The 56,281-nt window shown below is 73.4% G+C and carries 51 protein-coding genes (2 of these 51 only partly in view); 26 read left to right on the forward strand and 25 right to left on the reverse strand.

All coding sequences use genetic code 11. The annotated features are described in order from the left end of the window. On the reverse strand, nt 1-1,017 hold the 5' portion of the coding sequence (allB, locus tag ACZ7JA_RS15150; protein ID WP_470808621.1) for an allantoinase AllB. Its footprint begins 321 nt before the window's first position; the window shows 1,017 of its 1,338 coding nt (coding positions 1-1,017); it begins with the start codon at nt 1,015-1,017; the stop codon falls past the left edge of the window. A gap of 273 nt (nt 1,018-1,290) precedes the next feature. On the opposite strand from allB, the gene ACZ7JA_RS15155 reads away from it, so the two are divergent. Beyond that, complete coding sequence (locus ACZ7JA_RS15155; RefSeq protein WP_351665523.1) at nt 1,291-2,082, forward strand: IclR family transcriptional regulator; 792 nt, start codon at nt 1,291-1,293, stop codon at nt 2,080-2,082. Nucleotides 2,083-2,322: 240 nt separating this feature from the next. Here the strand turns inward: ACZ7JA_RS15155 and ACZ7JA_RS15160 are convergent, their stop codons facing one another. Continuing rightward, entirely contained in the window at nt 2,323-2,637 is a 315-nt protein-coding gene (locus ACZ7JA_RS15160; protein ID WP_404029584.1) for a DUF5955 family protein, read from the reverse strand. Nucleotides 2,638-2,766: 129 nt separating this feature from the next. Here ACZ7JA_RS15160 and ACZ7JA_RS15165 point away from each other — a divergent pair, with 129 nt between their 5' ends. Beyond that, nucleotides 2,767-3,378: a nucleotidyltransferase family protein gene (locus ACZ7JA_RS15165; protein ID WP_389448197.1), complete on the forward strand. Its 612-nt coding sequence runs from the start codon at nt 2,767-2,769 to the stop codon at nt 3,376-3,378. 184 nt (nt 3,379-3,562) lie between these two features. Further along, nucleotides 3,563-5,188, forward strand: coding sequence for a malate synthase A (gene aceB, locus ACZ7JA_RS15170; protein WP_470808624.1), 1,626 nt, complete (start codon nt 3,563-3,565; stop codon nt 5,186-5,188). A 45-nt stretch (nt 5,189-5,233) separates the two neighbouring features. Here the strand turns inward: aceB and ACZ7JA_RS15175 are convergent, their stop codons facing one another. Both ACZ7JA_RS15175 and ACZ7JA_RS15180 read right to left on the reverse strand, forming a co-directional pair. Beyond that, nucleotides 5,234-6,148, reverse strand: a complete 915-nt coding sequence (locus ACZ7JA_RS15175) for a HipA family kinase (protein ID WP_351665531.1) — start codon at nt 6,146-6,148, stop codon at nt 5,234-5,236. A 20-nt stretch (nt 6,149-6,168) separates the two neighbouring features. Beyond that, entirely contained in the window at nt 6,169-7,671 is a 1,503-nt protein-coding gene (locus ACZ7JA_RS15180) for an IucA/IucC family protein (RefSeq protein ID WP_450751369.1), read from the reverse strand. Nucleotides 7,672-7,794: 123 nt separating this feature from the next. Between ACZ7JA_RS15180 and ACZ7JA_RS15185 the strand changes: the two genes are divergently transcribed. From ACZ7JA_RS15185 to ACZ7JA_RS15195, 3 genes are read left to right on the forward strand one after another with little or no spacing between them, the layout of a single operon-like run. Beyond that, complete coding sequence (locus ACZ7JA_RS15185; RefSeq protein ID WP_470808627.1) at nt 7,795-9,300, forward strand: IucA/IucC family protein; 1,506 nt, start codon at nt 7,795-7,797, stop codon at nt 9,298-9,300. Between the two features lie 18 nt (nt 9,301-9,318). After that, nucleotides 9,319-10,581 carry a VWA domain-containing protein gene (locus ACZ7JA_RS15190; protein WP_351665537.1) on the forward strand — a complete coding sequence of 421 codons (1,263 nt, stop codon included), beginning with the start codon at nt 9,319-9,321 and terminating at the stop codon, nt 10,579-10,581. Next, nucleotides 10,581-11,381, forward strand: a complete 801-nt coding sequence (locus tag ACZ7JA_RS15195) for a hypothetical protein (protein ID WP_470808629.1) — start codon at nt 10,581-10,583, stop codon at nt 11,379-11,381. The genes ACZ7JA_RS15190 and ACZ7JA_RS15195 overlap by 1 nt, the downstream gene beginning before the upstream one ends. Before the next feature lie 82 nt (nt 11,382-11,463). Here the strand turns inward: ACZ7JA_RS15195 and ACZ7JA_RS15200 are convergent, their stop codons facing one another. Then, a complete protein-coding gene (locus ACZ7JA_RS15200; protein ID WP_351665541.1) occupies nt 11,464-12,123 on the reverse strand; it encodes a winged helix-turn-helix transcriptional regulator in 660 nt (219 codons plus the stop codon). A gap of 81 nt (nt 12,124-12,204) precedes the next feature. Between ACZ7JA_RS15200 and ACZ7JA_RS15205 the strand changes: the two genes are divergently transcribed. The 4 genes from ACZ7JA_RS15205 to ACZ7JA_RS15220 all read left to right on the forward strand — a co-directional run bounded on the left by ACZ7JA_RS15205 (nt 12,205) and on the right by ACZ7JA_RS15220 (nt 15,390). Further along, nucleotides 12,205-13,416 (forward strand): pyridoxal phosphate-dependent aminotransferase, encoded by a 1,212-nt coding sequence (locus tag ACZ7JA_RS15205; RefSeq protein ID WP_389448186.1) that lies wholly within the window; start codon nt 12,205-12,207, stop codon nt 13,414-13,416. Between the two features lie 155 nt (nt 13,417-13,571). Beyond that, nucleotides 13,572-14,171: a histidine phosphatase family protein gene (locus ACZ7JA_RS15210; protein ID WP_393429294.1), complete on the forward strand. Its 600-nt coding sequence runs from the start codon at nt 13,572-13,574 to the stop codon at nt 14,169-14,171. A gap of 112 nt (nt 14,172-14,283) precedes the next feature. Next, a complete protein-coding gene (locus ACZ7JA_RS15215) occupies nt 14,284-14,913 on the forward strand; it encodes a hypothetical protein (protein ID WP_389302329.1) in 630 nt (209 codons plus the stop codon). A 54-nt stretch (nt 14,914-14,967) separates the two neighbouring features. After that, entirely contained in the window at nt 14,968-15,390 is a 423-nt protein-coding gene (locus ACZ7JA_RS15220; protein ID WP_351665549.1) for an acyl-CoA thioesterase, read from the forward strand. A gap of 9 nt (nt 15,391-15,399) precedes the next feature. Here ACZ7JA_RS15220 and ACZ7JA_RS15225 read toward each other — a convergent pair whose 3' ends face one another. The 8 genes from ACZ7JA_RS15225 to ACZ7JA_RS15260 form a co-directional block, all read right to left on the reverse strand. After that, complete coding sequence (locus ACZ7JA_RS15225) at nt 15,400-15,801, reverse strand: winged helix-turn-helix transcriptional regulator (protein ID WP_351665551.1); 402 nt, start codon at nt 15,799-15,801, stop codon at nt 15,400-15,402. A 111-nt stretch (nt 15,802-15,912) separates the two neighbouring features. Further along, the gene (locus tag ACZ7JA_RS15230; RefSeq protein ID WP_470808635.1) at nt 15,913-17,310 is read right to left on the reverse strand and encodes a nucleobase:cation symporter-2 family protein; all 1,398 of its coding nucleotides are present in this window, start codon (nt 17,308-17,310) and stop codon (nt 15,913-15,915) included. Nucleotides 17,311-17,566: 256 nt separating this feature from the next. Then, nucleotides 17,567-18,946, reverse strand: coding sequence for an 8-oxoguanine deaminase (locus ACZ7JA_RS15235; RefSeq protein ID WP_470808637.1), 1,380 nt, complete (start codon nt 18,944-18,946; stop codon nt 17,567-17,569). A 119-nt stretch (nt 18,947-19,065) separates the two neighbouring features. Beyond that, on the reverse strand, nt 19,066-19,989 hold the full coding sequence (gene pucL / locus ACZ7JA_RS15240; RefSeq protein ID WP_470808639.1) for a factor-independent urate hydroxylase: 924 nt from the start codon (nt 19,987-19,989) through the stop codon (nt 19,066-19,068). Nucleotides 19,990-19,992: 3 nt separating this feature from the next. After that, nucleotides 19,993-20,388, reverse strand: coding sequence for a hydroxyisourate hydrolase (uraH, locus tag ACZ7JA_RS15245; RefSeq protein ID WP_351665559.1), 396 nt, complete (start codon nt 20,386-20,388; stop codon nt 19,993-19,995). A 4-nt stretch (nt 20,389-20,392) separates the two neighbouring features. After that, nucleotides 20,393-20,905, reverse strand: a complete 513-nt coding sequence (gene uraD, locus ACZ7JA_RS15250) for a 2-oxo-4-hydroxy-4-carboxy-5-ureidoimidazoline decarboxylase (protein WP_351665561.1) — start codon at nt 20,903-20,905, stop codon at nt 20,393-20,395. 118 nt (nt 20,906-21,023) lie between these two features. After that, nucleotides 21,024-21,392 carry a helix-turn-helix domain-containing protein gene (locus ACZ7JA_RS15255; RefSeq protein WP_351665563.1) on the reverse strand — a complete coding sequence of 123 codons (369 nt, stop codon included), beginning with the start codon at nt 21,390-21,392 and terminating at the stop codon, nt 21,024-21,026. Then, entirely contained in the window at nt 21,389-21,640 is a 252-nt protein-coding gene (locus tag ACZ7JA_RS15260) for a YkoF family thiamine-binding protein (protein ID WP_351665565.1), read from the reverse strand. The genes ACZ7JA_RS15255 and ACZ7JA_RS15260 overlap by 4 nt, the downstream gene beginning before the upstream one ends. Before the next feature lie 154 nt (nt 21,641-21,794). Here ACZ7JA_RS15260 and ACZ7JA_RS15265 point away from each other — a divergent pair, with 154 nt between their 5' ends. From ACZ7JA_RS15265 to ACZ7JA_RS15285, 5 genes are all read left to right on the forward strand, one after another. Then, nucleotides 21,795-22,616: a TIM barrel protein gene (locus ACZ7JA_RS15265; RefSeq protein WP_470808643.1), complete on the forward strand. Its 822-nt coding sequence runs from the start codon at nt 21,795-21,797 to the stop codon at nt 22,614-22,616. Between the two features lie 25 nt (nt 22,617-22,641). Continuing rightward, nucleotides 22,642-23,538, forward strand: a complete 897-nt coding sequence (locus ACZ7JA_RS15270) for a 2-hydroxy-3-oxopropionate reductase (RefSeq protein ID WP_470808646.1) — start codon at nt 22,642-22,644, stop codon at nt 23,536-23,538. Between the two features lie 185 nt (nt 23,539-23,723). After that, a complete protein-coding gene (locus tag ACZ7JA_RS15275; RefSeq protein WP_351665571.1) occupies nt 23,724-25,181 on the forward strand; it encodes a catalase in 1,458 nt (485 codons plus the stop codon). Between the two features lie 402 nt (nt 25,182-25,583). Then, nucleotides 25,584-25,817 (forward strand): hypothetical protein, encoded by a 234-nt coding sequence (locus ACZ7JA_RS15280; protein ID WP_351665572.1) that lies wholly within the window; start codon nt 25,584-25,586, stop codon nt 25,815-25,817. Between the two features lie 159 nt (nt 25,818-25,976). After that, nucleotides 25,977-26,696, forward strand: a complete 720-nt coding sequence (locus ACZ7JA_RS15285) for a TIGR04222 domain-containing membrane protein (protein ID WP_393429316.1) — start codon at nt 25,977-25,979, stop codon at nt 26,694-26,696. Between the two features lie 75 nt (nt 26,697-26,771). Here the strand turns inward: ACZ7JA_RS15285 and gcl are convergent, their stop codons facing one another. Further along, the gene (gcl, locus tag ACZ7JA_RS15290) at nt 26,772-28,559 is read right to left on the reverse strand and encodes a glyoxylate carboligase (protein WP_389448175.1); all 1,788 of its coding nucleotides are present in this window, start codon (nt 28,557-28,559) and stop codon (nt 26,772-26,774) included. 279 nt (nt 28,560-28,838) lie between these two features. Here gcl and ACZ7JA_RS15295 point away from each other — a divergent pair, with 279 nt between their 5' ends. Next, the gene (locus ACZ7JA_RS15295; RefSeq protein ID WP_351665577.1) at nt 28,839-29,537 is read left to right on the forward strand and encodes a hypothetical protein; all 699 of its coding nucleotides are present in this window, start codon (nt 28,839-28,841) and stop codon (nt 29,535-29,537) included. Here ACZ7JA_RS15295 and ACZ7JA_RS15300 read toward each other — a convergent pair. After that, nucleotides 29,525-31,135, reverse strand: coding sequence for an AMP-binding protein (locus ACZ7JA_RS15300; RefSeq protein ID WP_470808650.1), 1,611 nt, complete (start codon nt 31,133-31,135; stop codon nt 29,525-29,527). The two genes, ACZ7JA_RS15295 and ACZ7JA_RS15300, sit on opposite strands and share 13 nt — an antisense overlap. Further along, entirely contained in the window at nt 31,132-32,805 is a 1,674-nt protein-coding gene (locus tag ACZ7JA_RS15305; RefSeq protein ID WP_470808652.1) for an AMP-binding protein, read from the reverse strand. Before ACZ7JA_RS15305 ends, ACZ7JA_RS15300 begins: the two co-directional genes overlap by 4 nt. Before the next feature lie 126 nt (nt 32,806-32,931). On the opposite strand from ACZ7JA_RS15305, the gene ACZ7JA_RS15310 reads away from it, so the two are divergent. The 3 genes from ACZ7JA_RS15310 (at nt 32,932) to ACZ7JA_RS15320 (ending at nt 37,794) form a co-directional block, all read left to right on the forward strand. Next, nucleotides 32,932-33,768, forward strand: a complete 837-nt coding sequence (locus ACZ7JA_RS15310) for a helix-turn-helix transcriptional regulator (RefSeq protein ID WP_450745439.1) — start codon at nt 32,932-32,934, stop codon at nt 33,766-33,768. Nucleotides 33,769-33,936: 168 nt separating this feature from the next. Further along, complete coding sequence (locus ACZ7JA_RS15315; protein WP_351665585.1) at nt 33,937-36,762, forward strand: helix-turn-helix transcriptional regulator; 2,826 nt, start codon at nt 33,937-33,939, stop codon at nt 36,760-36,762. 240 nt (nt 36,763-37,002) lie between these two features. Next, nucleotides 37,003-37,794 carry a S1 family peptidase gene (locus ACZ7JA_RS15320; protein ID WP_351665587.1) on the forward strand — a complete coding sequence of 264 codons (792 nt, stop codon included), beginning with the start codon at nt 37,003-37,005 and terminating at the stop codon, nt 37,792-37,794. A gap of 160 nt (nt 37,795-37,954) precedes the next feature. On the opposite strand, the gene ACZ7JA_RS15325 is transcribed toward ACZ7JA_RS15320, so the two are convergent. Next, nucleotides 37,955-39,064 carry a winged helix DNA-binding domain-containing protein gene (locus ACZ7JA_RS15325; RefSeq protein ID WP_351665589.1) on the reverse strand — a complete coding sequence of 370 codons (1,110 nt, stop codon included), beginning with the start codon at nt 39,062-39,064 and terminating at the stop codon, nt 37,955-37,957. 127 nt (nt 39,065-39,191) lie between these two features. On the opposite strand from ACZ7JA_RS15325, the gene ACZ7JA_RS15330 reads away from it, so the two are divergent. After that, entirely contained in the window at nt 39,192-40,244 is a 1,053-nt protein-coding gene (locus ACZ7JA_RS15330) for a polyphosphate kinase 2 family protein (protein ID WP_470808656.1), read from the forward strand. A 213-nt stretch (nt 40,245-40,457) separates the two neighbouring features. On the opposite strand, the gene ACZ7JA_RS15335 is transcribed toward ACZ7JA_RS15330, so the two are convergent. Further along, nucleotides 40,458-41,801: a diacylglycerol/lipid kinase family protein gene (locus tag ACZ7JA_RS15335; RefSeq protein ID WP_450745434.1), complete on the reverse strand. Its 1,344-nt coding sequence runs from the start codon at nt 41,799-41,801 to the stop codon at nt 40,458-40,460. Between the two features lie 194 nt (nt 41,802-41,995). On the opposite strand from ACZ7JA_RS15335, the gene ACZ7JA_RS15340 reads away from it, so the two are divergent. Further along, nucleotides 41,996-42,838: a patatin-like phospholipase family protein gene (locus ACZ7JA_RS15340; protein ID WP_393429342.1), complete on the forward strand. Its 843-nt coding sequence runs from the start codon at nt 41,996-41,998 to the stop codon at nt 42,836-42,838. 80 nt (nt 42,839-42,918) lie between these two features. Here the strand turns inward: ACZ7JA_RS15340 and ACZ7JA_RS15345 are convergent, their stop codons facing one another. Further along, nucleotides 42,919-43,386, reverse strand: coding sequence for a TIGR03668 family PPOX class F420-dependent oxidoreductase (locus ACZ7JA_RS15345; protein ID WP_470808659.1), 468 nt, complete (start codon nt 43,384-43,386; stop codon nt 42,919-42,921). Nucleotides 43,387-43,588: 202 nt separating this feature from the next. On the opposite strand from ACZ7JA_RS15345, the gene ACZ7JA_RS15350 reads away from it, so the two are divergent. Together ACZ7JA_RS15350 and ACZ7JA_RS15355 are read left to right on the forward strand one after the other, a co-directional pair. After that, nucleotides 43,589-44,356 (forward strand): polysaccharide deacetylase family protein, encoded by a 768-nt coding sequence (locus ACZ7JA_RS15350; protein WP_404029725.1) that lies wholly within the window; start codon nt 43,589-43,591, stop codon nt 44,354-44,356. Nucleotides 44,357-44,459: 103 nt separating this feature from the next. Next, nucleotides 44,460-44,900: an SRPBCC family protein gene (locus tag ACZ7JA_RS15355; RefSeq protein WP_389448157.1), complete on the forward strand. Its 441-nt coding sequence runs from the start codon at nt 44,460-44,462 to the stop codon at nt 44,898-44,900. A gap of 15 nt (nt 44,901-44,915) precedes the next feature. Here ACZ7JA_RS15355 and ACZ7JA_RS15360 read toward each other — a convergent pair whose 3' ends face one another. The 5 genes from ACZ7JA_RS15360 to ACZ7JA_RS15380 all read right to left on the reverse strand — a co-directional run bounded on the left by ACZ7JA_RS15360 (nt 44,916) and on the right by ACZ7JA_RS15380 (nt 51,623). Next, a complete protein-coding gene (locus ACZ7JA_RS15360) occupies nt 44,916-46,067 on the reverse strand; it encodes an XdhC family protein (RefSeq protein ID WP_351665601.1) in 1,152 nt (383 codons plus the stop codon). A 46-nt stretch (nt 46,068-46,113) separates the two neighbouring features. Then, the gene (locus ACZ7JA_RS15365) at nt 46,114-47,571 is read right to left on the reverse strand and encodes an NCS2 family permease (RefSeq protein WP_470808662.1); all 1,458 of its coding nucleotides are present in this window, start codon (nt 47,569-47,571) and stop codon (nt 46,114-46,116) included. A 197-nt stretch (nt 47,572-47,768) separates the two neighbouring features. Continuing rightward, nucleotides 47,769-50,153: a xanthine dehydrogenase family protein molybdopterin-binding subunit gene (locus ACZ7JA_RS15370; protein WP_470808664.1), complete on the reverse strand. Its 2,385-nt coding sequence runs from the start codon at nt 50,151-50,153 to the stop codon at nt 47,769-47,771. A gap of 1 nt (nt 50,154) precedes the next feature. Next, complete coding sequence (locus ACZ7JA_RS15375) at nt 50,155-50,730, reverse strand: (2Fe-2S)-binding protein (RefSeq protein ID WP_393429357.1); 576 nt, start codon at nt 50,728-50,730, stop codon at nt 50,155-50,157. Continuing rightward, nucleotides 50,730-51,623, reverse strand: a complete 894-nt coding sequence (locus tag ACZ7JA_RS15380; protein ID WP_351665609.1) for an FAD binding domain-containing protein — start codon at nt 51,621-51,623, stop codon at nt 50,730-50,732. Before ACZ7JA_RS15380 ends, ACZ7JA_RS15375 begins: the two co-directional genes overlap by 1 nt. Nucleotides 51,624-51,965: 342 nt before the next feature. Between ACZ7JA_RS15380 and ACZ7JA_RS15385 the strand changes: the two genes are divergently transcribed. The 3 genes from ACZ7JA_RS15385 to ACZ7JA_RS15395 all read left to right on the forward strand — a co-directional run bounded on the left by ACZ7JA_RS15385 (nt 51,966) and on the right by ACZ7JA_RS15395 (nt 55,166). Next, the gene (locus ACZ7JA_RS15385) at nt 51,966-53,639 is read left to right on the forward strand and encodes a PucR family transcriptional regulator (RefSeq protein WP_351665611.1); all 1,674 of its coding nucleotides are present in this window, start codon (nt 51,966-51,968) and stop codon (nt 53,637-53,639) included. A gap of 166 nt (nt 53,640-53,805) precedes the next feature. Then, entirely contained in the window at nt 53,806-54,573 is a 768-nt protein-coding gene (locus ACZ7JA_RS15390; protein ID WP_351665613.1) for a hypothetical protein, read from the forward strand. 71 nt (nt 54,574-54,644) lie between these two features. Next, nucleotides 54,645-55,166, forward strand: a complete 522-nt coding sequence (locus ACZ7JA_RS15395; protein ID WP_389302404.1) for a DUF2231 domain-containing protein — start codon at nt 54,645-54,647, stop codon at nt 55,164-55,166. Between the two features lie 365 nt (nt 55,167-55,531). On the opposite strand, the gene ACZ7JA_RS15400 is transcribed toward ACZ7JA_RS15395, so the two are convergent. Next, on the reverse strand, nt 55,532-56,281 hold the 3' portion of the coding sequence (locus tag ACZ7JA_RS15400) for a GntR family transcriptional regulator (RefSeq protein ID WP_470808668.1). Its footprint extends 33 nt past the window's final position; only the last 750 of its 783 coding nucleotides appear in the window; its start codon lies off the right edge, out of view — the gene reads right to left on this strand; the stop codon is at nt 55,532-55,534.

Consider the following 56,281-nt stretch of genomic DNA (forward strand, 5'->3'; position numbering starts at 1 on the left):
GGGCAGGCTGAGCTGGAGGCCGGAGATGCCGCCCCAGGCGGTGGCGAAGTCGTCCGTCTTCAGGTCGGCGGTGGAGGGCGAGTGGTCGGTGACGACGCAGTCGACGACGCCGTCGGCGAGGGCCTGCCAGAGCAGGTCCTGGTTGGCGGCCTCGCGGATGGGCGGGCAGCACTTGAACTCGCTTGCCCCGTCCGGGACTTCCTCCGCGGTCAGGGTGAGGTAGTGCGGGCAGGTCTCCACGGTGAGGCGTACGCCCTCGGCGCGGGCGGCGGCGATCAGCGGGAGCGCGTCGCTGGAGGAGAGGTGCAGCACGTGCACGCGCGCGTCGAGGCGTTTCGCCTCCGCTATGAGGGTGGCGATGGCCGAGTCCTCGGCGTCGCGCGGGCGGGAGGCGAGGAAGTCGGCGTACCGGGGGCCGCCGTGCTGCGGGGCGGCGGCGAGCCGGTGCGGGTCCTCGGCGTGCACGATCAGCAGGCCGTCGAAGCCGGCGATCTCGGTCAGGGAGCGGGTGAGCTGCTCCTGGTCGAGGTGCGGGAACTCGTCGACGCCGGACGGGGACAGGAACGCCTTGAAGCCGAAGACGCCGGCGTCGTGCAGCGGGCGCAGGTCCTTCACGTTGCCGGGCAGGGCGCCGCCCCAGAAGCCGACGTCGATGTGCGCCTTGTCGGCCGCGACCTCCTGCTTGATCCGCAGGTTGCCGACCGTGGTGGTCGGCGGCAGCGAGTTGAGGGGCATGTCGACGAGCGTGGTGATGCCGCCGGCCGCGGCGGCGCGCGTCGCGGTCCAGAAGCCCTCCCACTCGGTGCGGCCGGGGTCGTTGACGTGCACGTGGGTGTCGACCAGGCCGGGCAGCAGCACGTGGTCGCCGACGTCCTCCAGGCGTGCCGCGGCCGGTACTTCGGCGTCGTACGGCAGTACGGCCGTGATGGCGCCGGCGGACACGGTGACCGTGGCGGCCCGCGTCCCCTCCGGTGTGATGACGCGCGTCGAGCGCAGCACCAGTTCAGCGTCGGACACCCGGACCCCTCTCTCTGCCGCCGTTCACGTCCAGGAAACGGGATTTACACCCATGTAACGGACTTCAACGTTCTGTTGAAGGAGTCTTCACTCCCGCTCCCCCGCCGTCAAGGGGCACACTTCTGAACAGCGTCACGGGGGCGACGACTCTAGACGTTTCCACAAAGCGGAATTAGAATTCCGATGAGCAGAACGTAGCTACGTACAAGCAGGGAGTCAACCGGCCGCCGGGTAGGCTTCTGCCCTCCCCGCCAGTCCCGAAAGGAACGTGCCGTGCCGACGTCCAGCGCCAGCACCACCGACTCCGCCAAGTCCTCCGCCGGCGGGGTCCAGTCCCTGGAGCGCGCCTTCGATCTGCTGGAGCGGATGGCGGACGCGGGCGGCGAGGTCGGCCTGAGCGAGCTGTCCGCGACCAGCGGGCTGCCCCTGCCCACCATCCACCGGCTGATGCGCACCCTGGTGGCCTGCGGTTACGTACGCCAGCAGCCGAACCGCCGGTACGCGCTCGGTCCGCGGCTGATCCGGCTCGGCGAGTCCGCCTCCCGGCTGCTCGGCACCTGGGCGCGGCCCTACCTCGCCCGGCTGGTGGAGGAGACCGGCGAGACGGCGAACATGGCCCTGCTGGACGGCGACGAGATCGTCTACGTCGCACAGGTGCCGTCGAAGCACTCGATGCGGATGTTCACCGAGGTGGGGCGGCGCGTGCTGCCGCACTCCACCGGGGTCGGCAAGGCCCTGCTGGCAGGCGTCCCGGACGACGAGGTGCGCGCCCTGCTCTCCCGCACGGGCATGCCGGCCGCGACCGAGAAGACCATCACCACGCCCGACGGCTTCCTGGCGGCGCTGGCGGACGTGCGCCGGCAGGGGTTCGCGGTGGACGACAACGAGCAGGAGATCGGCGTCCGCTGCCTCGCGGTGCCGGTGCCCGACTCCCCGACGGCGGCCGCGATCTCCATCTCCGGACCGGCCGGCCGGGTCACCGAGGCGGCGACCGAGAAGATCGTGCCGGTGCTGCAGGGCATCGCCGTCGAGTTGTCCGAGGCCCTGGCCAGCTCGGGCGCCTGAGCCGCTCGCCGGTCGGTGCAGAGGGCCGCCGCCGTCAGGCGGTGGCCCATGTCCGGGGCGTCGAGCGCGATCAGCCACGCGCGACCGACCCGCCGCCCCGCCAGGTGGGCGAGTCGCAGGCGAGCCGCGGCCGCCGGGTGCGTGGACGTCGTCGTCGGTTCGCGCGAGAGCGGGGCCCGGCACCGACGGACCCGCCCGCCCGGTCCCCTCACGCCCCGGGCGCGGCGACGGCCACACGGCTCACCTCCCCGGCGGCTCCCCGAACAGGTCCACCGCGTCCCGGACCTCCGTCAGACCGCGGGCCAGCGCGCTGACCGAGCCGATCGCGCCCGCGATCAGCAGCAGGGAGCGGCGCAGGCGGGGGGTCTCGGGGACGCCGCCGGCGGCCATCGCCGCGAGTGCGGCCAGCTCGTCCTCGGCTATCCCCCGGTCGGGGAAGTCCGCCGGAAGCGCGGCGAGTTCACGGCGCAGCCGGGACACCGCGGTCCGCAGCCCCGCCACTCTCACGTCCTCGTCGCCGCCGGTCACCGGCCTCTGCTCCAAGCTCCGCGACACAGCCCTCCCCCTCACACGCCGTCGTGCGCGGGTCAGTAAACGCGACCCCGTACGGGAGCGCCACCACGCGGACCGAAATTCAGCCCAAGGGGCACGGCCGGCGCGGCCCGCGTCGGGTATGCAGGACGCATGACGGACAACCGGGACGGACACGGGGAGAGCGTCGCCGGGCTGGTGCTGGCCGCCGGCGGCGGCAGACGGCTCGGCGGGCGGCCCAAGGCGCTGCTGGAACACCGGGGGCGGCCGCTGGTCGAACACGCGGTCGGAGTGCTGCGCGCGGCCGGCTGCGGACGGATCCATGTCGTCCTCGGCGCGGCGGCGGACGAGGTCCGGGCCCGGGCGGACCTGGGCGGTTGCGTCACGGTCACCAACCCCGACTGGGCCGAGGGCATGGGGTCGTCGCTGCGCGCCGGGCTCGCCTCACTGGCCGGGACGGGGGTGGCGGCGGCCCTGGTGAGCCTGGTCGACCAGCCGGGCATCGGACCGGCCGCGGCGGCCCGGGTGCTCGACGCGTACGAGGACCGGAACTCGCTGGTCTCGGCCGCCTACGGCGGTGTGCGCGGCCATCCGGTGCTGTTCGGCGCGGCGCACTGGGCGGGGATCGAGGCGTCCGCCACCGGGGACCGCGGGGCCCGCGCCTACCTGCGGGAGCACCAGGCCGCGCTCAGGCTGGTGGAGTGCGCGGACGTGGCCGAACCGTACGACATCGACACCGAGGCGGACCTGAGCCACCTTGAGTGAACGGGGTGGCACCGAGCGCCACCTTGCCTCGACCCGGAGATTCTCGACATCAACAAACCATTGAAGTTCCACGATGAGGAAACTACTATCCACTGTTCAGAAGCGCCTGGTCGCACAGCGGGCGCCGATCGTCCATTTCGTGCCACTTGGCACCCGGTGCCATCGCTGAAGGAAGTGACAGCTCATGTCCGCACCAGCGCCGTCTCCGCTGGCCATCGTCGACGCCGAGTCCCTGCCCCGGCAGGAGGAGGTCCTCACCGACGCGGCGCTCGCCTTCGTGGCGGAGCTGCACCGGCGGTTCACCCCGCGCCGTGACGAACTCCTCGCCCGCCGCGCGCAGCGCCGCGCCGAGATCGCCCACACCTCCACCCTCGACTTCCTGCCGGAGACGGCCGCCGTCCGCGCGGACGACTCGTGGCGGGTCGCCCCCGCCCCGGCCGCGCTGAACGACCGGCGCGTGGAGATCACCGGCCCCACCGACCGGAAGATGACCATCAACGCCCTCAACTCGGGCGCGAGGGTCTGGCTCGCCGACTTCGAGGACGCCTCCGCGCCCACCTGGGAGAACGTGGTCCTCGGCCAGGTCAACCTGGTCGACGCCTACACCCGGAACATCGACTTCACGGACCCGGCGTCCGGCAAGTCCTACGCCCTGCGCCCCGCCGAGGAACTGGCCACGGTCGTCATGCGCCCGCGCGGCTGGCACCTGAACGAGCGCCACCTGGTCGACGCCGACGGCACTCCGGTGCCCGGCGCGCTGGTCGACTTCGGCCTGTACTTCTTCCACAACGCCCAGCGGCTGCTGGACCTCGGCAAGGGCCCGTACTTCTACCTGCCGAAGACCGAGTCGCACCTCGAGGCACGCCTGTGGAACGACGTGTTCGTCTTCGCGCAGGACTACGTGGGCGTCCCGCAGGGCAGCGTCCGCGCCACCGTCCTGATCGAGACGATCACGGCGGCGTACGAGATGGAGGAGATCCTCTACGAGCTGCGCGACCACGCCTCGGGGCTGAACGCGGGCCGCTGGGACTACCTGTTCTCCATCGTGAAGAACTTCCGTGACGGCGGGCCGAAGTTCGTCCTGCCGGACCGCAACGCGGTCACGATGACCGCGCCGTTCATGCGCGCGTACACCGAACTCCTGGTCCGCACCTGCCACAAGCGGGGCGCGCACGCGATCGGCGGCATGGCGGCGTTCATCCCGTCCCGGCGCGACGAGGAGGTCAACAAGGTCGCCTTCGAGAAGGTCAAGGCGGACAAGGACCGCGAGGCGAACGACGGCTTCGACGGCTCCTGGGTCGCCCACCCCGATCTGGTCCCGATCGCCATGGAGTCCTTCGACAGGGTGCTCGGCGACCGGCCGAACCAGAAGGACCGGCTCCGGGAGGACGTCCACGTCGAGGCGGCCGACCTGATCGCCGTGGACTCGCTGGACGCGAAGCCCACGTACCCCGGTCTCGTCAACGCCGTCCAGGTCGGCATCCGTTACATCGAGGCCTGGCTGCGCGGACTCGGCGCGGTCGCCATCTTCAACCTGATGGAGGACGCGGCCACCGCGGAGATCTCCCGCTCCCAGATCTGGCAGTGGATCAACGCGGGCGTCGAGTTCGAGAACGGCGAGAAGGCCACGGCGGAACTGGCCCGCAAGGTCGCGGCGGAGGAACTGGCCGCCGTCCGCGCGGAGATCGGCGAGGAGGCCTTCGCCGCCGGCCACTGGCAGCAGGCGCACGACCTGCTGCTCCAGGTGTCCCTCGACGAGGACTACGCCGACTTCCTCACCCTGCCGGCGTACGAGCGGCTGAAGGGCTGAGGGACGCCGGCCGGACGGCTCCGGAGCCTTTCCCGGGGCCGCCCGTCAGCCGAAGTGCGCCGCCCCGTCCTGCTCCACCCCCGGCCTGCCGTGCAGGTCGGGGACGTGCTTGAGCCAGTCCGGGCGGCCCGCCTGCGTCCTGGCCGCCCGGGCGGTCTCCTCGGCGGCCAGTTCCGCCCGGCTCGGGAAGCCGGTCGGCAGCCACTCGGCCGACAGCCGCACCCGCTGCAGGAGGTAGTCGACGTAGGCCGCCCGGACGTCGTCGGGGGCCGCGAACCCCGCGTCCTCGGCCAGCCAGGCGTCCGGCACCTCGGCGACGATGCCGCGCAGCAGCTCCTCGGTCACCCGGGGCGCCAGCTCCGCGTCGGCGGCCCGGACGTCGGGACCGTAGTGGCCGAGGGCGTGATGGCGGAAGTCGTAGCGCTTGCCCGGGGTGGTGGTGTCCCAGCGGTGGTGGAAGACGAGGGCGGCGCCGTGGTCGATGAGCCACAGGCGCGGCGGCACGGTGCCGAGGGTGGGCCACACCATCAGGTTGGAGCTGTGCACCGTCCGGTCCACGTTGACGGTCAGCGCGTCCAGCCAGACGATCCGGCCTGCCTCCAGCGGGTCCACGGCGAAGCTCCCGGCGATCTCCGGGGTGAAGTCGGCGGCGCCCGGCAGGTAGTCCATCCCGAGGTTGAGGCCCGCGCTGGCGCCGTGCAGCTCCCGGACCTCCTGGTGGGGCTCGTCGGCGGCGATCGCCGGGTCGAAGTGGACGAGGACCAGCTCCGGGAAGCGCAGCCCCAGCGCCCGCGCGAGTTCCCCGACGATCACCTCGGCGACCAGCGCCTTGTGCCCCTGGGCCGACCCGGTGAACTTCACGACGTAGGTACCGAGATCGTCGGCCTCCACGACGCCGGGGACGGAGCCGCCGGACCGGAGCGGGTTCACGTATCGAACAGCAGTCACATCGCGCAGCACACCGGCCAGGGTAGATCAGGTCAGCGGCCGGCCAGCGGGTTCGGCAGGGGCTGGTAGCGGGCGGCGGCGCCGTCCGCGCCGGTCCAGCGCAGCAGCAGGTTGGTCTTGCCCGGGAGGGTGGGCGAGGAGAGCAGCGCGGGGATCTCGGGCAGGTCGTGGCGGCCCAGTTCGCGGCGGGCGGCCGGCCAGGGGTCGAGTCCGGGGTGGTGCTCGGCCAGGGCCGCGGCGGTCTCGGTGAGGTGGTTGACGACCAGACAGTAGACCAGCCGCTCCCAGCCGGCCGCCCGGGAGACCTCCGGGAGCAGCTTGACGCCCTCGGCGTCCCGGAACAGGGCCTGTACGGGCAGGCCCGCCGGGTCCACGGCGACCAGGGTGTTCTGCAGATGCGCCTCCAGGACGACGCCGTGGTCGGCGAAGGCCGTCAGGGCGGGCGGCACGACCTGCCGCAGATACGCCTCCCACCAGGCCTCCGGGTCGGTGGCGGCGGCCAGGGGGCTGCCCTCGAAGCCCTCCGCCAGGGCGGCGGCGAGCAGTGGGGTGGCGCCGGGCAGGAGGCTTTCGCGCAGCCCGCCCCGCACCAGTACGGCGAGTTCCTCGAAGGCGAAGGCGGCGGTGCGGTAGCCGACGTCGGGCAGCCATGCGGCGGGCGGCCCCATCGCGGCGAACGCGCGTGCGACGGCCGTGTCGGTGCGGCGCAGCCTCAGCAGGTCGTGGCGCCACAGCCGGCGGATGTCGTTGGTGATGCGCACGTCCAGGCTGAACTTCAGGAACAGGTCGCGCCGGGGCTCGTACACCGTGCGGACCGCCGCCGTGGGCCACGCGTCGAAGGCGGTGGCGCCGAGCCTGATCAGCCGGCCGTCGGCGAGGGCGGGCGCCAGGTCGCGGGCGGCCAGGTCGAGCTGCCAGGGGTGGGCCGGCAGCAGCCGGTACCCGGGCGGGGCGGCGCCCAGGGCGTCCAGCGCGCTGGTGTCGCCCTCCTCGGCCACCTGGTCCGCGCGCACCCCGAGCAGCGCGAGCGGGAAGCGGGCGTGCGCCTCGGGCGCGTACGGCAGCCAGGCCGCGGCCGGACCGCCGCCGCGGGCCTTGGGGGCGGGATGGCAGGGGTGGCCGGTGATCAGGGACTGCTCGGAGCGCAGGTACGGGTCCGCGGGCGCCGCCGCCCGGGCGCGGGCGGTGAGCAGGGCGGCGACGGCCTCCCTGCTGTCGATCATCTCGGCGGGCAGGTCGTCGCCCGGCTGCCCGGTGTACCGGCGCAGCTCCTCGGCGACCAGTTTGACCAGTTCGGTGTGGCCGAGGCGCTGCCAGGCCCCGGCCGTGCGCACCTCCGGATCGGCGGGCCGGCGGCCGGCCCGCACCCGCAGCAGCCGGCCGGTGCCGGGCAGCCGGTGGACCCGGTGCTCCCCGTCGGCCGGCAGCGCCTCGGCGACCTCGCGCAGCAGGCAGTTCAGCAGGGGCGCGGACGCGTACGCGTCGGCGCGCCGTCCTGCGTCGTCACTGGGAGGCTTGAGGTCCACGCGATCCATTCGTCCGTCGTCGGGGGCCGGTCCCCGCGTCCCGCCCGCGCGGGTCCGGGGGCCGGCCGCGATCAGTATCTCCGCCGTACCTGACAATCGTGCCCCGAGCTGCCCTTTCCCGAGGAGCCGAACGTGTACGACTCAGCCACCGCCGAGGCCGGCCTCGCCGAGGAGCTGGCCGCCGTCCGGCCCGGTCTGCTGCCCCGGTACCGGGCCGCGCTGCCCGGTGCCCGTGCTGCGGTGCTGACCCGGCTGTGGCGGGCTCTGGCGTACGAGCCGCTGCCGTGGATCTCCCGCCGCGACGGCGGGGCGGTGGGCCTGGCGCTGCGGCTGGCCGACGGCCGGAGCCTGCAGGGGCCGCCCGCGGACCCGTACGCGACCGGCGGGTACGTCACGTCCGTGCGCCTCGGCCGGGAGCGCTACGACGACCCGGCGCGGCTGATGACCGATCTCGCGGTGCCGCACGCCGCCGGCTTCGCGGCCGAACTCGCCCACAGCACGGCCTCGCTGGCCCTCTCGCGGGCCGGTGCGGATCTGACGGCCCACTGGCCGGAACGGGACTGGGAGTGGGAGCAGCGGGTGACCGACGGGCATCCGTACCACCCCAACTGCCGTTCCCGGCCCGGGTTCTCGGTGGCCGACCAGCTCGCCTACGCGCCGGAGCACCGCCCGGTGGTGGAGCTGGGGACGGTGCCGGTGCCGGCGGAGCAGTGCCTGCTGTCGGGCGAGTGGCCGGAGGAACTGCGCGACGGACGCCGGCTGTTGCTGCCGGTGCATCCCTGGCAGGCGGACCATGTGCTCAAGCGGCCGTACGACCCCTGGCGGGCCGCGCATCCGCTGCTGTCCCTGCGCACGCTGGCCCTGCCGGGCGGCCCGCACGTCAAGACCGCGCTGAGCGCCCGGCTGACCTCGTCGGTGCGGGACATCTCCGGGTATTCGGTCGGTGCGGCGGCGGCGCTGTCGGTGTTCGCGACGGACCTGGCCGGCCGCGCCGGCGGCCTGCTGCACATCACCCGCACGCTCGGCGCGGTCACCGCGCACTCCCCGGACCTGGCCGCGCTGCTGCGGGAGTCGCCCGCCGGGTACGCGGGCCCCGGCGAGCGGGTGCTGCCGGTGGCGGCGCTGCCCGGCACCGGCCTGCCGGACTCCCCCGGCTGGCTGGCGGACTTCGCCCGGCTGGCGCTCACGGTCGGGCTGCGGCTGCTGGACCTCGGTGTGGCCCTGGAGGCGCACGGCCAGAACCTGCTGGTGATCCTGTCGGCGGACGACGCCCCGGTGCGGCTGGTGTACCGGGACCTCGCCGACATCCGGATCAGCCCCGCCCGGCTGGCCCGGCACGGCATCGCCCCGCCGCCGCTGACCGGGCGCCTGGTCACCGACGACGAAACGGCCCTGCGCCGCAAGCTGTTCGGCTCCCTGGTGGCCGGCGCGCTCGCCGGCACGGCGGGCTCGGGCCGCGCGCTCGGTGCTGCGCTGGCGGCGGCCGTGCCCGCGCTGCCGGACACGCCCGACCTGGCAGCGCTGCACGAACGCCCGTTGCCCGCCAAGGCGCTGACGCTGATGCGGCTGTCCCCGGAGACCCCCGGCGACCTGTGGACGGCGCTGCCGAACCCGCTCGTTTTGGAGCCCGGCACCTGAGATCAATAAGATCCGCCGATGATCAGAAGACAACGGCTGGCGGCGGGAGTCTGCGCTCTCCTCGCCGCCCTGACGGCCGGGCTCGCGTTCCCCGCCGGGGCCGCCGCCGACGAGACGGAACAGGCCGCCCCGAAGGTCGAACTGGTGCTGGACGTCAGCGGTTCCATGCGGACGCGGGACATCGACGGCGGCACCCGGATGGCCGCGGCGAAGCAGGCCTTCAACGAGGTGCTCGACGCGACGCCGGAGGAGGTCGAGCTCGGCATTCGCACGCTCGGCGCCAACTACCCCGGCAACGACCGCAAGACGGGCTGCAAGGACACCGCGCAGCTCTACCCGGTCGGACCGCTGGACCGGACCGACGCGAAGACCGCGGTGGCCACGCTTGCGCCGACCGGCTGGACGCCGATCGGCCCCGCCCTGCTGAAGGCCGCCGGCGACCTCGACGGCGGTGACGGCACCCGCCGTATCGTCCTGATCAGCGACGGCGAGGACACCTGCCAGCCGCTGGACCCGTGCGAGGTGGCCCGCGAGATAGCCGCCAAGGGCATCGGTCTGACCATCGACACCCTCGGCCTGGTCCCGGACGCCAAGACCCGCGACCAGCTCAGCTGCATCGCGGACGCGACCGGCGGCACCTACACCTCCGTGCGGCACAAGGAGGAACTGAGCGACCGGGTCGGCCAGTTGGTGGACCGGGCGGCCGATCCGGTGGTGACGCCGGTGGCCGCCGAGGGCGCCGCCGAGTGCGCGAAGGCGCCGGCCCTGAAGTCCGGTCTGTACACGGACCGCGAGGAGTTCGGGCAGCAGCGCTGGTACAAGGTCGACGTGAACCCGGGCCAGGAGCTGCGCGCCTCGGTCAGCGTGGCCGACGACCGTGCGGTCGACCCCGACTACGGCGTCCTGCTGCGGGCCGTGACGCTGCACGGCCGGGAGATCGTGCGCGGCGAGGCGGCGGGCAACGGCCGCACCGACGCGATCTCCACCGGCCTGCGGTACCCGAGGCCGGAGAGCGACGACGACGAGGCGGCCGCGGAGACCGTGTGTCTCCAGGTCACCAACTCCTTCTCGGCCGCCCCGGGGGTCAAGACGTCCCCGGGTCTGCCGCTGGAACTGACCGTGGACGTGGTGGACGGGCCGTCGCACGCGGCCGACGTGGCCGCCTTCGGCCTCGGCCGCGGCTGGTGGCTGCTCGGCGCCCTGGTGCTGGCCGGGTTCGTCGCCGGTCTGCTGTGGGGCTGGCTGTCGCGCTGGCGGGTCGCGGTCTGGAGGACGAACTGATGCGTATCACACGTGTACTGGGCGCCGCGCTGCTGGCGCTCGGGCTGGCCGCCGGTCCGGCGGCCGCCGACTCCACGCCGTCGCCGAGCGCCTCGGACGACGGCAAGGCGCCCACCCGTGCGGGCACCTCCTTCCGTACGGCGACGGAGATCGAACAGGGGCAGCGGGCCACCGCCTCCGGCTCCACCGGTGACTACCTGTACTGGTCGTTCCCGGCGGACGCCGAGCAGCGGCCGACCGTCGCTGCGACGGTGAAGCTGCCCGGGACGCACGGCACGCAGACCTGGCAGCTCGACGTGTACGACGGTCTGCGCCGCCGCCAGTCCTGCCAGTACGGCGCTGCCACCCGGACCGCCGACCAGGGGACGTCCTCGGTCGAGCTGGCCTGTGTGCTGCGCACGGTGCGCGCCTGGTCGGAGCCGTGGGCCAACGACCCGCTGCCGGGCACGTACTACGTGCGGCTGACCGTGGTGGACCTGGCGTCGTCCGACCTCGGGCAGCCGGTGAGCACCGAGATCCGCGTGGACTCCAAGGACATCGGCGGAGCGGCTGCCGTTGACGGCTCGCTGGCGAAGCCGCTTGTCCCCGGGATCGCCGTCGAGTCCGAGGCGGAGCAGGACGGTTCGAAGTCGGCGGTGCTGTCGAGCATCGAGCCGGACGACGGCTGGTCCTCCGGCTGGTGGTCCGACCGCTGGGTGTGGACCGCGATCGGCGGCGTGCTGGCCGCCCTCGCGGGCATCGGCGGTTACGCGCTGACGCGCGGTTCGGGACGGCCGTCCCGGGTGCCGCCGTCCGTCTGACCCGCGTACGCGTCTGATGCACCAGACGCGTCCGGCCCACAGGTGAAGGCCCGCCGCTCAGGCGGGCCTTCCGCGTTCCCGCTCACGCGTCGACCGGGCGGTCCTCCCGGTCCTGCCGGCCCTCCCTCAGGGCCTTGGCGAGCGTGCCGTCGCCGGTCACGGTGATCCGCCCGGCCCGGACGGCGTCCGCCGGCGCGAGGTCCCCGCGGCTGACGGCCGCGCACGTCGCGGAGTCCAGGACGAGCCGCGCGTCCACCGCGCCGGGCGCGGGCCCGTCCCCGTACGCCGGTCCGTCACCGGCGCCCACGTTGAGGTGGAACTCGCCCTCGTCGAGACGGACTTCGACGACGCCCTCGCCGTCGAGGGCCCGCAGCAGGGGCAGCGCGAACCAGTGCGCGCGTACCGCGTCCGTCGGGCGCCGCTCCCCCAGTTCGCCCTCGCCCCACTTCCCCAGGGCCTGCAGCACGGGCAGCAACTCCCGCCCGCGATTGCTGAGTTCGTAGACGAAGGCGGCGCCCGGCGGGGGCAGCCGCCGCCGGGTGGCGAGTCCGTCGCGCTCCATGTCCTTCAGCCGGGAGGCGAGTACGTCCGTGCTCACGCCGGGGAGGTCCGCGTGCAGGTCCGTGTAGCGGCGCGGGCCGGCCAGCAGTTCCCGGACGATCAGCAGGGTCCAGCGGTCGCCCACGAGGTCGAGGGCGCGGGCTGCGGAGCAGTACTGGTCGTAGCTTCGGCGAGGTGACATGCGGCGCAGTCTAGACGGGTTGTTGGACTTTCCAAGCTCCAGCTTGGTAAAACCAAGCAACACGAGTTCCCGGAGGGGCGCATGGAGTTCCGGCAGTCGAACAAGCTCAGCGAGGTCTGTTACGAGATCCGCGGCCCGGTGATCGAGCACGCGGACGCGCTGGAGGAGGCGGGCCACAGCGTGCTGCGCCTGAACACGGGGAACCCGGCGCTGTTCGGCTTCGAGGCGCCCGAGGAGATCCTCCAGGACATGATCCGGATGCTGCCCCGCGCGCACGGCTACACGGACTCGCGCGGCGTCCTGTCCGCCCGCCGCGCGGTGGCCCAGCGCTACCAGACCCTGGGTCTCGCGGTGGACGTCGACGACGTGTTCCTCGGCAACGGCGTCTCGGAGCTGGTCTCCATGGCCGTGCAGGCGCTGATCGAGGACGGCGACGAGATCCTCATCCCCGCCCCGGACTTCCCGCTCTGGACGGCGGTGACGACGCTGGCGGGCGGCAAGGCGGTGCACTACCTCTGCGACGAGCGGGCCGACTGGAACCCGGACCTGGCGGACCTCGAGTCGAAGATCACCGACCGCACCAAGGCCGTTGTGATCATCAATCCGAACAACCCCACCGGCGCGGTCTACCCGAAGGAGGTGGTGGAGGGCATCCTCGACCTGGCCCGCCGCCACGGCCTGATGGTCCTCGCCGACGAGATCTACGACCAGATCCTGTACGACGACGCCGTCCACCACTCCGCCGCGGCCCTCGCCCCCGACCTGGTGGTCCTCACCTTCTGCGGCCTGTCCAAGACGTACCGGGTGGCGGGGTTCCGCTCCGGCTGGCTGGTCGTCACCGGGCCCAAGCAGCACGCGAGGGACTACCTGGAGGGCCTGACCATGCTGGCCTCCATGCGGCTGTGCGCCAACGCGCCCGCGCAGTTCGCCATCCAGGCCGCGCTCGGCGGCCGCCAGTCCATCCGTGAACTCACCGCCCCCGGCGGGCGCTTGCACGAGCAGCGGAACGTGGCCTGGGAGAAGCTCAACGAGATCCCCGGGGTGTCCTGTGTGAAGCCCAAGGGCGCGCTGTACGCCTTCCCTCGCCTTGACCCCAAGGTGCACCGGATCCACGACGACGAGAAGTTCGTCCTCGACCTCCTGCTGCGCGAGAAGATCCAGGTGGTCCAGGGCACCGGCTTCAACTGGCCGTCGCCCGACCACTTCCGCATCCTCACCCTCCCGCACGCGGACGACCTGGAGGCGGCGATCGGCCGGATCGGGCGCTTCCTCGGCGGATACCGGCAGGACTAGCCCGGACCGGCGGGGCCGCGGGACGCCACGGCCGCCGCTCCGGCGCGCCCCGTGAGGGATGAGCGGCCGTCCGGCCCAGCCCGCCCTGCGGGCGGCCGGAGCGGTGTGACACCGTTCTCGGGCATGCGCTGAAGTTCAGCGGGAAGGGCGTTGACGTGGGTGACCTTTTTCTTGTCCGGCACGGTGAGACCGAGTGGTCCCGGTCCGGACGGCACACCGGCCGGACCGACGTACCGCTGACCGAGCACGGCCGGGACGAGGCGCGCCGGCTGATGCCGCTGATCCGTTCGCACCACATCGGCGCCGCGTTCGTCAGCCCCCTGCAGCGCGCCCGGGAGACCGCCGCGCTCATCGGCGTCCACGACGCCCGGGTCGACGCGGATCTGCTCGAATGGGACTACGGCGGCTACGAGGGCGTGACCACCGTGGAGATCCAGCGGAAGCGGCCCGGCTGGTTCCTGTTCACCGACGGGGTGGCGCCGGGCCCGCCGGAGCATCCCGGGGAGACCCCGGAGCAGGTCGGGGAGCGGGCGGACCGGATGCTCGGCAAGGTGGACGCCGCCCTGGCCAACACCGAGGGCGTGGTGCTGCTGGTGGCCCACGGCCACTTCCTGCGAGTCCTCACCGCGCGCCGGCTCGGGCTGCCGCCGCAGCAGGGTGCGCTGTTCCAGCTCGCCACGGGCGCGCTGGGCCGGCTCGGCACCGAGCACGGGCGGCCCGTCGTCGCGGGGTGGAACGTCCGGGCGTCCGGCTGACCGTCCCCGCGGGCCCGGGGACCGGCCCCGTTGTCGTACCCGGGTCGTACGCTCGGAACGAGCCGCCGCTCCGGCGGCTCCCGGGCGTCGGCGCATCGGAAGGGGGCCCGCCGTGACACGACAGCCCACCGTCGCGCAGCGGCGGGTGATCGAGGCCGCCGACCCGGTGACCGGGCGGCTGCGCGGGACGCCGGCGCAGCTGGACTCGCTGGTGAAGCGGGGACTCGCCTTCCGGCACCCGCGGCCGCCGCACGACCACTTCCTCACACCGGCCGGGCACCGGATACGCGAGGCGGAGCCCGAGGCGCCGCCGGTCGCCGGGGCGCCGGCGCCCGCACAGGGCGGGTTCGCCGCACGCGTGGGCGGCGAGGAGGAGGCGCCGGCGTCCGGTGCGGCCCGGCTGCGGGAGGTGCACAGCGCCTGGCAGGGGCTGCTGGAGCTGCGCCGGATGACCAACCCCGGCGGCGCGACCGACCGCCCGTGCGGCTGGGAGCGTGCTCACCTGGTGCGGGCGGCCGCGCTCGCCCTGGAGGCGGCGGGCCACCGCCCGGCGGGCCCGGACGGCGACGGCTACCGGGTGCGGGCGACACCGCAGCCGGAGGCGGTCGCGGTGTACGCACCGGACGAGGCGGCCCTGCGGGCGTGCACGGCGACGCTGGAGCGGGCCGGCTGGCAGGCGGGCGCGTACACGGAGCCCCGGACGCGGGTGCGGTATCTCCTGGCGTCGCCGCGGCGGGCCTGAGACGCGTGTAAGGATCAACGGGTCGAGGGTACGAACGACGAAGGAGCACCGGCCGTGGCCGAACCGTTTTCCGTCCGTGTGACCGTCCGCGGCTACGAGACCGACGTGCAGGGTCACCTCAACCAGGCGGTGTACCTCAACTACGCGGAGCACGCCCGCTGGTCGCTGCTCCAGGCCGCCGGGGTGAGCCAGGCCCGGCTGCGCGACCGGGGTGTGGGGCCGGTGGCGCTGGAGACGACGATCCGCTACCGCCGCGAGCTGCTCGCCGGCGACGAGGTGGACGTGAGCTGCGCGTTCGAGTGGGGCGGCGGCAGGACGTTCCGGATCCGGCAGGAGATACGCAAGCTCGACGGCACGGTGGCCGCCGAGGTCACCGCGGTGGGCGGCATGCTGGACCTGGCGGAGCGGAAGCTGCTCGCCGATCCCCGGGAGGTGTTCGCGGAGCTGGCGACGGACCTCGCGCTCTTCGGCCTGTGACCGCGGGTCCTACGCGTCGAGCAGCTCCGGCGGGTGCTCGGCGTCGTAGGCGGCCCGGGCCTCGGCGACGTACGCCCCGTTGCGTTCGGCCCAGTGCGCCAGCCGTCGCAGCGTCGGCTGCAACTCACGGGCGACGGGCGTCAGTTCGTACTCCACCTTGGGCGGGACCGTCGGATGCACGGTGCGCGTGACCAGGCCGTCGCGCTCCAGGTGGCGCAGGGTCAGGGACAGCATGCGGCGGCTGATGCCCTCGATGCCGCGTTCCAGCTCCGTGAACCGGATGGGCCCCGCGGCGGCGGCGACGAGGATCTGCACGCTCCACTTGCCGGCCACCCGGTCGAGGACCTCACGCACCGGGCAGGCGTCCGCGTCCACCGCCCGGACGGTGACGCCGGTGTTCCTGCGCACCATCGGACTCCCTTCTCGCACGGGCCTCCATGCTCGCCCACGAGCCCTCCGGCCGCACCGCGAGGAGGCGGGGCGGGATCGTGTCCCGCCGCGCCTCCTGCTGCCCGCGTCCGCTCAGTGGGCGGGAGCCAGTTCCTCGCCCGACTCCATCGGATGGGTGACGTCGGAGGCGTCCCGGTCCCGGCCGAGGTGGTTGAAGACCAGGTTGAGGAGGACCGCGGTGACGCAGCCGGTGGAGATGCCGGAGTCGAGGACGATCTTCGCGGTGTCCGGGAAGGCGTGGTAGAACTCCGGCACCGTGATCGGGATGATGCCGACGGCGAGGGACACGGCCACGATCAGGACGTTGTTGTCCCGCTCCAGGCCGGCCCGGACCAGGGTCTGGATGCCGCTGGCGGCGACCGAGCCGAACAGCACCACGCCCGCGCCGCCCAGCACCGGGCGGGGTACGACGGCGATGAGCGAGGCGGCCATCGGGCACAGGCCCATCAGGACCAGGAAGCCGCCGCCGACGGCGACCACGAAGCGGCTGCGGATCCGCGTCATGGCCACCAGCCCGATGTTCTGCGCGAAGGCGCTGCACATGAAGCCGTTGAAGACCGGGCTGAGGGCCGAGCCGAGGGTGTCGGCGCGCAGGCCGGCCGCGATGGTCCGCTCGTCCGCCGGGCGTTCGACGATCTCGCCCAGGGCCAGCATGTCCGCGGTCGACTCGGTCATCGACACCACCATCACCACGCACATCGACAGGATCGCGGCGATGTGGAACTGCGGGGCGCCGAAGTGGAACGGCGTCGGGAAGCCCACCACGGCCGCCTTCGTCACCGGGGCGAAGTCCGTGACGCCGAACGGTATGGCGATCAGGGTGCCCGCGATCAGGCCGAGCAGGACCGCGATCTGCTTGACGAAGCCGCGGGTGAACCGGCGCAGCAGGAGCACGAGCAGCAGGGTGACGCCGGCCAGGGTGAGGTTGGTGGCCGAACCGTAGTCGTGGGCGGCCGGGTTCGGCCCCTGCGCCCAGTTGAAGGCGACCGGCAGCAGGGAGACGCCGATCAGGGTGATGACCGTACCGGTGACGACCGGCGGGAAGTAGCGGACCGCCTTGCAGAAGACGGGGGCCGCGAGGAAGCCGAGGAGGCCGGCGACGATGACGGCGCCGAAGATCATCGGCAGGGCGTCGGACTTGTGCTCGGCGGAGGCGACGATCGCCGTCATGGGGGCGACACCGGCGAAGGTGACCCCGTTGACGAAGGGCAGCCGGGCGCCGATCTTCCATATCCCGAGGGTCTGCAGGAACGTCGCGAGACCGGCGGTGAACAGGCACGCTCCGGTGAGGAAGGTGAGCTCGGCGCCGGACAGGCCTACGGCCGCGCCGACGATCAGGGGCGGGGCGACGACCCCCGCGTACATGGCGGCCACGTGCTGCAGGCCGCTGGTCGCCATCTTCAGGGCGGGGAGTTTCTCGTCCACGGGGTGGACGGACTGCTCGTCGGCGTCGACGGGGTGGGCGGACACTGCGGCTCCTCCGGTCGGTGGGACACGTCGGCTCTGACGCGGTTTCAGGGAGGTGGTGCACGAGCATGGAGGCACCTCCCGCTCGGGCGAGGCCGAGCGTGGGGGAGGAACCGGTGGGGCCCCTCGGGGTCCCGGAACGGAGACCGTTCCGGGGCGCGCGCCTTCACGTGCGCCCCGGATCCGGCCGCTGTGGACCGCTGGGGTCCACCGCTGCCGGCCGGGAGCCGTCCCTCCCGGCCGGAGTCCTGGTGCCGGCTCAGCCCTGGGCGGCGATGCGCGCCAGGCGCCGGGCCTCGTCCCGCGTGGAGCGGGCGATGGCGTCCTCGTCGACGGTCAGCAGCCGTCCGTCCTCGACGATCTGCCGGCCGTTCACGAAGGAGGCGGTGACCGGGGCCGCCGCGCCGAAGACCAGGGCGGTCACCGGGTCGGCGATGGAGGCGTGGGCGAGGGTGTCCAGCTTCCACAGCACCAGGTCGGCCAGCTTGCCCGACTCCAGCGAGCCGGTCTCGGCGGCGCGGCCGAGCACCGTGGCGCCGCCGTGGGTGCCGAGCCGCAGCGCCTGCCGGGCGTTCAGCGCGGCCTCCTTGTGCGCGCCGAGGCGGTTGATCAGCAGCGCGTTGCGCAGCTCGGTGTGGAGTTCGCCGGACTCGTTGGAGGCGGTGCCGTCCACGCCGAGGCCGACCGGCACGCCCGCGGCGAGCATGTCCGGCACCCGGGCGATGCCCGCGGCCAGCCGGGCGTTGGACGAGGGGCAGTGGGCGACACCGGTCCTGGTGCGGGCGAAGGCGGCGATGTCGGAGTCGTTCATGTGGACGCAGTGCGCCATCCACACGTCCTCGCCCAGCCAGCCGGTGGACTCGAAGTAGTCGGTCGGGCCCATGCCGAACAGCTCGTGGCAGAACTTCTCCTCCTCCACGGTCTCCGAGCCGTGGGTGTGCAGCCGTACGCCGAGACCGCGCGCCAGTTCGGCGCCCTGCCTGAGGAGTTCGGTGGAGACGGAGAACGGGGAGCAGGGGGCGACGGCGACCTGGACCATGGCGTCGAAGGAGGAGTCGTGGTGCTCCTTGACGGTCGCCTCGGTGGCGGCGAGGGCGCCTTCGAGGGTCTCGACGGCGAAGTCCGGGGGCAGCCCGCCGTCCTTCTCGCTGCGGTCCATGGAGCCGCGGGCGAGGGTGAAGCGGACGCCGGTCTCCCGGGCGGCGCGGATGATCGCGCCGGACAGGTCGCCGGAGCCGCGCGGGTACACGTAGTGGTGGTCCATGGCCGTGGTGACGCCGCCCCGGGCCATCATCGCCAGCGAACCCCGCGCCGCCGCGTAGACCATCGGCTCGTCGACGCGCGCCCAGGTCGGGTACAGCGCGACCAGCCAGTTGAAGAGGTTGTGGTCGGTGGCCAGGCCCCGGGTGATCCACTGGTAGAAGTGGTGGTGGGTGTTGACCAGGCCCGGCGTGACGAGGTGCCCGGTGGCGTCGATACGGCGTACGACGTTCTCCAGGCCCTCGGGGGCCTTGCCCGCGCCGACCTCCTCGATGCGGTTGCCGGCGATGACCAGGTACCCGGCGGCGTACTCGGTGTCGTCGGCGTCGACGGTCGCGATCGAACAGTTCTCGATGACGATGCGCTGGGCTGCTGCCATGATTCGTCCTTTTCGCTCAGCGGACTGAAATGGGTGGGCACGGCAGGACCCTGGAGGATTTGAGTGCCGTGACCGGGGACATGGGTTCCCCGGTCACGGGTGCCGAGAGGGTGAACTGGCTAGAGGTTGGTGAGGTCCACCGGGATGCGCGGCTCGCAGCCGTCGCGCAGGACGGTCGCCTCGATCAGGCCGTAGGGCCGGTCGGCGGCGAAGTAGACCTCGTTGTCGTTCTTCAGGCCGAAGGGCTCGAGGTCCACGAGGAAGTGGTGGCTGTTGGGCAGCGAGAAGCGGACCTCGTCTATCTCCGCGCGGTTCTCGATGATGCGCGAGCCCATCTGGTAGAGCGTCTGCTGCAGCGAGAGGGAGTACGTCTCGGCGAAGGCCTGGAGCATGTGCCTGCGCACCTGCTCGTAGGACTTCTCCCAGTTCGGCATCCGCTGCTCGTCGTCGGTCCAGTTGAAGCGCCAGCGACCGGACACCGAGGTGGCCAGGATGCGGTCGTGCGCCTCCTTCAGGGTGGTGTACTTGTCCTTGACGTAGCCCCAGAACTCGGAGTTGGTCGAGTTCATCACCGTCAGGTCCTTCAGGCCCGAGACGACCTCCCACGACGAGCCGTCGTAGGTGATCTGGGCCAGCCGGGTCTCCTGGCCCTTGCGCACGAAGGAGTGCTTGACCTCGTCCGCGCCGATGAACTTCGAGTTGGCGTCGGAGGTCTCGATCCGCTCCCAGGCGTACTCCTCGACGCGGATGCGGGCGCGGTGGATGGCCGGCTGCGAGGTGACGAAGTGGCGGGCGAGGTGGATGCCGAACCGCTCGGCCGACTCGATGCCGTGCTCCTTGGCGAAGGCGTACACCGTGTTCTTGGTGGTGTCGGTCGGCAGGACGTTGGCGTTGGAGCCGGAGTAGTGGACCTCCTCCATGTCGCCGCTCAGGGCGACGGAGACGTTCAGGTCCTTGATGTGGTGGGTGGCGCCGTCCCGCGTGATCTTCACGACCCGGTTCTCGGCCTTGCCGTACTGGTTCTGTCCCAGGATGGTGGGCATGAGCTAGCTCCCTCGGTAAACGGAGTAGCCGAACGGGTTGAGCAGCAGCGGTACGTGGTAGTGCTCGCCCGGCACGACGGCGAACGTGATCGCCACCTCGGGGAAGAACACCGCGGGGCCGCTGTCCCGTTTCGCGGGGGCGTCCTGCTGCGCATCGGCTTGCTTCTTCTCGAAGTAGGGCTCGACGGCGAAGTCGAGCCGTACGTGGGTGGTGCCCTCCGGCAGCGCCGGCAGGTCCTTGCACCGGCCGTCGGCGTCGGTCGCGGAGCCGCCGAGCGCCTGCCAGTCCGCGTCCCGGCCCGGGCGGGCGGCGAGGCGGACGGCGACGCCCTCGGCGGGGCGGCCGGCGGAGGTGTCCAGGATGTGGGTGGACACGGAGGCGGTGGTGCTGGTGCTCATGGTGTCAGGCGTCCTCTTCGACGAGTCGGGCCAGCCGGATGCGGTTGATCTTCCCCAGCTCGGCGCGGACGATCTCCCGCTCCCGCTCGGGCGGGTTGCCGATCCGTTCCCTGGCCGCGTCGCGCATCTGCTCCGCGCTGCGGCCGGTGGCGCAGATGAGGAAGACATGGCCGAACTTCTCCTGGTACGCCAGGTTGAGTTCGAGCATCTCGGCCTTGAGTTCCGCGGCGGCTCCGGCCATGCCGCGCTGTTCCCGCGCGGAGGTCGGGTCGCCCGGCGCGGGGCGGCCGATCGGGGGGTGCCCGGCCATCGCCTCCGCCAGGTCCGCGGCGCTCAGCCCGGCCGTCGCGGCGTCGCCGGCCGCGTACAGGTCCGCCACGGTGGCGTACGGCCGGCCGGCCAGCAGCCGCCGGGCCCACTCGGCGGAGGCGCACGCCTCGTGGAGGACGGCGAGGGCCGCGTGCTCCTCCAGGACGTTGAACCGGGCCAGGCCCGGGGGCGTGGAAGTCGTAGTCACGGGAGCCTCCGTGGCCGGATTCGGCCTTCGAGCTGATCGGGCTGCCCAGTAGCTAACGCCCTCCGGAACACGGCGTCAACACTTTGTTGAAAATTCCGGGTTACATCCCGGGCCGCCCTCAGCCCTCCTTCTCGCGGTTGAGGTAGTTGTAGACGGTGAAGCGGCTGACGCCCAGCGCGCCGGCCACGGTCTCGACGCCATGCCGGACGGAGAAGGCGCCCCGCGCCTCCAGCACGCGCACCACCTCCTGCTTGGCCTTGCGGTCCAGGTCGGCCAGGGGCATCCCCTTGCGGCGCTCCATGGCGGCGAGGATGTGGTCCAGCGAGTCGGCGAGCTGAGGCAGGCGCACGGCGACCACGTCGGCGCCCTCCCAGGAGAGCACGACGTCGTCGGGGCCGGCCTCGTCGGGCGGAAGCAGCTCCCCGCCCATGGCGTCGACCAGCGGCTTCACGGCCGCGATGAAGGACTCGTCCCCGGCGCCGGTCACTTCCCGTCCTCCCCGACCACGTTGACCTGCAGCGAGATCCGGGTCGCGCCGGCCTGGAGGGACTTGCGCAGCAGCGCGTCCACGGCCGTCAGCACGCGGTCCGCACCGCCCTCGGCGGTGTTGCCGAACGGGCCGACGTCCACGGCGTCCAGCTCGGCCGCCTCGATGACCTCGCGGGCCGCGACGGCGTGCGCGGGCGCCTCCTCGAGGTCGAAGGGCTCGGTCGTGAACTCCACTCTCAATCGCACGCGCTCAACCTACCCGCGGCCGGTGCTCCTGGGCAGGTCCGGCCGGAGACCGGCGTCCGACCCCCTTGACAAGCTCCGAGACTCACCGGCACTCTTCCGTTGAGCAGAAACAAACTTCCACATTATGGAATTGAAGGAAAGGAGCGCCGCCCCCGTGGGATTCGCAGACCAGCGCTTCACCGTCAACCTGTCGATCCTCTTCACGGAACTCCCGCTCCTGGAGCGCCCCGCGGCCGCCGCCGCGGCGGGCTTCTCGGCGGTCGAGCTGTGGTGGCCCTGGGTCGACTCCCCCGTCCCCGAGCAGGCCGAGGTCGACGCCCTGAGGCGGGCCGTCGAGGACGCGGGCGTCCGGCTCACGGGGCTGAACTTCTACGCCGGGCGGCTGCCGGGCCCGGACCGCGGGGCCCTCTCGGTGCCCGGCGCGGAGTCGGAGCGGTTCCGCGCCAACATCGACGTGGCCGCCGATCTCGCCGCGTCCCTGGGCTGCACGGCGCTCAACGCGCTGTACGGCAACCGGGCCGAGGGCGTGGACCCGGCCGAGCAGGACGCGCTCGCCCTGGAGAACCTCGTCCTCGCGGCCCGGGCGGCCGACCGGATCGGCGCGGTACTGCTGATCGAGGCGCTGAACAAGCCCGAGTCGCCGCTGTACCCGCTGGTCTCCGCGCCGGCCGCCGTGACGGTCGTCGACCGGGTCAACGAGGCGACCGGGCTCGGCAACGCCAGGTTCCTCATGGACCTCTACCACCTGGCCATGAACGGCGAGGACCTGCCGGCGGTGATCGAGCGGTACGCCGCGCGGACCGGCCATGTGCAGATCGCCGACAACCCGGGGCGCGGCGCGCCCGGCACCGGCTCGCTGCCCCTCGAGGACCTCCTCGACCGGCTGAGGAAGGCGGGCTACGACGGCCACGTCGGCCTCGAGTACAAGCCGGGCGACCGCCCGAGCGCCGAGGCCTTCGACTGGCTGCCCCGCTGACCCCCGTACCGAAAGGCACCCCTTCATGAGCAACCTTCCCAATCCCAAGATCGCCTGGATCGGCCTCGGCATCATGGGCTCCCCCATGTCCGAGAACCTGCTCAAGGCGGGTTACGACGTCACCGGCTACACGCTGGAGCGGGAGAAGCTGGACCGGCTGGCCGCCGCCGGCGGCTCCGCGGCCGGCTCGATCGCGGAGGCGGTCCGCGACGCCGACGTGGTGATCACGATGGTGCCCGCCTCCCCGCAGGTCGAGGCCATCGCCTACGGCCCCGACGGCATCCTGGAGAACGCCAGGTCCGGCGCCCTGCTGATCGACATGTCCTCGATCACCCCGCAGACCTCCGTCGATCTCGCGAAGGCCGCGGCGGACAAGGGCATCCGGGTCCTCGACGCCCCGGTCTCCGGCGGCGAGGCCGGCGCGGTCGAGGCGGTGCTGTCGATCATGGTCGGCGGCGAGCAGGCCGACTTCGACCTCGCCAGGCCCCTCTTCGAGGCGCTGGGCAGGACCATCGTGCTGTGCGGCCCGCACGGCTCGGGGCAGACCGTGAAGGCCGCCAACCAGCTCATCGTGGCGGTGAACATCCAGGCCTGCGCCGAGGCGGTGGTCTTCCTGGAGAAGTCGGGCGTGGACCTGAAGGCCGCGCTGGACGTCCTGAACGGCGGCCTCGCGGGCTCCACCGTGCTGACGCGCAAGAAGGACAACTTCCTGAACCGCGACTTCCAGCCGGGCTTCCGCATCGACCTGCACCACAAGGACATGGGCATCGTCACCGACGCCGCCCGCAACGTCGGGGCCGCCCTGCCGGTCGGCGCCGTGGTCGCCCAGCTGGTCGCGTCGCTGCGCGCCCAGGGCGACGGCGGCCTGGACCACTCGGCCCTGCTGCGGGCCGTGGAGCGCCTCTCCGGCGCCCAGGTCTGACCCCGCCCCCTCGACTTCCGGGCCGCGGCGCCGCCGACACCTGTCCTGTCGCGCCCAGGCGGCGCCGCGGCCCGGAACCTGCTCGAACAACCTGCTTCAACAAACTGTTGACGCCTCGTTCCACCACTTCTAGGCTCCACGAAGCGGAAACAGGTTTCCGCTGACTCCCGCACGGAAGGTCCACGATGTCGAAGCGCGCCCTCACGACCGAGTCCGGCGCCCCGGTCGCCGACAACCAGAACTCAGCCTCCGCCGGCGTCGGCGGCCCGCTGCTGCTCCAGGACCAGCACCTCCTGGAGAAGCTCGCGCGCTTCAACCGCGAGCGGATCCCGGAGCGGGTGGTGCACGCCCGCGGCTCCGGCGCCTACGGCCACTTCGAGGTGACGGACGACGTCACCGGCTTCACCCACGCCGACTTCCTGAGCGAGATCGGCCGGCGCACCGAGGTGTTCGCCCGCTTCTCCACGGTCGCCGACTCCCTCGGCGGCGCCGACGCCGTCCGCGACCCGCGCGGCTTCGCCGTGAAGTTCTACACCGCCGAGGGCAACTACGACCTCGTCGGCAACAACACCCCGGTGTTCTTCGTCAAGGACCCGGTCAAGTTCCCGGACTTCATCCACTCGCAGAAGCGGGACCCGTTCACCGGCCGCCAGGAGCCCGACAACGTCTGGGACTTCTGGGCCCACTCCCCCGAGGCCACGCACCAGGTGACCTGGCTGATGGGCGACCGCGGCATCCCGGCGTCGTACCGCCACATGAACGGCTACGGCTCGCACACCTACCAGTGGACGAACGCCGAGGGCGAGGCCTTCTTCGTCAAGTACCACTTCAAGACGAACCAGGGCGTCCGCTCGCTGAGCGGCGAGCAGGCCGCCGAGATCGCCGGCAAGGACCCCAGCTCCCACCAGACGGACCTGCTGCAGGCCATCGAGCGGGGCGTGCACCCGTCCTGGACCCTGTACGTCCAGATCATGCCGGCGGCCGAGGCGGCCGACTACCGCTTCAACCCGTTCGACCTGACGAAGGTGTGGCCGCACGCCGACCACCCGCTGCGCCGGGTGGGCCGCCTGGTGCTGGACCGCAACCCGGACAACGTGTTCGCCGAGGTGGAGCAGGCCGCGTTCTCCCCGAACAACTTCGTGCCGGGCATCGGCCCGTCGCCCGACAAGATGCTCCAGGGCCGGCTGTTCGCCTACGCCGACGCGCAGCGCTACCGCCTGGGCGTCAACCACACGCTGCTCGCGGTCAACGCGCCCCGGGCGACGACCGCGCACAACTACGGCCGCGACGGCCTCATGGCGGTCAACGGCCAGGGCCGCCGCGCGAAGAACTACGAGCCGAACTCCTACGACGGCCCGGCCGAGACCGGCCGGCCGCTGTCGGCCCCGCTGCCCGTCTCCGGTCACACCGGCACCCACGAGGCCCCGGCGCACACCAAGGACGACGACTTCTTCCAGGCGGGCGAGCTGTACCGGCTGATGTCCGAGGACGAGCGGCAGCGCCTGGTCGCGAACATCGCCGGCGGTCTCTCGCAGGTCTCCCGGGACGACGTGATCGAGAAGAACCTGGCCCACTTCCACGCCGCCGACCCCGACTACGGCCGGCGCGTGGAGGAGGCGGTCCGCGCGCTGCGCGAGGACTGAGGCCCACAAGGCGGCGTCCGGGACCCGGCGGGGAGGCCGGGGACCGGACGCACACGACCCGCGGCCGGGCGGTCCGGATGAGGGGTGACCTCCCGGTACGCGGGCAGAGCGAGGACCGCGGCGGTGTGCGAGCCAGTGCGGTGGTGAAGGACGCGGGACCCCTTCTCGACCAGAGGGAAGGGCTCCCGGCTCCGTCGCGGCCGCCGCGGTCCTCCAGTCACGGCCTCCGCGGAGGCCCCCCTTATACAGCCGTCCGGCGGCGCGAACGTCCTGTCGCGCCCAGCCTCGCGCCGTCGGACGGCCACCACACGGCGCGTGGAGCGTCCCCTGCCCAGGGGGCGCTCCTCGCGCCGTCCCGGCTCCCGGCGTGCGCGTCCGGCGTGACCGCAGGACGCTGAACCCATGGGAAATCCGACGCAGTATCCGCACATCGTGGTCCACGCCCCCGCCCTGGACGGCTCCCGCCGGGTCACCGAGGGCGACGTGACCCTGGGACTCGCCTCCCACCTGGACGACGTGGTGGAGATCCTGCGGCTGGCCGACCTGGACCGGATCGAGGTCGAGGAGAGCGACCTCGTCGAGTGGCAGGGCGGCGGGCCGGAGGACTGGCCCGGCCTGACGGAGCACGAGGTGTAGCGACGCCGGGTACGGCGGTGGCCGTACCCGGCCTACGCATACCTCAAATCAAGCTCTGGGAAAGGGCGTTCAGGCTTGAGCGGCCGTCGCGGGCGGGAACATCACCGTCATGCGGGGCCCGCCGGCACGGGGGCGGCGGGCCCCGTACGGGGGTGCCTCATGGACCGTACGACGCCGCGGCCGGCGGACCCTGCGACGACACCGGACCCGTGCGCGGTCGCCCTGCTGCGGGGCGGCGACCGGGCCGCCGTGACCGTCGCCGTGGTCGCCCTGCACCTGCGCGGCACGGTCGACGCGGGCAGGCCGGGAACCCTGCGCAGGACCGGGCCGGGGGACGCCGCCGCCTTCCGCCATCCCCTGGAGAAGGCGGTCCGTACCGGGCTCTACCGGCCCGCCGGGCCGCGCGAGCTCCCCGGCAGGGCCGTGGTCCGGCGGGCGCTCGCCAGGATGCGGGCGGAGCTCCTGGCGGCCGGGCTGCTGCGAGCGCTGCCGCCGGGCCGCACCCGCGCCGCCCGCCGGCTCCTGGCGGGGCTGCGCGAGCGCCATCCGCTGCCCGAGGGCCCGGCCGGTACCGGGGGCCTGGCGGAGGAGGACGTGCTGCTCGCGGTCGCGCTGCACGGCGAGCGCGGGCTGACCGCGCTGCTGCCGCGCTTCGCCCGCGACAGCGGGCTCACCGGCCGCGGCGCCCTCGCTGACGAGGGCCTGTTCCCGTTCGGCCGGGGCGGCGGCGTCCGCGCCCTCGCCCACCACGGGGACGACGGCGCCCGGGACACGGACGACGGCGGTTCCCACGGCGGGTCCGGTGGCGGGGCCCACGGCGGCCACCACCACGGCGGCCACGACTTCGGCGGCGGCTGCGGGGGCGGCGGCTTCGACTGAGCGCGGACGCCGCCGCCGCACGCCGAAGGGGCGGCCCGTCCTTCCCGGACGGGCCGCCCCTCGCGCGTTCGCGGCTCAGACCTTCAGCGGACTGATCGCCGTCGGCGCGTGACCGGGCTCGGTGGCGAGGTCCTCGAACTCGGTGATGTCGCTGATGTCCATGGTCCGGCTCATCGAGATGTTGGTGACCCGCTCCAGGATCGCCTCGACGACGACCGGCACCCGGTACTCGGCGGCCAGCTTCCGGGCCTGCTCGAAGGCGGGGCCGAGCTGGTCGGGCTCGGTGACCCGGATGGCCTTGCAGCCCAGGCCCTCGGCGACCTTGACGTGGTCGACGCCGTAGACGCCGAGTTCCGGCGCGTTGACGTTCTCGAACTCCAGGTTGACCTGGAAGTCGATGTCGAGACCGAGCTGCGCCTGCCGGATCAGGCCCAGGTAGGCGTTGTTCACCAGGACGTGCACGTAGGGGATGCGGTGCTGGGCGGCGACGGCCAGCTCCTCGATCAGGAACTGGAAGTCGTAGTCGCCGGAGAGCGCCACGACCGGGGAGTCGGGGTCGGCCTTGGCGACGCCGATCGCGGCCGGGACGGTCCAGCCGAGCGGTCCGGCCTGACCGCAGTTGATCCAGTGGCGCGGCTTGTAGACGTGCAGCATCTGCGCGCCGGCGATCTGGGAGAGGCCGATGGTGGTGACGTACCGGGTCTCCGGTCCGAACGCCCGGTTCATCTCCTCGTACACGCGCTGCGGCTTCATCGGCACGTCGTCGAAGTGCGTACGGCGCAGCAGGGTGGCCTTGCGCTCCTGGGTGGAGGCGGCCCACGCGGCGCGGTCGGGCAGCCGGCCCTCGGCCTTCAGCTCCTTGGCGGCCTCGACGAACAGCTCCAGCGCGGCCCGCGCGTCGGAGACGACGCCGTAGTCCGGCGGGAAGATCCGGCCGATCTGGGTGGGTTCGATGTCGACGTGGACGAACGTGCGGCCCCGGCGGTAGGTGTCGAGCTTGTAGCCGGTGTGGCGGTTGGCCCAGCGGTTGCCGATGCCGAGGACGAAGTCCGACTCCAGGAAGGTGGCGTTGCCGTAGCGGTGCGAGGTCTGGACGCCGACCATGCCGGCGTTCAGCTCGTGGTCGTCGGGCAGCGCGCCCCAGCCCATCAGGGTCGGGATGACCGGGGTGCCGGTCAGTTCGGCGAACTCGGTCAGCAGGTCGCAGGCGTCGGCGCCGATGACACCGCCGCCGGCGACGATGACCGGGCGCTCGGCGGCGAGCAGGAACGACAGCGCCTTGTCGATCTGGGCGCGGGTGGCGACGGGCCTGTGGACGGGCAGCGGCGCGTACGTCTCCGGGTCGAACTCGATCTCCGTCTGCTGCACGTCGATCGGCAGGTCGATCAGGACCGGGCCGGGACGTCCCGACCGCATCAGGTGGAAGGCCTGCTGGAAGACGCCGGGGACCTGCGCGGCCTCCATGACGGTGACCGCCATCTTCGTCACCGGCCGGGCGATGGAGGCGATGTCGACGGCCTGGAAGTCCTCCTTGTGCATGACGGCGGTGGGCGCCTGGCCCGTGATGCACAGGATCGGGACGGAGTCGCCGATCGCCGAGTACAGGCCGGTGATCATGTCGGTGCCGGCGGGCCCCGAAGTGCCGATGCAGACGCCGATGTTGCCGGGGCGGGCTCGGGTGTAGCCCTCGGCCATGTGGGAGGCGCCCTCGACGTGGCGGGCGAGCGTGTGGTGGATGCCGCCGCCCTCCTTCAGCGCCTTGTAGAAGGGGTTGATCGCCGCGCCGGGCACACCGAAGGCGTCGCGGACGCCCTCGAGCTTGAGGATTTCGACTGCCGCGCGGGCAGCGGTCATTCGGGCCATCGGGTACTCCTGCTTCGGCTGTCGGATGCGTACTCCCGTCGCGCCCCGCGGTGAGCACGGCCTCCGGAGTCATCGGATCGCTTCCCGTACGATTTCCGTATCGCGGAAGTAAACTTCTACTATCTGGAAGCAATGTAAGGGGGGTGCCGATCGCCGTCAAGGGAGCCCGGGGCACGCCGGGAGCCGGGCGGGGCAGAGGCGCCAAGCGCCGGACAGGCGGGCCTGGATGGAGGACGATGGGGAGGCTGCCCCGACGCGACGCCTGAAGATGGATGGGCCATGCCCGAGAGCGTTCCGCTGCACTGTCCGGCCTGCCGGCGCGAGCACGTCTACACCGCGCCCCCGTACCCCTGCGCCTGCGGCGCCCCGGGCGCCCCGCGGCTGGACCCGGCCGCCGAACCGGCCGTGCTCGCCCACCGCGCCTGGGACGAGGACTGGGTCACCGTGCGCTGCACGGCCTGCGGCCGCCGCAACCAGTGGCCGCACCCCGAACTGGGCTGCCCGTGCGGCACGGTGCTGCGCATACCGGTGGCCGGGGCCCCGTCACCGGGCCCCGGCCACCGTCCTGCGGCGCGGTCCGCGGCCGTCGCCTCCGCGCTGGACGCCGTCACCGCCGCCGTGCTGTGTCTGCGCCGGCTCGGCCACCGGGACATCCGGCGCGCCGACCAGCGCCCGCCCTCCGGCATCGGCCTGGCCGCGCCCGGCCTCGTCGTGCTGGTCGATCCGGCGGCGCGCCCGGCGTCGCCCCGGGACGTGGAGTGCCTCTGGCTGACGGCCATGACGGAGTCCGCCCACTGCGTCTGCTTCTCCGTCTCGGGCTACACCGACGCGGCCCGGGTACGGGCCGACGCGCTCGCCGTCCCCCTGTTCACCCTGGGCCACGGCGGGACCGCCACGCCGGTGAACGGCCCCGGCCGGCTGCTCGCCGGGCCGGGCGCCGGCCCGGACCTCCGGACTCCCCGCCGTCAGGCGCCGTAGGTCTGCCGCAGCTCCACCTTGCGCACCTTGCCCGAGACCGTCATCGGAAAGGCCTCCAGGATCTGCAGCCTGCTGGGGATCTTGTAGTGGGCGAGCCGGTCGCGGCAGAAGACGCGCAGGTCCTCCAGGGTGAGTGGGTCGGCGGGATCCATGGGGATGACGCAGGCCAGGACCTCCTCCCCGTACTTCTCGTGCGGCACGCCGACGACCTGGACGTCCCGGATTCCGGGATGGGCGTAGAGGAACTCCTCGATCTCGCGCGGGTAGATGTTCTCGCCGCCGCGGATGATCATGTCCTTGATGCGGCCGACGATCTCGACGTACCCGTCCTCACGCATCACCGCCAGGTCGCCGGTGTGCATCCAGCGGCCCGGGTCGACGGCCTCGGCGGTCTTCTCCGGCTCGTCCCAGTAGCCGAGCATCACGCTGTAGCCGCGGGTGCACAACTCCCCCGCCGTGCCGCGCGGCTGCGTCACCCCGGAGACCGGGTCGACGACCTTGACCTCCAGGTGCGGCAGGACCCGGCCGACGGTTCCGGTGCGGTGCTCCAGGTCGTCCTCGATGCGGGTCTGCAGGGAGACCGGGGAGGTCTCGGTCATTCCGTAGCAGATGGAGACCTCCGCCATGTGCATCTCGGCGACCACCCGCTTCATCACCTCCACCGGGCAGGGCGAGCCCGCCATGATGCCGGTGCGAAGGGAGGAGAGGTCGTACTCGGCGAAGCCGGGCAGGTTCAGCTCCGCGATGAACATGGTCGGGACGCCGTACAGCGAGGTGCAGCGCTCCCGCTGGACGGCCTCCAGCGTCGCCTCCGGGTCGAAGGACGGCGCCGGGACGACCATGCAGGCGCCGTGCGAGGTGACGGCCAGGTTCCCCATGACCATGCCGAAGCAGTGGTAGAAGGGGACCGGGATGCAGACGCGGTCCTGCTCGGTGTAGGCGACCAGCTCGCCCACGAAGTAGCCGTTGTTCAGGATGTTGTGGTGGGAGAGCGTGGCGCCCTTCGGGAAGCCCGTGGTGCCCGAGGTGTACTGAATGTTGATGGGATCGTCGCAGGACAACTCGGCCTCGCGCGCCCGCAGTTCCTCCGTCCCGACGGCGGACCCGCGCCGGGCGAACGCCTCCCAGCCCGGATCGCCGATGTAGACCGTCTCCGTCAGCCGCGGGCAGCGGACCCGGACCTCCTCCACCATCGCCCGGTAGTCGCTGGTCCGGTGCCGGACGGTGGCGAACAGCAGGGAGATCCCCGCCTGGTTGAGGACGTACTCGACCTCGTGCGTACGGTAGGCCGGGTTGATGTTGACCATCACGGCGCCGACCCGCGCGGTGGCGTACTGCACCAGCACCCACTCGGCGCAGTTGACCGCCCAGATGCCGACCCGGTCGCCCTTGGCGACACCGCTCGCGAGCAGCGCGCACGCCAAACGGTCCACGTCCGCGGCGAATTCGGCGTAGGTCCAGCGCCGGCCGGACGGCACGTCGACCAGGGCCTCGCGCTCGGGCCAGGCGGCCACGGCGCGGTCGAGGTTGGCCCCGATGGTGTCGCCGAGCAGGGCGGTGGGGCCGGTTCCGTGGGTGTACGACAGTTCCGAGGTCACCGGAAGTCCTCCTCGCGGTACTCGTGGTCGGAGCCGGCGGCCGTGGCCTCGCGCAGCTCGATGCGGCGGATCTTGCCGGAGACGGTCTTGGGCAGCGCGGCGAACTCCAGCCTGCGCAGGCGCTTGTAGGGGGCCAGCACCTGGCGGGAGTGCTCGAAGAGCACCTTGGCCGTGTCGGGTCCCGGCTGCCAGCCCTCGGCGAGGACGACGTAGGCCTTGGGCACGGCGAGCCGCAGTTCGTCGGGGGCGGGCACGACGGCGGCCTCGGCGACGGCCTCGTGCTCCAGCAGCGCGCTCTCCAGCTCGAACGGGCTGATCTTGTAGTCCGAGGCCTTGAAGACGTCGTCGCTGCGGCCGATGTAGGTCAGGTACCCGTCCTCGTCGCGGGAGGCGACGTCGCCGGTGCGGTAGTAGCCGCCCGCCATCGCCTCCGCCGTGCGGTCGGGGTCGCCGTGGTAGCCGGTCATCAGGCCGACGGGGCGCTCGGACAGGTCCAGGGCGATCTCGCCCTCGGTGGCGCCGGGGGCGCCGGAGACCGGGTCGAGCAGTTCCACCCGGTAGCCCGGGCTGGGCCGGCCCATGGAGCCGGTCTTCAGCCGCTGCCCGGGGCTGTTGGAGACCTGCACGGCCGTCTCGGTCTGCCCGAAGCCGTCCCGGATCGTGATGCCCCAGGCCCGCCGGACCTGCTCGATGACCTCCGGGTTGAGCGGCTCGCCCGCCGCGACCACCTCGCGCGGCGGGGTGGCGAGCTGGGACAGGTCGGCCTGGATGAGCATCCGCCAGACGGTCGGCGGCGCGCAGAAGGTGGTGACCGCGTGCCGGTCCATCTCGGCCATCAGGCGGGCGGGGTCGAAGCGCGTGTAGTTGTGGATGAAGACCGTCGCCTCCGCGTTCCACGGCGCGAACAGGTTGGACCAGGCGTGCTTGGCCCAGCCGGGCGAGGAGATGTTGAGGTGCACGTCGCCGGGCTTCAGGCCGATCCAGTACATGGTGGCCAGGTGCCCGATGGGGTACGAGGTGTGGGTGTGCTCGACCAGCTTGGGGCGGGCGGTCGTGCCGGAGGTGAAGTACAGCATCAGCGGGTCGTCGGCCAGGGTGGGGCCGTCGGGGACGAAGTCGGGGGCGGCGGCGTACGCGTCCTCGTACGGCTCCCAGCCCTCACGCGGCAGCCCGCCGACGGCGATCCGGGTGTAGGCGCCGGGCACGTCGTCGAACTTCGCGGTGTCCTCGGCCCGCACCAGCACGTGCTTCACCCGGCCGCGCTCCACCCGGTCGCGCAGGTCGGCGGGGCCGAGCAGCGGGGTGGCCGGGATGACCACCGCGCGCAGCTTCATGGCGGCGAGCGCGGTCTCCCACAGCTCGGCCTGGTTGCCCAGCATCACGAGGATGCGGTCCTCGGCGGCGACGCCCCGCGCGCGCAGATGGGCGGCGACGCGGTTGGAGCGCTCGGCCATCTCGGCGAAGGACAGCCTGGTCTCGGTGCCGTCCTCCTCGATGATGTGCAGCGCGGTCCGGTCGTTGCCCTCGGCGATCACGTCGAACCAGTCCAGCGCCCAGTTGAAGTGCTCGGGCCGCGGCCAGACGAAGCCCTCGTAGGCGCGGGTGTAGTCCTCGCGGTGCTCCAGCAGGAAGTCCCGCGCGGTCCTGAAGACCTCGGTCGCCGTCGTCATCGGTGTCCTCCTAGAATCCGGACCATTGCCGGGCGGCTCTCTGGCATCGTCTAATCCGTGATGCAGGTCTCACTACCCCCGAACGGGGGTGTGGTCCACGGTGAGCCGCGCCGAAGGAGCGATGAGGTGGCAGCAGAGGCCGTGGCGACGACGGAGATACGCGGTGCGCTGGCCCGGCTGCGGCACGCCACGGGGCTCCCGGTCGCCTTCGGCGGGCTGGTCGAGGCCGGCCGGCCGCAGATCAGGATCAGCGAACTGAGCGGCACCCACACCGCCGCCCTCAGGTCCCTCGCCGTGACCTCGGGGAACGGACTGGGCGGCAGGGCGGTGGCGCTGGCCCGTCCGTGCGCGGTGACCGACTACGCCGGTTCCCGCCAGATCAGTCACGAGTACGACGTGCCGGTGGCCGCCGAGGGCATCCACTCGGTGCTCGCGGTGCCGGTCGTGGTGCGGCGCCGGGTGCGCGGGGTGCTTTACGGCGCGCTGCGCTCGGCCCAGCCGCTCGGCGACCGCACGCTGGGCGCGGCGATGGCGGCGGCGCGGGACGTGGAGCAGTCGCTGGTGGTGCGGGAGGAGGCGCGGGGGCTGCTCGCGGCGGCCCGGACGGAGCCCGCCGGGGCGTGCCGGGGAGCGGAAACCGGCCAGGAACAGGTGCGCGAGGCGCATGCCGCGCTGCGCGCGCTGGCGCCGCGGATCGCCGACCCGGAGCTGCGCGCCGAGCTGCTGGCGGCGTGCGGACTGCTGGCCTCGCCCCGCCCGGCCGGCGGCGCGAGCCTGGCGCCGCGGGAGCTGGACGTGCTGTCCTGGGTGGCGGCGGGCGCGACGAACGCGGCCGTCGCCGAGCGGCTGGGTCTGCGTCCGGAGACGGTGAAGGGATATCTGCGCTCGGCCATGCGGAAACTGGGCTCGCACACCCGGGGGGAGGCGGTGACCGCGGCACGCCGGGCGGGACTCCTGCCATAGGGACCGTCCGGTCGGTGACGCTCGTAAGGAAACCTGCCCATTGTTGTGACCATGCCGCGAATTTTTTCCTGCGCTTGACCGTTTGTTATTTCCCTCACCACGGCTTCCGTCCGAATTTCAAGGATCGTTGCCTAGAATTTGGCCCGGACACGACACAGGAGGGGAGCGGTGACCGTGCGACGGGACTTCCAGGAGTCGGTTCGATGCCGCCCCGACCTGGTCATCGGCCGCGAAGAGCTGTTCGCGAGCGCCCGGGACCAACTCGACTCCGGTGGCAGCGTGCTGCTCCACGGCCCGGCCGGAATAGGTAAATCGACGGTCCTGCGGGCATTGGCCGAGGAATACGGCGCCACCGCGCGCCGGGTCCTGCGCTGCTCGGCGACCGAGTCAGAATCCCATCTTCCGTTCCTGGCCCTCGCCGACCTCCTCGGCCTGGCCCTGGAGGAGGTCGCCCCGCGGTTGCCCGCCGCACAGCTCACGGCCCTGGAATCGGCGCTCACCGGCCGCGGCGAGTCCAGCCTCCAGCGCGACGGCCTCGCCCTGCGCCTCGCGGTGCTCTCCGCGCTCCGGGCGCTCGCCGAGCAGGGTCCCGTCCTGATCGTCGCCGACGACCTGCAGTGGCTGGATCCGGCCAGCGCCGAACTGCTCGGCTTCGCCGCCCGCCGGCTCGGCGACACCCCCGTGCAGATGCTGTGCGCGGTGCGCACCGAGGACGAGGCCTACGACCGCCATCTGCGCGCCTGCCCGCCGGGCACCCTCTCGGTACGGCTGGGCCCGCTCTCCCGCACCGAGCTGACCACGCTGCTGAACCACCGCGGCTACGACGGCCTGCCCCGCTCCACCGTCCGGGAGGTGCACCGCACCAGCGGCGGCAACCCGCTGTTCGCCCTGGAGCTGGGCCGCGTCCTGGCCGAGAACCCGGCCCCGCCCCGGCCGGGCGAGCCGCTGCCGGTGCCCACCTCGCTGCGCGCCCTGGTGCTCAGCCGCCTCGACCTGCTGTCGGTGGAGGCCCGCCGCACCCTGCTGCTGGCCAGCGCCGGCGCCCGCCCCACCCTCGCCCTGCTGCACGCGGCCGGCCGGGAGCACGCCGAGGCCGAGTGCGCCCAGGCGGCCGAACTCGGGCTGCTGGTCACCGAGACCGACGACCCGGCCGTGCGGTTCGCGCATCCGCTGATCTCCGCGGCGCTCTACGCGGAGGCGCCCGCGCAGGAGCGGCGCGCGGTGCACGCGGCCCTGTCGACCGCGGCCTTCGACCCGATCGAACGGGCCCGGCACCTGGCCCTGGCCACCACCGGCACCGACCCGGACGTGGCCGACCGGCTCGCCGAGGCCGCCGCGCTGGCACGGGACCGCGGGGCGCCGTCGGTGGCCGCCTCGCTCGGGCTGCTCGCCGCCCGGCACACCCCGGCGGCCGGCGAGCCCGGCCCGGACGAGCGGCGGCTGCGGGCCGCCGAGGACGCCATCACGGCCGGCGAGGCCGACCTGGCCCGGGACATCGCGCGCGAGGTGCTGTCCCGGGCCGTGCTGCCCGCCGAACGGGTGCGCGCGTGGATGGTGGTCATCGAGTCGGCCGGGCAGGCGCTCGGCGACGTGGACGCCGTCTTCCCGCAGGCGCTGGCCGACGCCGGCGACGAACCCAGGCTGCTCGCCCTGGTCCGCTACCAGCTCGCCTGGCGCGCCCTGGTCGTCGAGGGCGACTTCACCGAGGCCCGCCAGGAGGCCGCGCACGCCGCCGAGCTGGCCGCGCGGGCCGGCGACCGGCGCACCGAGCTGATGGCGCGCGCCTTCCAGGCGTCGACCGAGACCCTGATGGGCCATCCGGACGCCGCCGCCACCACCGCGCGGGCCCTGGAGGAGCCGCAGGACCCGTACGTCGCCTGCCACCACAACGGCGTCGGCTACGCCCGCTACCGCTGGCTGCTGATGAGCGACCAGCTCACCGAGGCCCGGGCCACCATCACCGCGCTGCTGCGCGAGGTGCGGCGGCGCGGCATGGTCGAGAGCGAGGTGCACTACCTGCGCATGTGCGCCGAGACCGAGCTGCGCGCCGGCCACTGCGGACGGGCCCTCGACCTGTCCCGGGAGAGTCTGCGGCTGGCCCGGGACGCGGGCATCGGCGAGAGCGCGTCCGCGATGCTCGCCTCGCTCGCCGAGGCGTCCGGCGGCGACACCGAGCGGGCGCTGGAGCTGGCCCGCGAGGCGGTCGGGCACGCCGAGGAGGACGGCGACCAGATGTACCTCTCCCGCGCCCTCGCGGCCCTCGGCTACGCCCAGTTCGTCGCCGGGGAGCCGCGGGCCGCCGTGGAGTCGCTGGGCCGGGTGCGGGAGCTGGAGCTGGGGCTCGGCATCACCGATCCGGCGCGCGGCCGCTGGCACGGCGACCTGGCGGAGGCCCTGGTGCTCGTGGGGGAGCACGGCCAGGCGCAGCAGGTCATCGACGGGGCCCGGGAGCACGCCGTCCGGCTGGGCCGGGAGAGCGTCGTCGCCGTGCTGGACCGGGCGGAGGCGCTGGCCCGGGCCGCCCGCGGTGACCACGAGACCGCCATCGCCCAGCTGACGTCCGCTCAGGACCGGCTCGGCAAGCTCGGCAACGGCCTGGACGAGGCCCGGGCGGCGTTCGCGCTGGCCCGGCTGCGCGCGCGGCGGGCGGAGAACCCGGCCCGGCGGAGGGCGGCCTACGACGAGGCCGTGCGGCTGTTCCGGCGCTGCCGTGCGCTGCCGTGGCTGCGCCAGGTGGACGAGGCGCTGCGCGCCCCGCAGCCGGAGCCCGCGCCGCCCGCCCGGGACCCGCTGGACGCGCTGGACGGTCTGGCCTCGATGGAGCGTCAGGTCGCCGCGCTCGTCATGGAGGGCGCCACCAACCGGGAGATCGCGTCACGGCTGTTCGTCAGTGTGAAGACGGTCGAGGCCACGCTGACCCGGGTGTACCGGAAGCTGGGCATCCGCTCGCGCGTCGACATCGTCCGATTGGCGGCGGCTCGCCGAGCGCGGTGAGCGAGGCGCTAGTTAACTGAGCCGGACCGAGGGTTTTCCCTCACCCAACCGCCTAGGGGGTTCCCTCATTGGGAGCCGAGGGACCCGGGTCCTAGCGTAAAGGGCGTGCCGCTCGCCCGGGCACAAGGGGTCGGTCTCTCCCCCAGCCGCTCGGTTCCTCACGAGCAGGGGGTTCCCCCACCCATGTGCACCACCCCCCACGCCCGTGCGAACCCCCCACCGGCAAACCCGAGGAGACGCATGACCGGCCTCAGACGTGCCAGAAAGACCACCGCCGCGCTCGTGGCGACGGCCGCCGCCGCGGCCACCGCGCTCATCGCCTCCCCGGCCGCGGCCGACGCTCCTCAGCCCATCGTCGGAGGCACGACCACCACGACGACGGCGTACCCGTTCGTCATGCAGATCACGGACGCGTCCGGCAGCCAGTTCTGCGGCGGCACCCTGGTGGCCGCCAAGAAGGTGGTGACGGCGGCGCACTGCATGGTCGGCGAGACGACCGGCAGCGTCCGCGTGGTCGGCGGCCGGACCTATCTGAACGGCACCAACGGCACGGTCAGCAAGGTCAGCAAGATCTGGATCGACCCGGACTACACCGACGCCACCAACGGCGACGACGTGGCCGTGCTGACCCTGGCGACGTCGATGCCTTACACGAAGGCGCCGTACGTCTCCTCCTCCCAGACCAGCGTGTACGCGGCCGGCACCACGGCCCGCATCCTCGGCTGGGGCACCACCTCGGAGAGCGGAAGCTCCTCCAACCAGCTGCGGACCGCGACCGTTCCGGTCGTGTCGGACGCCGGCTGCAGGAGCTCCTACGGTTCGGACTACGTCCAGTCCGACATGGTTTGCGCCGGATACACGTCCGGCGGCGTAGACACCTGCCAGGGCGACAGCGGCGGTCCCCTGTTGATCGGGGGCGTCCTGGCAGGGATCACTTCCTGGGGCGAGGGTTGCGCGGAGGCCGGTTACCCGGGTGTGTACACCCGGCTGACCACCTTCTCGGACCTCGTGACCGCGCAGGTCGGCTCATAGCCCCGAGGACCACCCGAGCACCTCTCGGGTAGATGCCGGGGGGCGTTGCGGGCCACCACGAGCGGCCCGCAGCGCCCCCTCTCCAACTCCCCCGCCTCCCCCGCCTCTCCACGAGCCGTCGCGCCTGCCCGGTCCGGCCGCGGCCGGACCGGCGAGGGGATCAGCGCGGTGCGACGGCGCCGAACCGGATGTCGTGGGGCTTCCCGGGGTGCAGCGCGGCCAGCATGCGGGCCCCCTCCTCGGCGACCTCCTCCTGCCGGCGCTTCGTCAGCTTCCCGAACGGCTCGACGACGAGCGTGGTGCCGTCGAGTCTCCACAGCCCGGCCAGGAAGCCGTCGACCAGGAGGGTGCGGTAGGCCTGGTTGCCGCGCCGCGCACGGCCCCGGTGCTCGGGGGGCACGACGCGGGCGCGGTCGGCGTGGGACAGCAGGAGGTTGTCGTACTCGGGCAGGAAGCGGGGCGGGGCCGGGGTGTCCGGGTCGGGGCGGGGCGCGTCGGGCAGGTCGAACAGTTCGGCTCCGGCGGGGTCGCGGAAGGTGACCAGCCGCGGGCGCAGCCGCTCGAAGGCGTCCCTCAGCCGGGTGAGTCCGGACCAGGTCTGCATGTCCTTGACGGAGGCGGGACCGAAGGCGGCGAGGTAACGCGGGATCACGGTCTCGGCCGCCGGGGGCGGTTCGGCGGGTCGGCCCAGCCAGTGCTCGGCGGTGGTGAGGGCGACCCGGCCGGCCCGGCCCCACAGTCCGCGCGGGGTCACCTGGACCAGGGGCAGGGTGCAGCGGGCGGCGACGGCGAGGGACGCGGGGTCCGCGTCCGGCCACTCGGCGCTCAGCGCCGCGCGGAGCTGGGCCATGGTCCGCGGCTCCGCCTCCACCAGGTCGCGGGCGAGGGCGGCCAGCCGGCCGAGGTCGACTCCGGCCAGCCCGGCGCGGAACTGCGTCAGCTCCCGCTCCCGGGCGGCCTGGACCAGGGGCCGCAGGGTGAGGCAGTCGTCGGCGGTGTGGGTGTGGATGGTGGAGCGCAGGGTGACGATGCGGACGGCCGCGCGGTCCGCCATGAGCCGGGACAGCCGCTCCGGCGCGAACCCCTCCAGCCGGGCGGCGAGCGCGTAGTACGGCGGCTCGGTGTTCTGCGCCTGCAGGCCCAGGAGGTGCCGTACGGCGTCCTCGGCGGACAGCGGGGAGCGGCGCAGCAGGAGCTGCCGGTCCAGGGTGGCGCGGTTGAGGGCGCGGGTGTCCAGGAGCGGGGCCGTGGCCGTGCTGCTCTTCGTCATGGAGGAGACGCTAACCGGCCTTGCGGACACCTTCTGTCCTCGACCGGCGGGCCGGATCCGAGGGGCGATCTCGCGCCGCCGAGCCGAGAATGAGCGGGGGCGCCCGATCCGGGGAGAGGAGCCGGTGGTGTCCGACGAGCCGGCCGCACGCATCGCCGAATTCATCGAGCCGCTCCGGGTGGCGCCGGGCACGCGGGTGGACGTCGGCCGGGACTTCGATCCCGGCTACCGGGCGGGCCTGCGCAAACGCGACGCCCAGGAGCTGCTGCGCACCGGGGTGACCCTGCTGGCCGAGTACCAGCAGCGGCTGGCCGCCCAGGACACCTACGGCGTCCTGCTGTGCCTGCAGGCGCTCGACGCCGGGGGCAAGGACGGCACGATCCGGCACGTGATGAGCGGCGTCAACCCCCAGGGCGTACACGTCAGCAGCTTCAAGGTGCCCTCGGAGGAGGAGCTCGACCACGACTACCTGTGGCGCTACGCGCGGCGGCTCCCCGGGCGGGGCGAGATCGCCATCTTCAACCGCTCCCACTACGAGGAGGTCCTGGTCGTACGGGTGCACCCGGAGAACCTCGTCCGGCAGAAGCTGCCCGCGGAGGCGCGCGGTCCCGACGTCTGGGAGCGGCGCTACCGCGAGATCAACGAGTGGGAGCGCCATCTGACCGACAGCGGGTTCAAGGTGGTCAAGGTCTTCCTGAACATCTCCAAGGAGGAGCAGCGCGCCCGGTTCCTGAAGCGGATCGACCTGCCGGAGAAGAACTGGAAGTTCTCCGCGGCCGACGTGCGCGAACGGCGTCACTGGGACGAGTACCAGGGGGCCTTCTCCGCGATGCTCTCGGCCACCAGCACTCCCTGGGCCCCCTGGTACGTGGTGCCGGCGGACCGCAAGTGGTTCGCGCGGATCTGCACGTCGGCCGTCCTCGCGCACACCCTGATCGGCATCGACCCCCAGTACCCCGAGGTGAGAGAGGAGGCACGCAGGGACCTGCTGGCCGCCCGGCGCGAGCTGGAGCGGGAGGCCCCGCCCGGCGCCCCGGCCGACCCGTACGCGGCGCGGCACGCGGGGACGGCCGAGGGGCGCGGGTCCGGTGAGGAGCCGTCATCGGACGGCGCCGGACGCACCGAGGACGGCGAACACGGCAAGTCCCGGCGAGGCGGGAAGCGGCCACGGCGCGGCTGACGACCCGACCATCACTTCGCCGGCCCGGCAGTCGCCTCGCCGGCCGACAGTCGCCTCGCCGCACATCCGCCGGCCCTGGCGTCCCACCCGGGTCCGCCGGGTCAGGCGGTGTCGTGGCCGGGCCTCGCGGCTGAGCACGACGGACCGGGGCGGTCGTCCCGACGCTCGTACAGCCCGGGACGCCGGCCGGGTGATCCACCGAGGTCCGCCGGGTCAGGCGGGGTCTCGGCCGGCGGCGGTGCGGCCCATGGTCAGGGCGAGGCGGCGGACCTCGCGCCAGTTCATGGCCGGTGCCACGCGGGGCGCCCCGGGGCGGTCGCGCGGCACCCGGACGCGCAGGGCGCCGGGCTCGATGCGGCAGCGTACCGGCGTGGGCAGCGTCAGGGCCTCGCCGTCGACGCCGACCGGGACGGTGGGGGCGTCCGCATCCACCACGACCTCGCGGGCCGCGAAGGCGGTCAGTCCGTGGCTGCGCCCGCCGAGCAGCAGCAGCTCGGTCGCCTCCGACGTGCTCCTCACCTCGACGGCCAGCACGCCCAGCCGGCCGGTGTCCAGCCGGTCGCGGTGGCCGAGTCCGGCCGGGTCGTCGCCGTGGTAGGGGTTGTTGCTCACCAGGACGGCCTGAGGTCCCCTCAGTCTCCGGTCACCGGCGCGGACGACGAGCCGCGGGCCGGTGTGCCCGGTCAGCAGGTCCGGCAGCATCTCCAGGGTGGTGCGCGCCTTGTCCTCGCGGTAGGCGGGGCTCTGCACGACGGCCGCGTACACGCCGAACGAGGCGTTGTTGACGAAGACGCGCTCGGCGCCGCCGTCCGCGGCCCCCCGTCCGCCGCTGATACGGCCGAGGTCGACGCGGAGTTCGACGCCGTCGGTCAGCGCCTCCAGACAGCCGGCGGGGTCCTGCCGGTCCAGTCCCAGGTCCATGGCGAAGTGGTTGCGGGTGCCTGCGCTGATCACCACGAACGGGAGGTCGTGTTCCGCGGCCACGCCGGCGACCAGGGCCTGGGTGCCGTCGCCCCCGGCGACGCCGAGCAGATCGGCGCCGCGCCGCACGGCCTGCCGCGCCAGCTCGGCCACGTCCTGGGGCGCGGCCGGGTCCAGTACCGCGACGTCCGCGCCGAGGGCCCTGGCCCGCTCGGCGAGGTGGAACTCGCCGACCTTGCCGCCGCCGGAGCGCGGGTTCATGATCAGGAAGGGGCGCCGGGCCCGGCCGGCCGCGAGCTCCGGCATGGCGGGCGCGTCGTCGCCGGCGAGTGCCGCCCGGCCCGCGGAGACGGCCAGCGCCCACAGGCCGAGCGAGAGCAGCACCACCCACAGCAGCCCGGAGGCCGCGTACAGGGCGAGGACGGCTAGCGGCGCCGCGACCACCAGCAGCACGGCCAGTCGCCTGACCCATCCGGAACGGCTCAGCAGCCACCACACACCGGCCGCCGTGAGCAGCGTCCCGGCCAGCCCCACGAGCAGCAGGACGACGCTGCCCGGCCCGGCGAAGGCCAGGAGCACCGCCACCGCCGCCGCGCCCGCCACCAGGGCCAGACGCGCGGTCCAGCGCCTGTTCATGCGGCAACCTCCCGTTCCCGTCGTCCCAGGCTACGAGCGGGCGCGGCGGACGGCATGTCCGCGCCCTGCGGCGTCCGACCGCCACCTCCCCCGGGCCGGTGGCCACATCCGGACGTTCGCCTTCATCTGATGTGGTGTCATTCCGTTGGATCAAGAAGCGGGAACCATCAGGAACCGACAACCGAGGAGCAGGGATGTCCGACGCTTTGGTGCTGGGCGGCGGCGGTGTGGGCGGGATCGCCTGGATCACCGGGCTGCTGACGGGGCTCGCCGACGCGGGGCAGGACGTCACCGGGGCGGATCTGCTGCTCGGGACGTCCGCCGGTTCCACCGTCTCGGCGCAGCTGGGCAGCGGGTTGGGGCTGGCGGAGCTGTACGCGCGGCAGGTGGATCCGGCGCTGCAGTCCGCCGAGATCATGGCCGTGATGGACCTGGAGGGGTTCGCCGCCGAGATCGGCGCGGCGACGTCCGCCACCGCCTCCGTGCCGGAGCTGCGCCGGGCCGTCGGCCGCGCGGCACTGGCGGCGCCCACCGTGCCGGAGCCGCGGCGGCGGGCGGTGATCGAGTCGCGGCTGCCCTCGCACGGCTGGCCGGAGCGCGCGCTGCGGATCGTCGCGGTGGACGCCGAGAGCGGGGAGCCGCGGGTCTTCGACAAGGACTCCGGGGTGCCGCTGGTCGACGCGGTGGCGGCGAGCTGCGCCGTGCCGGGTGTGTGGCCGCCGGTCGGCATCGACGGACGGCGTTACGTCGACGGCGGGGTGCGCTCGATGGCCAACCTGGACCTGGTGGGCGACCCGGACCGGGTGGTGGTGCTCGTGCCGATGGGCATGACGGAGCCGTTCCCCAGCGAGCAGCCGGTGGAGGAATCGGTGCGGGAGCTGCGCGCCCGGGGCGTGGAAGTGGTGGTCGTGGCGCCCGACGAGGCGGCGCTGGCGGCGATCGGCGACAACCCGCTGGACCCGGGCACCCGCGGCCCGGCCGCCGAGGCGGGCCGGGCGCAGGGGCGGGCGCTCAGGCTGCCCTGGCATCACGGCTGAGGCCGACGCGTCGCGAGGTTGGCGCATACATGCGGTACGACGCGGGCCCCGGCGCTCCGCCGGCCGGCCCCCGTCCGCTTTCAGGGCCGTTCGGGCGCCCGCGCCTGCCAGCCGGTCCACCGCCGTACGGTGACGTCGACCACCGGGCCCGCCGGCGGAGTCGGCCGGTACTGCGGGTACTTGGCGCAGAGCAGCGCCACGGCCGTCTCGCGCGCCCGCCGTTCGGCCGCGTCGGCGGCGCCGGGCGCCAGGACGCGGGCCACGCCGTCGGCGCGGACCCACCACAGCCGGTCCCAGTCCTCGTCGTAGGCGTCCACGAGCAGGCACACCGCCGGCTGCCCGGCCAGGTTGGCCAGCCGCTTGAGACGGCCGGTGGTCTTGGGCTTGTTGTCGACCGCGGTGACGAGCCGGTCGACGCCGTCGAGGAAGCAGTGGGCGAAGACCACCGGCACCTGGTGCGGGCGGCCCGTCGCGTCGACGGTGGCCAGCCGGGCCACCCGGGCCGCGGCGAACCGGAACCGCGCCTCGCTCTCGGCCAGTCGGGGCATACCCGCTCCTAGCTGCCCACAGGTCGGCTCGCGTGCGGAGCACGCGTCCCCCGCTCCTCCATGGTGCTACGGCCCGGCTGTACGGCGCCCACATGAACTCGTTAAATCGAACCCATGAACTATAAACCGAGTGTATAGTCCCGGCATGCCTCTCACGACTTCGGCCGGTCAGAACCCGGCCCCGCAGCCCGCGCCCCTGAAGATGCGCAGAACGAGGCGCGGGTTGCGTCTGTCCGCGCTCGTCTCGGCGGCCGCCTGTCTGGCGCTGACGCTGTCGGGCTGCGCCGAGGTGGACACGACCGCCCCCAGCGCGGTGCGCGCGGAGGGCGCGCACGGGGCGCCGGCCAAGCTCGGGACGGTGGACTGCCGCGAGGCGAAGTGCATCGCGCTGACCTTCGACGCGGGGCCGAGCGAGAACTCGGCGCGACTGCTCGACATCCTCAAGGAGAAGAAGGTCCCGGCCACCTTCTTCCTGCTCGGCAAGCGGCACATCGACACGTATCCGGAGCTGGTCAAACGGATGGCGGCCGAGGGGCACGAGGTCGCGAGCCACACCTGGGACCACCAGATCCTCACCCGGATCTCCGACGACCGGATACGCGAGGAACTGCGGCGCCCCGACGACGAGATAGAGCGGCTCACCGGGCGCCGGCCCACGCTGATGCGCCCGCCCCAGGGCCGCACCGACGCCGACGTGCACCGCATCTGCAAGGAGATGGGCCTGGCCGAGGTGCTGTGGAGCGTCACCGCGAAGGACTACACGACCACCGACTCGGCGCTGATCACCAAGCGCGTGCTCGACCAGGCCTCACGGGACGGCATCATCCTGCTGCACGACATCTACCGGGGCACCGTGCCGGCCGTGCCCGGCATCATCGACGCGCTGAAGGCCCGCGGCTACGTGTTCGTGACGGTGCCTCAGCTCCTGGCGCCGGGCAAGGCCGAGCCGGGCCGGGTGTACCGGCCCTGACCGGACCGGCTGCCGGCTCAGCGCCGGAACCCGCCGCTGAGCCGTGCAGGTGATCCGGGGCCGGTCGCGCGGCCGGCCGGCGGCCATTGCCTACGATCGTGCCGTGGCCTACTTCTCCGTCGAACGCACCGTGCCCCTTCCGCTCGAGGAGACCTGGCGGCGGCTCACCGAGTGGCCCCGCCACGGTGACGTGGTGCCCTTCACCCGCGTAGCCGTCCTGACGCCCGCCCCTACGCACGAGGGCACCCGTTTCGTGGCCCGTACGGGCCTCGGCCCGCTCGGCTTCGACGACCCCATGGAGGTCACGCTCTGGCGCCCGCCCGCGGACGGCGAACCGGGGCTGTGCCGCCTGGAGAAGCACGGGCGGGTAGTCCTCGGCTGGGCTGAGATCGAGGTCCGGCCCGGGCCGGACGGCCGGGCGCGGGTGGTCTGGCGGGAGGACGTGCGGATCCGCTTCCTCCCGCGCCTCTTCGACGGTGTCGTGGCGCGCGCGGGCCGGACGCTGTTCGGGGGGACGGCGAACCGGCTGCTGCGGCGGCCGTGACCGGCCGGCGGCCGCTCAGGCCAGCGACCCGATCGGCGCCGCCGGGGTCGCCGCCGTGTCGTGGTGGATCGGGGTGTGGGCGCCGGTGAGGGGGACGCCGCTGCCGCCGCGGCGGGCCGCGACGATCTCCGCGGCGATCGACAGGGCCGTCTCCTCGGGGGTTCGGGCTCCGAGGTCGAGGCCGATCGGGGAGCGCAGCCGGGCCAGTTCGAGTTCGCCGACGCCGACCGCGCGCAGCCGTTCTTCGCGGTCCAGGTGGGTGCGGCGCGAGCCCATCGCGCCGACGTAGGCGACCGGCAGCCGCAGGGCCAGCCGCAGCAGCGGCACGTCGAACTTGGCGTCGTGCGTGAGGACGCACAGGACGGTGCGGCCGTCGACGTCCGTGCGCTCCAGGTACTCGTGGGGCCACTCGACGACGATCTCGTCGGCGTCCGGGAAGCGGGCCCGGGTGGCGAACACCGGGCGGGCGTCGCACACCGTGACGTGGTAGCCGAGGAACTTGCCGACCCGCACCAGCGCGGAGGCGAAGTCGATCGCGCCGAAGACGATCATCCGGGGCGCGGGCACCGAGGACTCCACCAGGACCGTGAGCGGCGCGCCGCAGCGCGAGCCCCGTTCTCCGATCTCCAGGGTGCCGGTGCGGCCCGCGTCCAGGAAGGCGCCGGCCTCGGCGGCCACCGTGCGGTCGAGTTCGGGATGGGCCCCGAAGCCGCCGTCGTGGGAGCCGTCGGGGCGGACCAGCAGGGCGCGGCCGCGCAGGGCGGCCGGTCCCGCGGCGATCCGGGCGACCGCCGCCGCCTCGCCCCGCGCGGCGGCGGCCAGCGCGGCCGCGAACACCGGCCGGGCGGGACCGTCCGCCCGGACCGGCGTGACCAGGACGTCGATGACGCCGCCGCACGTCAGACCGACGGCGAAGGCGTCCTCGTCGCTGTACCCGAAGCGCTCCAGGACGGTCTCCCCGTCCTCGAGCGCCTGCCGGCACAGCTCGTACACCGCGCCCTCCACGCACCCGCCGGAGACCGAGCCGACGGCCGTGCCGTCGGCGTCCACCGCGAGGGCGGCGCCCGGCTGCCGCGGGGCGCTGCCGCCGACGGCGACCACGGTGGCGACGGCGAAGTCACGGCCCTGCTCGACCCACCGGTTGAGCTCCTCGGCGATGTCCAGCATGTCTCGGTCTCCCAACGGGGTTGTGGTGTACGGGTGTCGGACCGGGCTAGTGCACGCCCAGCCAGCCCTCGATCGGGTGGAGGGCGAAGTAGACCAGGAAGACGGCCGTCAGCCCCCACATGAAGGCACCGATCTCGCGGGCCCTGCCCTGGGCGGTCTTGATGGCGGTGTAGGAGATGACGCCCGCTGCGACACCGGTGGTGATGGTGTACGTGAACGGCATCAGGACGACGGTCAGGAAGACCGGGACCGCGGTGGCGCGGTCGGCCCAGTCCACGTGCCGGGCGTTCATCAGCATCATGGCGCCGATGACCACCAGGGCGGCGGAGGCGACCTCCTGCGGCACGATCGCGGTCAGCGGGGTGAAGAACAGGCAGGCGGCGAAGAACAGTCCGGTGACGACCGAGGCGAGGCCCGTGCGGGCGCCCTCGCCGACCCCGGTGGCCGACTCGATGAACACGGTCTGGCCGGAGCCGCCCGCCACGCCGCCGATCGCACCGCCGGCGCCGTCGATGAACAGCGCCTTGGACAGGCCCGGCATCCGGCCCTTGTCGTCGGCGAGCTTCGCCTCGGTGCCGACGCCGATGATGGTGGCCATCGCGTCGAAGAAGCCGGCCAGCACCAGGGTGAAGACGATCATGCCGACCGTCATCGCGCCGACCTCGCCCCAGCCGCCGAACTCCACGTGCCCGAAGAGCGAGAAGTCGGGCATCGAGAGCGCGCTGCCGTGCAGTGCGGGCGCGCCGCCCGCCCACTGCTTCGGGTCGATGACGCCGAGGCCGTTGAGGACGGCGGCGACGACCGTGCCGGAGACGATGCCGATGAGGATGGCGCCGGGGATGTTCCGGGCCTGGAGCATGAAGATCAGCAGCAGGGTGCCGGCGAAGAGCAGGACCGGCCAGCCGGCGAGTTCGCCGGCGGGGCCGAGGCTCACCGGGGTGGCCTTGCCCTGGTGCACGAAGCCGGCCTTGTAGAAGCCGATCAGGGCGATGAACAGGCCGATGCCCATGGTGATGCCGTGCTTGAGGGCGAGCGGGATCGCGTTCATGATCATCTCGCGCAGTCCGGTGACGACCAGCAGCATGATGACGACGCCGTAGAGCACGCACATGCCCATGGCCTGCGGCCAGGTCATGTGGGGGGCGACCTGCGAGGACAGGACGCCGGAGACGGACAGGCCGGCGGCGAGCGCGAGGGGCACCTTGCCGACGAAGCCCATCAGCAGCGTGGTGAGGGCCGCGGCGAACGCCGTCGCGGTGATCAGGGCCTGCTGTCCGAGGGTGTCCCCGGCCGCGTCCTTGCCTGACAGGATGAGAGGGTTGAGCAGGAGGATGTACGCCATCGCCATGAAGGTGGTGATGCCGCCGCGCACCTCACGCGCGACCGTGGATCCTCTGCCGCTTATGTGGAAGTACCGGTCGAGCCAGGACCTGCCGGCCGGGACGCGGGAGCCTTCGCCCGCGTCTTCGGCTGTGGTCCTGGGCTCCACTGACTGCTGGGTCATGGGCCAACTCCCAAGGTTCACAGGGGCACCCGGCTGCCGTGGGGCGGCAGGCGGGATTTGGGATTGGACGGCCCGGGGGACGGCCCGAGACGAACGTGGTACTTGCTGACCGGCGCCGGGACGGCCGAGGGTCGGGCCTCGCCCGGCGCCGGGGTGCCTCGCGTCGCGGCCTCGCCGCGACGCGACGGCGGCCGTCGCTACGCGGTGCCCGTGAGGTGTTCCGGGCGGACCGGTGTGCGGTTCAGCTCCAGTCCGGTCGCGTTCCGGATCGCCGCGAGGACGGCCGGGGTGGACGACAGGGTCGGGGCTTCGCCGATGCCACGGAGCCCGTACGGGGCGTGGTCGTCGGCGAGTTCGAGCACGTCGACGGGGATGGTCGGCGTGTCGAGGATCGTGGGGATCAGGTAGTCCGTGAAGGAGGGGTTCCTGACCTTCGCGGTCTTCGGGTCGACGATGATCTCCTCCATCACCGCGACGCCCAGTCCCTGCGTGGTGCCGCCCTGGATCTGGCCGACGACGGAGAGTGGATTGAGCGCCTTGCCGACGTCCTGGGCGCAGGCCAGTTCGACGACCTTGACCAAGCCGAGTTCGGTGTCGACCTCGACGACGGCGCGGTGCGCGGCGAAGGAGTACTGGACGTGGCCGTTGCCCTGCCCGGTGCGCAGGTCGAAGGGCTCGGTCGGCCGGTGCCGCCACTCCGCCTCGACCTCCACGGCCTCGTCCTCCAGGACGTCGACCAGGTCGCCGAGGACCTCGCCCGCGTCGGTCACCACCTTGCCGCCCTCCAGCAGGAGTTCGGCCGTGGTCCAGGCCGGGTGGTAGGAGCCGAACCTGCGGCGCCCGATCTCCAGGACCTTCTCCCGGACCAGTTCGCAGGCGTTCTTCACGGCGCCGCCGGTGACGTACGTCTGCCGGGAGGCGGAGGTCGAACCGGCGCTGCCCACCCGGGTGTCGGCCGGGTGGATGGTCACCTGGCTGACGCCCAGCTCGGTGCGGGCGATCTGCGCGTGGACGGTGACGCCGCCCTGGCCGACCTCCGCCATCGCGGTGTGCACGGTGGCCACCGGCTCGCCGGCGATCACCTCCATGCGGACGCGCGCGGTGGAGTAGTCGTCGAAGCCCTCGGAGAAGCCGACGTTCTTGATGCCGACCGCGTAGCCGACGCCGCGTACGACGCCCTCGCCGTGCGTGGTGTTGGACAGACCGCCGGGGAGCTGGCGTACGTCGGCGCCCTCGCTCGACTCCCACTGGCGCTCGGGCGGCATGGGCATCGCCTTGACCCGGCGCAGCAGTTCGGCGACCGGGGCCGGGGAGTCGACGGGCTGCCCGGTGGGCATGAGGGTGCCCTGCTCCATCGCGTTGAGCCGGCGGAACTCCACCGGGTCCATGCCGAGCGCCGCGGCCACCTTGTCCATCTGCGCCTCGTAGGCGAAGCACGCCTGGACCGCGCCGAAGCCGCGCATGGCGCCGCAGGGCGGGTTGTTGGTGTAGAGGGCGATGGCCTCGATGTCGACGTCCTCGACGACGTACGGTCCGACGCTGAGCGAGGAGGCGTTGCCGACGACGGCCGGGGAGGCGGAGGCGTAGGCGCCGCCGTCCAGCACGATCCGGCACTTCAGGTGGGTCAGCTTGCCGTCGCGGGTGGCCCCGTGCTCGTAGTACAGCTTGGCCGGGTGGCGGTGGACGTGCCCGAAGAAGGACTCGAACCGGTTGTAGACGATCTTCACCGGCTTGCCGGTGCGCATGGCCAGCAGGCAGGCGTGGATCTGCATGGACAGGTCCTCGCGGCCGCCGAAGGCGCCGCCCACGCCGGACAGCGTCATGCGCACCTTGTCCTCGGGCAGGCCGAGGACGGGCGCCATCTGGCGCAGGTCGGAGTGGAGCCACTGGGTGGCGATGTAGAGGTGGACGCCGCCGTCCTCCTCGGGCACCGCGAGGCCGGACTCGGGGCCGAGGAAGGCCTGGTCCTGCATGCCGAAGGTGTACTCGCCCTCGACGATGACGTCGGCCCGCTCGCGGGCCGCCGCGACGTCGCCGCGGACGATCGGCTGGCGGTGGACGATGTTCGGGTGCGGGACATGGCCGACGTGGTGGTCGTCGCGGTTCTCGTGCACCAGGACCGCGTCGGGGGCGGTCGCGGAGGCCTCGTCCGTGACGACCGGCAGTTCCCGGTACTCGACCTTGATCTTGGCGGCGGCGCGGCGGGCGGTCTCCGGGTGGTCGGCGGCGACGATCGCGACCGGTTCGCCGTGGTGGCGCACCTTGCCGTGGGCGAGGACCGGGGTGTCCTGGATCTCCAGGCCGTAGTTGCGCACCTCGGTGGGCAGGTCGTCGTAGGTCATGACCGCGTACACGCCGGGCAGGGCGAGGGCCTCGGAGGTGTCGATGGACACGATCTCGGCGTGCGCGACGGTGGAGCGCAGGATCTGGCCCCACAGCATGTCCTCGTGCCACATGTCGGACGAGTACGCGAACTCGCCGGTGACCTTGAGGATTCCGTCCGGGCGGAGCGTGGACTCACCGACGCCGCCCCGGGTCTGCGAACCCTGCGTGATCTTCGTAGGAGCGCCGTTCGTCGGCATCTCAGACCCCCTCGGACTGGCGGGCGGCGGCCAGCCGGACCGCGTCCATGATCTTCTCGTAGCCGGTGCAGCGGCACAGGTTGCCGGACAGCGCCTCGCGGATGTCCGCGTCGGACGGGTCCGGGTTGTGCTCCAGCATCTCGTCGGCGGCGACCAGCAGGCCCGGGGTGCAGAAGCCGCACTGGACGGCGCCGGCGTCGATGAACGCCTGCTGCACGGGGCTCAGTGGGGCGCCCTCGCCGGTCTGCGAGTCGGCGCCCTTGGCCTGCCACGCCCTGGCCTCGTCCAGCGAGGTGCCGCACGCGCCGGAGTCGCCGCACGAGCGCTGCCTGGCGTAGTCGGCGAGGCCCTCGACGGTCACCACCTCGCGGCCCTCGGCCTGGCCGGCCGCGACCAGGCAGGAACACACCGGCACGCCGTCCAGACGCACCGTGCAGGAGCCGCACTCGCCCTGCTCGCAGGCGTTCTTGGAGCCGGGCAGGCCGAGGCGCTCGCGCAGCACGTACAGCAGGGACTCGCCCTCCCAGACGTCGTCGGCCTCCTGCGGGCGTCCGTTGACGGTGAAGTTGACGCGCATCACGCAGCTCCCTCGGTGGCGCGGCGGGCGCCGCGGTACGACTCCCAGGTCCAGGTGAGCGTCCGGCGGGCCATGACGCCGACCGCGTGCCTGCGGTAGCTCGCGGTGCCCCGGACGTCGTCGATCGGGTTGCAGGCGCCGGAGCACAGCTCCGCGAACCGCTTGGCGACCGACGGGGTGACGATCTTGCCGTTGTCCCAGAAGCCGCCCTCCTCCAGGGCCGCGTTCAGGAACTCCTCGGCGGCCTTGGCGCGGACCGGCGTGGGCGCGGCGGAGCCGATGCCGGTGCGCACGGTGCGGGTCCCGGGGTGCAGGGCGAGGCCGAAGGCGCACACCGCGATCACCATGGCGTTGCGGGTGCCGACCTTGGAGTACTGCTGCGGGCCGTCCGCCTTCTTGATGTGCACGGCGCGGATCAGCTCGTCGGGCTGCAGGGCGTTGCGCTTGACGCCGGTGTAGAAGGCGTCGATCGGTACGAGGCGGGTGCCGCGGGCCGCCGACTCCACCTCGACGTCCGCGCCGGCCGCGAGCAGGGCCGGGTGGGCGTCGCCGGCGGGCGAGGCCGTGCCGAGGTTGCCGCCGACGCCGCCGCGGTTGCGGATCTGCGGGGAGGCCACCGTGTGCGAGGCGAGCGCGAGGCCCGGCAGCTCGGCGCGGAGGTTCTCCATGATCTTCGTGTAGGGGACCGAGGCGCCCAGCCGGACGGTGTCCTCGCCGACCTCCCACTCGTAGAGGTCGCCGACGCGGTTCAGGTCGAGCAGGTACTCGGGCCGGCGGTGGTCGAAGTTGATCTCGACCATCACGTCGGTGCCACCCGCAATCGGCACAGCTGTGGGGTGCTCGGCCTTCGCGGCGAGCGCCTCCTCCCAGCTGGCGGGGCGAAGGAAGTCCATGACCGGCTCTCTTCATCGTCTCGTGAGTCGTACGGATCGAGCCAATCCGGGTGCGGCGGGTCCGGCTCGTTCATGTGCTCTTTACGCGGAGTGGGCTCAGTACACCGCCCCGTACTCCGGCGGGGTCAGTCACCGAAACCATGAAGGAGTTGGCTGGCCACGACGGGCATCTTGTAGATTCGTATGAACGGAGGCCATCGGTAACCTCTCCGTTTTCCCCGGGAAACGCGGGTGGCGGCCCGGCGGCCCCGCCGTACGGCCCGGGCACGCCTGCTCCGGGCCCGTCACGGGCCCCCATCAGGATTCATCGTAGATTTCGAGACACAGAACGGCGGCGACGAGATGCGGCTGCGCGCACTGCTGGACACCGATGCGCTGGGGCTGCGGCTGCTCGGCGGCGAGGACGAGCTGGACCGCTCCGTGCGCGGGGTCATGACCACCGACCTGCGCGACCCGAGCCGCTATCTGTCCGGCGGCGAGCTGGTGCTGACCGGTCTCGCCTGGCGCCGCGACGCCGGCGACTCCGAGCCCTTCGTACGGATCCTGGTCCAGGCCGGGGTGGCGGCGCTGGCGGCCGGCGAGGCCGAGCTGGGCGCCGTGCCGGAGGACCTGGTGCTGGCCTGCGCCAAGCACCGGCTGCCGCTGTTCGCCGTGCACGAGTCGGTGGCGTTCGCGACGGTCACCGAGCACGTCGTGCGCCAGGTCTCCGGGGAACGGGCCGGCGACCTGGCGGCCGTGGTGGACCGGCACCGGCGGATGATGACCTCGGGCCCGGCGGGCGGCGGCCCCGACGTGGTCCTCGACCTGCTCGGCACCGACCTCGACCTGCGCGCCTGGGTGCTCTCCCCCACCGGCCGGCTGATCGCCGGCTCGAAGGTCGCGGGCCCGGCGCTGCCCGCCGGGACCTGCGCGCGGCTGGCCGCCGAGCACCTGGCCGCCGCCCGCTCCGGCCGGCGCGGCCCGCACCGGGTGACGCTGGACGGCAGCACGTACTCCCTGTTCCCCGTCCGCTCCTCCGGGCGCTCCCCGCAGGCCGCCGGCGACCTGCGCGAGACGGTCCTGTCGGACTGGCTGCTCGCGGTCGAGGCGGACGCCGGGGACTGGCCGGAGGAGCGCCTCGACCTGCTCCAGGGCGTCACCCAGCTGATCGCCGTCGAGCGCGACCGGCGGGACGCGGCGCGCACGGTGCGGCGCCGGCTCGCGCAGGAGGTGCTCGAGCTGGTGCAGACCGGCGCGGCCCCCGCCGAGATCGCCGCGCGGCTGCGCGTGGCCGCGCCGGTACTGCTGCCGGGCCTCGGGGCGGCCCCGCACTGGCAGGTGGTCGTGGCCCGGGTCGAGTGGGACGGGGCGGCGGTGGAGGGCGGCCCGGTCGCCCAGTCGCTGCTGGAGGAGATCCTGGTGGACCCGCAGGCCACCGGCCCTGAGCCCTCGGACCGCATCGCCGTCGCCCACGCCGGGGACGAGGCGATCGCCCTGGTGCCGCTGCCCGCGGTCTCCGCCGACCAGGACGGCTCCGAGTCCGGTCTGCTCGCCGACGCGCTGCTGCGGGCGGTACGGGAGCCGCTGTCGGCGGGCCTCGCCGACGACGGGCGGATCACCCTCGGCGTCAGCGCCGCCGTGCACTCGGCGGAGGGCCTGCGCGGGGCGCTGGAGGAGGCCCGGCACGCCCGCCGGGTCGCCGCGGCGCGCCCCGGCCGGGTCTGCGCGGCCGGCCACCAGGAACTGGCCTCGCACGTGCTGCTGCTGCCGTTCGTCCCGGACGACGTCCGCCGCGCCTTCACCGCCCGTCTGCTGGACCCGCTGACGGACTACGACCGACGCCACCGCGCCGAGCTGATCCCGACCCTGGAGGCGTTCCTCGACTGCGACGGCTCCTGGACCCGCTGCGCCACCCGGCTCCACCTGCACGTCAACACACTGCGCTACCGGGTCGGGCGGATCGAGCAGTTGACGGGACGGGACCTGTCCCGCCTGGAGGACAAGCTGGACTTCTTCCTGGCGCTGCGGATGAGCTGAGGCGACGGGAGCGGGACGGGGCCCGGCCAAGTCCGGCCGAGGTCCCCCGACTTTGTGAATTCTTTCACCCATCCCCTTGGCCAAGCCCCATGATTGGTGCTGGAATGCGGCCACCACTCAACAGCTCGACGGCGTGCTCGGGGAGGGCAACGTGGCGCATTCCGCCATGTCTGGTAATGGAACGACCGCAGGTGACGATCCTCTCCAGACCGCGGTATGGCGGTTGCGCTCGCGGGCCTGCTGGGCCGACGCGGCGGCCATGCTGCCGGCGGACACCCCGGCCGCGACCCTGCAGCGGGCCGCGCTGCTGGTCGAACGGTGCCTGTACACCGAGCGGGGCTGGGCCGAGGCGGAGGACGCGCTGCGCACGGCGGAGGCGCAGGCGCACACCGACGAGGAGCGCGGGGCGGCCGCCTGCGAACGCGGCCAACTCGCCTACGCCGCCACGCTGCACGGCGTACGGGACCGGGCGGACGAGGCGCGGGCCGCGCTCGGTCGGGCGGCGGCGCTGATCCCGCCGGGGGCCGTGGGACGGGCGCTGCTGGACTTCCGCCGAGGGCTGCTGGCGGAGAACCTGGCCCACTCGCCGCAGGCGGCGCGGGCGGCCTACCGCCGCGCCCACGCGGGCGCCACGGCGCACGCCGATCCGCTGCTGCTGTCCTTCACCTGGCGTCACCTCGCCGGACTGGCCCTGCGCGACGGGGAGTTGGCGGAGGCCCGGCACGGCTTCGCCGAGTCGCTGCGGATCCGCGAGGAGCTGGGCTACCTGGTGGGCACGGCCCCCGCGCTGGCCTCCCTGGCGGACGCGGAGTCGGAGCCGGAGGCCTCACGGCTGCGGGAGGAGGCCCGGCGGCTGTTCCGGCTGCTGGGCGGCGTCCCGACCTGGCTGGCCCGGCAGCTGGCCCCGCCCACACCGGGGGCCGCGACCGCCTGAGGGCCGTCTCAGAGCCGACTGAGAGGTTGCTGTGCCAGTGTGGCGCGCCCCGACCCCCTCAGGAGTGCTCGATGAGTCTGGTCAACGGCCTGCCGGCCCATGTGCTGCTGGTCCACATAGTCGTCGTACTGATACCGCTCACCGCGCTGGCCCTGGTGGCCGGCGCGGTGTGGCCGCGGGCCGCCCGGCGGCTGGGCGTGCTGCTGCCCTCGCTCGCCCTGGTCGCCCTGGTCAGCGTGCCGCTGACCACCCAGGCCGGTGAGTGGCTGGAGCGGCACGTCGACGACGACGCGCTGGTGCGCCGGCACACCGAGCTCGGCGACGGGCTGCTGCCGTGGGCGCTGGGCCTGTTCGTCCTGGCGGCGGTCGTGTGGTGGTCGGCACGCGGTCCGCGGCGGGAGGGCCGGGACGGCGGCGCGGCGCGGGCCTCCCGGCTCACCTCGCTGCCGCTGCGGATCGTCGTGTCGGTGCTGTCCCTGGCGGTCGCGGCCGGAGCCGTGGTCGACACCTACCGCATCGGCGACTCCGGCGCGAAGGCCGCCTGGCACGACGCCTACTCCAAGAGCGCGCACGGCGAGGACGACGGTTCCTGACCCACGCCTCCCTTCCGGGGGGGCGGTGGGCCGGACGACCCACTCCGCCCACCGCCGGCCGGCTCGCCCGGCACCCGCCGACGCCCACCGGGCGTTCACCGGCCCCAGACGACGCCCGCCGGGTGTCCGCCCGCCCTCGGGCAGCGCTCGCCGAGCTCCAGTCAACGGCAGAAGGCGCCCACCGGGCATTCAACTTCCGTCGGGCGGCGCTCATAAGGGGCCGACTGACGTCCGCCGACCGTCTGGCGGCGCCGGCCGAGCGTCCGTCGACGTCGGGCGGGGCTCGCCGCGCATCCGCCCCCTCGGGCAGCAGACGGCAATGGCCGGTCGGCGTCTGGCGGCGCCGGGCGGGTGTTCGGGCGGCTTCAGGCCGCGCCCGCGAAGTGGTCGGCGACCAGGTCTCGTACCACGTCGAGGTCGCGGGCGATCAGTGCCTCCAGGAGTGCCGTGTGCTCGGCGGCGTCGGCCACGAGGTCGGCGCGGCCGTGCCGGACGGGGCCGCCGACCAGCGGCCACTGGGAGCGGCGGTGGAGGTCCTCCGCCATCCGCACCAGCTGCGCGTTGCCCGCGAGGGACAGCACGGCCCGGTGGAAGGCGCGGTCGGACTCCGCGTACGTCGCCGGGCAGCCGGAGGCCGCGGCGCGTACCGTGTCCTCGGCCAGCGGCCGCAGCTCGGCCCAGCGCTCGGCGGGCACCGTGCGGGCCAGCCGCAGCATCACCGGCACCTCCAGCAGCGCCCGCACCTCGACCAGCTCGGCCAGCTCCCGCGCACCCCGCTCCATGACCCGGAAGCCGCGGTTGGGCACCACCTCGACGGCGCCCTCGAGGGTGAGCTGCTGCATGGCCTCGCGGACCGGTGTCGCGGACACCCCGAAGCGTTCGCCGAGGGCCGGCGCCGAGTACACCTCGCCCGGTCTCAGCTCGCCCGACACCAGGGCCGACCGCAGCGCGTCCAGGATCTGCCCGCGCACCGAGGAGCGCCGCACCGCGGCCCGGGGGCCCGGGATCGGACGCTCGCCGTGGGTGTGCTCGCCCCGCGCCCCGGGCAGGCCGGCGTCCCGCCGCCCGGCCGGCTCGGCCGCCCGCTCCCGCGCCGCGGCCCGGGCCTCGCCGAA

This window comes from Streptomyces sp. NPDC038135, assembly GCF_055601245.1.

Coding starts and splice junctions, on each gene's coding strand:
- ACZ7JA_RS15280 (WP_351665572.1), top strand. CDS start 25,584: ATGGGAAATCCGACGCAGTATCCGCACATCGTGGTCCACGCCCCCGCC.
- ACZ7JA_RS15375 (WP_393429357.1), bottom strand. CDS start 50,730: ATGCGCGTCAACTTCACCGTCAACGGACGCCCGCAGGAGGCCGACGAC.
- ACZ7JA_RS15275 (WP_351665571.1), top strand. CDS start 23,724: ATGTCGAAGCGCGCCCTCACGACCGAGTCCGGCGCCCCGGTCGCCGAC.
- uraH (WP_351665559.1), bottom strand. CDS start 20,388: ATGAGCACCAGCACCACCGCCTCCGTGTCCACCCACATCCTGGACACC.
- ACZ7JA_RS15335 (WP_450745434.1), bottom strand. CDS start 41,801: ATGAACAGGCGCTGGACCGCGCGTCTGGCCCTGGTGGCGGGCGCGGCG.
- ACZ7JA_RS15165 (WP_389448197.1), top strand. CDS start 2,767: ATGACGGACAACCGGGACGGACACGGGGAGAGCGTCGCCGGGCTGGTG.
- ACZ7JA_RS15295 (WP_351665577.1), top strand. CDS start 28,839: ATGCCCGAGAGCGTTCCGCTGCACTGTCCGGCCTGCCGGCGCGAGCAC.
- ACZ7JA_RS15235 (WP_470808637.1), bottom strand. CDS start 18,946: ATGGCAGCAGCCCAGCGCATCGTCATCGAGAACTGTTCGATCGCGACC.
- ACZ7JA_RS15370 (WP_470808664.1), bottom strand. CDS start 50,153: ATGCCGACGAACGGCGCTCCTACGAAGATCACGCAGGGTTCGCAGACC.
- ACZ7JA_RS15225 (WP_351665551.1), bottom strand. CDS start 15,801: ATGGTGCGCAGGAACACCGGCGTCACCGTCCGGGCGGTGGACGCGGAC.
- ACZ7JA_RS15365 (WP_470808662.1), bottom strand. CDS start 47,571: ATGACCCAGCAGTCAGTGGAGCCCAGGACCACAGCCGAAGACGCGGGC.
- ACZ7JA_RS15390 (WP_351665613.1), top strand. CDS start 53,806: ATGTCTGGTAATGGAACGACCGCAGGTGACGATCCTCTCCAGACCGCG.
- ACZ7JA_RS15350 (WP_404029725.1), top strand. CDS start 43,589: ATGCGCAGAACGAGGCGCGGGTTGCGTCTGTCCGCGCTCGTCTCGGCG.
- ACZ7JA_RS15200 (WP_351665541.1), bottom strand. CDS start 12,123: ATGTCACCTCGCCGAAGCTACGACCAGTACTGCTCCGCAGCCCGCGCC.
- ACZ7JA_RS15385 (WP_351665611.1), top strand. CDS start 51,966: ATGCGGCTGCGCGCACTGCTGGACACCGATGCGCTGGGGCTGCGGCTG.
- ACZ7JA_RS15325 (WP_351665589.1), bottom strand. CDS start 39,064: ATGACGAAGAGCAGCACGGCCACGGCCCCGCTCCTGGACACCCGCGCC.
- ACZ7JA_RS15305 (WP_470808652.1), bottom strand. CDS start 32,805: ATGACGACGGCGACCGAGGTCTTCAGGACCGCGCGGGACTTCCTGCTG.
- ACZ7JA_RS15340 (WP_393429342.1), top strand. CDS start 41,996: ATGTCCGACGCTTTGGTGCTGGGCGGCGGCGGTGTGGGCGGGATCGCC.
- ACZ7JA_RS15180 (WP_450751369.1), bottom strand. CDS start 7,671: ATGGATCGCGTGGACCTCAAGCCTCCCAGTGACGACGCAGGACGGCGC.
- ACZ7JA_RS15360 (WP_351665601.1), bottom strand. CDS start 46,067: ATGCTGGACATCGCCGAGGAGCTCAACCGGTGGGTCGAGCAGGGCCGT.
- ACZ7JA_RS15285 (WP_393429316.1), top strand. CDS start 25,977: ATGGACCGTACGACGCCGCGGCCGGCGGACCCTGCGACGACACCGGAC.
- ACZ7JA_RS15195 (WP_470808629.1), top strand. CDS start 10,581: ATGCGTATCACACGTGTACTGGGCGCCGCGCTGCTGGCGCTCGGGCTG.
- ACZ7JA_RS15205 (WP_389448186.1), top strand. CDS start 12,205: ATGGAGTTCCGGCAGTCGAACAAGCTCAGCGAGGTCTGTTACGAGATC.
- pucL (WP_470808639.1), bottom strand. CDS start 19,989: ATGCCCACCATCCTGGGACAGAACCAGTACGGCAAGGCCGAGAACCGG.
- ACZ7JA_RS15270 (WP_470808646.1), top strand. CDS start 22,642: ATGAGCAACCTTCCCAATCCCAAGATCGCCTGGATCGGCCTCGGCATC.
- gcl (WP_389448175.1), bottom strand. CDS start 28,559: ATGGCCCGAATGACCGCTGCCCGCGCGGCAGTCGAAATCCTCAAGCTC.
- ACZ7JA_RS15395 (WP_389302404.1), top strand. CDS start 54,645: ATGAGTCTGGTCAACGGCCTGCCGGCCCATGTGCTGCTGGTCCACATA.
- ACZ7JA_RS15345 (WP_470808659.1), bottom strand. CDS start 43,386: ATGCCCCGACTGGCCGAGAGCGAGGCGCGGTTCCGGTTCGCCGCGGCC.
- ACZ7JA_RS15380 (WP_351665609.1), bottom strand. CDS start 51,623: ATGGACTTCCTTCGCCCCGCCAGCTGGGAGGAGGCGCTCGCCGCGAAG.
- aceB (WP_470808624.1), top strand. CDS start 3,563: ATGTCCGCACCAGCGCCGTCTCCGCTGGCCATCGTCGACGCCGAGTCC.
- ACZ7JA_RS15320 (WP_351665587.1), top strand. CDS start 37,003: ATGACCGGCCTCAGACGTGCCAGAAAGACCACCGCCGCGCTCGTGGCG.
- ACZ7JA_RS15190 (WP_351665537.1), top strand. CDS start 9,319: ATGATCAGAAGACAACGGCTGGCGGCGGGAGTCTGCGCTCTCCTCGCC.